Raw genomic sequence first — 57671 nt, forward strand, 5'->3', positions numbered from 1 at the left:
CCGTACTCCGTGTAGTCGCCCATCCTGACGACCGCCTGGTCCGCGCCCGGGATGTCGAGGCGCGTGAAACGCATGCCGAACGGCTTGGACGAGACGGACCTTCCTTCCGAGCTGAGCTCAGCCCTGGAAGCGCGGGAACGCCGACCGGCCGGCGTAGGTGCCGGCCTCGTCGAGCGCCTCTTCGATGCGCAGCAGCTGGTTGTACTTGGCGATGCGCTCGCCACGTGCCGGGGCACCGGTCTTGATCTGGCCGGCGTTGGTCGCCACGGACAGGTCGGCGATGGTGGTGTCCTCGGTCTCGCCGGAGCGGTGCGAGGTCATCGTGGTGAAGCCGTTGCGCTGGGCCAGCGTCACCGCGTCGAGCGTCTCGGTGAGCGAGCCGATCTGGTTGAGCTTGACCAGCAGCGAGTTGGCCGACTTCTCGGCGATGCCGCGGGCGAGGCGCTCGGGGTTGGTGACGAACAGGTCGTCGCCCACGATCTGCACCTTGTCGCCGACCTTGCCCATGAGCCCGGCCCAGGCGGCCCACTCGTCCTCGGACAGCGGGTCCTCGATCGAGACCAGCGGGTAGTCGGCCACGAGCTGCTCGTAGTACGCGATCATCTCGTCCGACGTCTTCTTGCCGCCCTCGAACGCGTACACGCCGTCGGAGAAGAACTCCGTGGCGGCGACGTCGAGCGCGAGCGCTACGTCCTTGCCCGGCGTGAAGCCCGCCCGCTCGATGGCGACGAGGATCAGGTCGAGCGCCTCACGGTTGCTGCCGAGGTTCGGCGCGAAGCCGCCCTCGTCGCCCAGCCCGGTGGCCAGGCCCTTCTCCTTCAGCACGGACTTGAGGGAGTGGTACACCTCGGTGCCGGTGCGCAGCGCCTCGCGGAACGTCGGGGCGCCGATCGGGGCGACCATGAACTCCTGGACGTCCACGTTCGAGTCCGCGTGCGACCCGCCGTTGAGGATGTTCATCATCGGCACGGGCAGGACGTGCGCGTTCGGGCCGCCCACGTAGCGGAACAGGTCCAGGCCCGAGCTCTTGGCGGCGGCCTTGGCGACGGCGAGCGACACACCGAGGATGGCGTTCGCGCCCAGCTTGCCCTTGTTCGGCGTGCCGTCCAGGTCGAGGAGAGCCTGGTCGATGATGCGCTGCTCGTCGGCGTCGTACCCGATGAGCTCGGGGGCGATCACGTCGTTGACGGCCGCGACGGCCTTCTCGACGCCCTTGCCCAGGTAACGGCCCTTGTCGCCGTCACGCAGCTCGACGGCCTCGAACGCGCCGGTCGATGCGCCGGACGGGACCGCCGCACGGGCGAAGGTGCCGTCGTCCAGGACGAGCTCCACCTCCACGGTGGGGTTGCCGCGCGAGTCGAGGATCTCGCGTGCTCCAACGGCTTCGATGCTAGCCACGGAATCTCCTTCTAAGGATGTTGCTCGATGGTTACGACCTCAGCGTAGGACGTCCGGCGGCGGGGCGCGGAACCGTCCACGGCTCGCTCCCGCCTGACGAGCCGGACCGGCCGCGGCGCCGTGCGTCCGTGGTTCACAGGGTCACCACAGGTCCGCGACAGAGCCACCACAGCGAGCCCACCTAGCGTTCCGGACGTCCGGCGCGAGCTGGGCACCCTCAAGGCGATCGGCTGGAGCCGGAACCGCGTGGTGGGGCAGGTCGCCGGTGAATCAGTGGTGCAGGGCCTCATCGGCGGCGCGGTGGGCCTCACGCTCGGCGCGCTGGCCGTGTGGGCGGTGAACCTCGCGGGCATCACGCTCAGCGGGGCGTCAGGTGGCCTCTCCATGGGCGGGCCGGGCGGGCTGATGCCAGCGGGCGGCGCCGTCCAGGGCGGCGACACCACGCCCGACGGCGGTGGGGGCGGCGCGTTCGGTGAACGCTCCGACACCTTCGCCGGAGCAGGGGGCGACGCCGTCGACATCGTGCTCCAGGCGCCCGTGAGCCTGTGGATAGTCCTGGCCGCGGTCGGGCTCGCGGTGCTGGGCGGGCTGCTCGCTGGTGTCGTCGGCGGTCAGCGCGCGGCGAGGCTGCGCCCCGCCGAGGCCCTCCGTTCCCTCGCTTAGCTCACCTCAGCCTCCAGAAAGGCAGTCCATGTATCAGATCGACGACCTGACCAAGACGTACCGCCAGGGCAAGCGGCAGGTGCGCGCGCTCAAGAACGTGTCAGTGACCATCGGCGACGGCGAGCTCGTGGCCGTCCAGGGCCCGACGGGCGGCGGCAAGTCCACCCTGCTGCAGATGCTGGGCGGGCTGGACCGGCCGACGTCCGGCACGGTCAAGCTGGACGGCAAGGACCTCGCGGGCATGAGCGACGCACAGCTCACGGCCGCGCGGGCCGAGACCATCGGCTTCGTGTTCCAGAACTTCAACCTCATCCCGACGCTCACCGCGCTGGAGAACGTGGAGACGGCGCTCGTGCCGTCGAAGGTCGCGCGGCAGAGCCGGACGGCGCGCGCGCTGGCCGCGCTGGACTCGGTCGGCCTCGGCGACCGCGGCGACCATCTGCCGGGTGAGCTCTCGGGCGGGCAGCAGCAGCGCGTCGCGATCGCGCGGGCGCTGGTGAAGAACCCGAAGGTGCTGCTGGCCGACGAGCCCACCGGCAACCTCGACGAGGAGACCCGGGACGAGATCGTGGATCTCATCGAAGGGCTGTGGAAGGACCAGGGGCTGACGATCGTGCTGGTCACGCACGACTCGGTGGTCGCCCGCCGGACGCCGCGGCGGCTGCGCATCGCAAAGGGAGCCCTGAAGGAGCTGCCGGCGGCGTAGCGCTCCGGGCCGCGGCGCTCCGCCGTCCGCGCCTCCGCCGCAACCCAGTGATCTGGCCCAGAAACGTACGGATTCTGGGCCAGATCGCTGGGCCGGCGCGGGAGCGCGCGGGAGGGCGCGGTAGACAGCATGCGGCCCAGCCTCTCGACGGCGACGCTCCCGCTGGCTACTCTGCCCTTACGTCCGCCGCAGCACCGTCGCTCCGGCGTCACCCCACACCTGAAGACACGCGCAAGGGAGCGCCGCATGCCTCTTCGAAATCGTTTCACCCACGAGCCTTGGCCGGCACGCAGACCCCGCCCGGCAACCGGATCCCGTTCGTCGCTCAGAAATCGTTTAACACGAGCGGGAACCAGCACAGGGCTCGCCGCCCTTGTCCTCTCCGGAGCGCTGGTCGCCGCACCAGCCGCCACCGCCGGCACGGCCATCGCCACGGCCACCACCGCCGACACCGTCGTCACCGCCGTCGACTTCGAGGACGGCACCACCGGCACGTGGTCCCCCAGCGGCGGCGCCGGCCTCGAGGTGATCCCCGACCCGGGACCCGACGGCGACGGCAGCGTGCTCGCCATCACCCGGTCCGCGGACTACGAGGGCATCCAGTCCCCCGCCGGCATCTTCCGCGCCGGCTCGACCTACACGTTCAGCATGCGCGCCCGCGTCGCCGAACCCGCCGAGCCCACCGGCCCCACCAGTGCCGACGTCCGGTTCGTCATGAAGCCGTCCTACTCCTGGATCGGCAACACGACCATCGGCACCGACTGGACCACCGTCACCGGCACCTGGACGGCCGACGGCGATCCGGCCGAGCTGCAGGCCTACCTCGGCAGCACCGACCAGAGCACGCCCTACACGATCCTCGTGGACGACATCATGGTGACCACCCCCGACACCGTCCCGCCCGGAGACGTCGTCCCCGGCGGAGCGATCAACCCCGTCCCCACCCCGGCGTACGCAGCGGAGGGCAGCGGCAACGTGTCCGCCCTGACCTTCGACGACGGCCCGAACCCCGGCACCACCCCCGCCCTGCTCGACTTCCTCGCGGAGCACGACATCAAGGCGGTGTTCTGCGTCATCGGCCAGAACATCGAGGCCGACGGCGGGGCCGCGATCCTGCGCCGGATCGTCGCCGACGGCCACGTGCTGTGCAACCACTCGACGGGCTACGCCGACATGGGCTCCTGGACCGAGGAGCAGGTGCGCGCGGACCTCGTCGCGAACATGGGGATCATCCGCGACGCGCTCGGCAACCCGAACCAGAAGATCCCGTTCTGGCGCGCCCCGAACGGGTCGTGGGGCGTGACGCCCGGCGTCGCCGTCGAGCTGGGCATGCAGCCGCTCGCGGTGCGCAACACCATCGCCGACTGGGAGACGCAGGACGCCGAGACCCTCACCGCCAACCTCCGCACCGCGATGGTCGCGGGCGAGCTGGTCCTGGCACACGACGGCGGCGGTGACCGGTCGGGCACCCTCGCCGCGGTCCGGACCGTCGTCACCGAACGGCTGGCCGACGGCTGGACCTTCACGTTCCCGCAGGGCACTCCCCCGGCGTCGGGCCCCGTGATCAGCACCGACTTCGAGGACGGCACGCTCGGCGGCTGGGTGCCGCGCGAGGGTACCGAGACCTCGGACTTCACACTCGCCGTCACCGACTCGGACGCCCACGACTCCACCCGGTCGGCAGCGCTGACCGGCCGGGACGCCACGGGCGACGGGATCGCCCGGCACGTCACCGGCGTGCTCCGGGCGGGCGTCACCTACGACGCCTCGGCATGGGTCCGCTTCGCCGAGGGCCAGACGCCCGGCGACGTCTGGCTGAGCCTGGCGACCACCACGGACGGCACCCAGACCTTCTCGACGCTCGGCCAGTTCAGCGGCATCACGAGCACCGGCTGGACCCAGGTGACCGCCACCTTCACGGTGCCGGACCATGACGACGCCCTGCTCTACTTCGAGACCGCCTACAACGGTGGCAACACGAGCGACTGGCTCATCGACGACATAGTGGTGTCCGTCCCGGAGCCGCCGCTGATCGAGGACCTGACCGGCATCAAGGAGACCGTCGACTTCCCGGTCGGCGTCGCCATCGACAGCCGCGAGACGTCGGGCGCGGCCGCCCAGCTGCTGAACCGCCACTTCGGTCAGATCACCCCCGAGAACCACATGAAGCCCGAGGCCTGGTACGACGACGAGCGCACGTTCCGCCGTCATCCCGAGGCCACGGCGCTCATGGACTTCGCCCAGGCGAACGACATGCGGGTCTACGGCCACGTGCTGGTGTGGCACGGCCAGACCCCCGGCTGGTTCTTCCAGGACGACGCCGGTGAGCCGCTCCCGGCCACCGCGGAAGGCCAGGCGGTCCTCCGCGAGCGCCTGCGCACCCACATCTTCGACGTCGCGGAGAACCTCAGCACCGAATACGGGCTCTTCGGCTCGGACACCAATCCGCTGGTCGCGTTCGACGTGGTCAACGAGGTCGTGTCCGACGGCGCGGAGAACCCGGACGGGCTCCGGCGCAGCGAGTGGTTCCGGGTGCTGGGCGAGGAGTTCATCGACCTCGCGTTCCGGTACGCGGACGAGGCGTTCAACGAGACGTACGCGGCGCCACCGTCGGCCAGTTCGACGGGTGCAGTCGCGGAGCGGCCCGTGACCCTCTTCATCAACGACTACAACACCGAGCAGAGCGGCAAGCAGGACCGCTACCTCGCCCTGGTGGAGCGGCTGCTGGCGCGCGGTGTGCCGGTGGACGGCGTCGGGCACCAGTTCCACGTGTCCCTCGCCATGCCGGTCAGCGCGCTGGATGCCGCGCTCCAGCGGTTCGCCGACCTGCCGGTCACGCAGGCGGTCACGGAGTTCGACGTCACGACGGGAACCCCGGTGAGCCAGGCCAGACTGATCGACCAGGGGTACTACTTCCGTGATGCGTTCGAGGCGTTCCGCGCGCATGCGGACGACCTGTTCTGCGTGACGGCGTGGGGCCTGACCGACGGCCGGTCGTGGCGGGTAGACAGCGGCGCGCCGCTGATCTTCGACGACCGGTACCAGGCCAAGCCCGCGTACTACGGCGCGGTGGGCGCCGAGCTGCCCGCCCGGCAGCGCACGGCGAACGTGTTCGCGGGTGACGTGTCGCTGGACGCCTCGGCGACCGCGTCCCCGGTGTGGGACCGGCTGCCGCTGCACACGTTCGACGCGCCGGACGGCGGCGAGGCCGCCTTCCAGCTGCGCTGGGCGGCCGACCACCTGACGGCGTTCGTCTCGGTGGACGACGCCGGGGCGGCGGCCGGCGACGCGGTCACGCTGGCGCTCGGCGGCGCGGAGTACGTGGTCAGCCGGGACGGCTCCGTGACCGGCGGGGTCGACGGTGCGGACGCGGTGGCGACCGAGCGGGAGGGCGGCTACGACGTCGTCGTACACCTGCCTGCGACCTTCGAGCAGGGCACCACCGCGACGTTCGACGCCCAGGTGACCAGCGGCGGCGAGACCACGACGTGGAACACGCCGGGTGCGCTGGGCACCCTGACGCTGCTCGAGGAGCTGTCGTACCTGGAGGTCACGGAGGCCACGACGGCTCCGGAGATCGACGGCGAGCTCGACGACGTGTGGGCCTCCGCAGGCACGGTCACCACGACAAAGGAGGTCGAGGGTTCGGGCGGTGCGGTCGCGACCATCCGCACGCTGTGGCGCGGCGGCACGCTGTTCGTCCTGGCCGACGTCGCCGACCCCGTGGTCGACGTCTCCGGCTCCGACCCGTGGATCCAGGACTCCGTGGAGATCTACGTGGACGGCGGCAACGCGAAGAACGGCGGGTACCGGGCCGACGACACGCAGATCCGCGTCTCGGCGCAGAACGCGGTCTCGTTCGGGACCGGTGACGATGCGGCGCAGCGCGCCCGCCTCGTCAGTGCCACCACGCTGACCGACGACGGGTACCGGGTCGAGGCGGCGATCGACCTGCTGTCCTACGGCGGGCCGGGCACGTTCCACGGCCTGGACTTCCAGGTCAACGACGCGGCCGACGGTGCACGGACCGCCGTCCGCAACTGGGCCGACCCGACCGGGGCCGGCTACCAGTCCACCGCCCGCTGGGGCGTGGGTCGGCTCGTGGAGCCGGAGGCACCGTCGGTCCCTGCCTGGTCGGTCGGCGCCGTGTACACGGCGGGCGACCGGATCAGCCACGACGGTGCGGTGTTCACCGCCCTGTGGTGGACGCGGGACCAGCGCCCCGGCGCCACCTCGTGGGGGCCGTGGGCGGAGGTCGGCGCCGCAGTGACCTGTGGCACCAGGCCCGAGTCGGCCTGGACCCGGTCATGGGAGTACCGCGGCGGCGAGACGGTGGTCCACGAGGGTCACCGCTGGACCGCGCAGTGGTACAGCCGCAACCAGGAGCCCGGTTCCGCGCCCTGGGGTCCGTGGCAGGACCTCGGCGTCTGCTGACGCACCGGGTCGGCAGGTCTCCTTCCTTGTGAACACAAGGAAGGAGACCTGCCGAATCGTTACAGACGGTTAACACTAGTTTCCAAGCGACCCAAGTCCCGTGGCGATATGGTCCAAACCTCCCCACCCTCAGACCGGGGAGACAAACTGGGGAGGCTTCAAGTGAGGCAAGCACGCATCGCCACCTTCGCCGCGGGGACGGCCGTAATAGCCCTGACCGTGGCGGGGTGCACACCGAACGACACCGCCGACGACGCCGGACCGGTCACCCTGAACCTGACGATCGACCAGAACATGCCGACGCTCTTCCCGGGCGACGCCGGCATCGCCGACAACATCGGGATCCTCGACGTCGTCTACGACGGCCTGGTCCGTTACGACCCGGAGACCACGGAGCCCTACAACTACGTGGCCGAGTCGATCGAGTCCGACGACAACACGGTCTGGACCATCAAGGTCAAGCCGGACCTGACGTTCCAGAACGGTGAGCCCGTCGACGCCGCAGCGTTCGCCCGCTCCTGGAACTACACGGCGGGTCACACCGAGCTGTACAGCAACTACTTCTTCGAGCGCTTCGAGGGCTACGAGGAGATGCAGGACGAGCTCGACGACGAGGGCGAGGTCGCCAAGGAGAACCCGGTCGAGGAGCTGTCGGGCCTGAAGGTCGTGGACGACCTGACGATCGAGGTGACGCTGACCGGGCCGTTCGCCGGCTTCTCCACGATGCTCGGCTACACGGGCTTCTTCCCGGTCGCCGAGGAGTGCCTCGCGGACGTCGAGGCGTGCTCGGTCAAGCCGATCGGCAACGGCCCGTTCCAGATCACCGAGTGGGACCAGGGCGTCGCCGTCGACGCCGAGCGCTGGACCGACTACCCGCTGGACGAGACGCCCGAGGACATCGACGCGATCAACTGGCGAGAGTACGCCGGGGCGTCATCCTGGGCCGACTTCGAGACCGGCGACCTGGACGTCAGCTACCCGGCGCCGGCCGACCTGGCCGCGGCCCAGGCAGACCCCGAGCTCTCCGAGCGGTTCGCCGAGGCACCGGGCGCGGCCCTGACCTACATCGGCTTCCCGCTGTACAAGGACGGCCCGTGGCAGGACAAGGAGTTCCGCAAGGCCATCTCCATGGCGATCGACCGCGACACCATCATCAACGAGCTGTCGGGCGGCCTGGCCACCCCGGCCGACTCGTGGGTCGTGCCGGACGGCGTCCCCGGCGGCGAGGCCGGCACCTGCGAGTGGTGCACGTTCGACCCGGAGGCGGCGAAGGCCGCGCTGAAGGAGGCCGGTGGCTGGCCCGAGGGCGAGACGCTGACCATCGGGCTGAGCAACGACGAGACCGAGATCGAGTACTTCAAGGCGATCGGTGACTCCATCGAGGCCACCCTCGGCATCCCGTACGAGCTCAAGCCGAACCCGGACTTCTCCACCGTCCGCCGCGAGCAGGGCTTCGACGGGATCTTCCGCAACAACTGGTTCCCGGACTACCCGCTGAACGAGAACTACCTGGCCTTCTACGCTGTTGGCGAGGAGGGTGCGGGCAACTTCGGCTGGTACAGCAAGGAGTTCGAGGACAAGCTCGCCGAGGGCGACGAGTCCGCGACCCTCGACGAGGCGGTGGTCAAGTACCAGGAGGCCGAGGCGATCCTCGCCGAAGAGTTCCCGACCATCCCGTTCCGCTTCAGCGCGGGCGCCGAGTACTACAGCGAGCGTCTGGACAACGTGGTGCTCGACCCGTTCAGCGGCGCGGTCAAGATCCGCCTGCTGACGGTCACGGAGTAACCGACTCACCTCGCCGGAGGCAGGGCGTTCCGGTGGTCGGGCCAACGGGGCCCGATCACCGGAGGCCTGCTCCGGCGGACCCCATACCCCCCGGAAGGACCCCATGGGGCGCTATATCCTCCGTCGTGTCGCGCAAGCGGTCGGCATGCTGTTCCTGGTGATGTTCGTGCTGCACCTGCTCACGACGCTCGCCATCCAGCTCAACGGCAACCCTGCCCTCGCCTTCTTCGGTGACAAGATCCCCTCACCGGCCCAGGTCGCCGCCGTGGAGCAGCGGTTCGGGCTCGACGACCCCTGCTACGACCAACCAGGCAACCCGTGCCTCGGACCGTTCGTCGAGCGGCTGGGCCAGTACGCGCAGGGCGATTTCGGCACGAACCTGCGCGGCCGCGAGGTGACGGACATCGTCGCCAGCGCCGCCCCGAACACGCTGCGTCTGTTCGTCATGGTCACCATCACGTGGCTCGCGCTGGGCATGGTGCTCGGCTCGGTCGCTGCCCGCTGGCGCGGGTCGCCGTCGGATCACGGCATCCGCCTGACGTCGGTGCTCATCGACGCCCTGCCGGTGTTCGTGCTGCTCCTGGTCTACAAGGAGATCGTGACGGTCCCGCTCAGCAACTGGTCCAAGGAGACTTTCGGCGAGAACAGCTGGCCGCCCTATTGGTTCAAGCCGTCGTTCGACCCCGAGCACCCGTGGGCAACCGTCGCGGTGCCCGGCATCCTGCTGGGCCTGGCCGGGTCGGCCGCGTTCATCCGCCTGGTGCGCGCGAGCCAGCTCGAGTCGTACAGCGGCGACCACGTGCGGACCGCCCGGTCGAAGGGCCTGCGCGAGGGGCACGTCGTCGTGCACCACGTGGTGCGCAACTCGTCGATCCCCGTGGTGACGGCCGTGGGCCTCACGTTCGCGGAGGCCCTGGGCGGCGCCGTCATCACCGAGGGAATCATGAACATCTACGGCATGGGCGGCGTCCTGTGGGACGCCGTGCAGAACAGCGACGTCGGCCTGGTGCTCGGCATCGTGACCATCCTGACCGCCGTGACGGTGCTGGTGATGATCGTCGTGGACATCGCCTATGCAGCGCTCGACCCGAGGATCCGCTATGAGTGAGGCAGCCTCCGCCGCGGCCGGGAACGTCGCCGGTACCGCGTCCCGCACGCTGGCCACGGACGCCTGGCGCAGCCTACGCCGCAGGCCCGACGTCATCATCTCGGCAGTGATCATCGTGTTCTTCGTCGTGATGGCCGCGTTCCCCACACTGTTCACCGCCGTGAGCCCACGGCACTGCGTCATCGGCGACGCCAAGACCAGGCCGCAGGGCTTCGGCAACCAGTTCCCGCTCGGCACCGACTCGTTCGGGTGCGACACCCTGGCCCAGCTCGCGCACGGCTCCCGGCCGTCGCTGCTGCTCGCCCTCGTGGTGGTCGGCACCGCGCTGGTCATCGGCGTCACGCTCGGCCTGCTCGCCGGGTACTACCTGGGCTGGGTCGACTTCCTGGTGTCCCGCACCGTCGAGGTGTTCCTCGTGATCCCGTACCTGCTCGCCGCGATGCTGCTGCTGAGCCTGTTCAAGAACGTGGAGCTCGGCTCGGGTGCGTTCGCCACGATCATGCTGCCCGCGATCGTGCTGACGCTGTTCGGCTGGATGGGCTACGCCCGGTATGTCCGGGCGAGCGTCCTCGAGGCCAAGAACCTCGACTACGTCACGGCCGCCCGCGCGCTGGGCGCCTCCGACCTGCGGATCATGTTCCGGCACGTGCTGCCCAACGCGATCGGCCCGGTGACCGCGCTGGTCCCGACCGCGATCGCAGGGGTCATCGGCGCCGAGGCCGTGCTCGCGTTCCTCGGTATCGGTGTGCGGCCGCCCGCGATCTCCTGGGGGATCATGATCGAGAACGGCTCCTCGTGGGTGCTCGGCGGGTACCCGCACATGCTGCTGTTGCCGCTGGGCTGCCTGCTCGCGACCGTGCTGGCCCTGGTGGTGCTGGGCGACGCCCTGCGCGACGCCCTCGACCCGAGGCTGACGGCATGAGCGCCGCGAGCCGCACGCGGAGCGGAGCAGAGGGTGAGAGCCGAGGAACGAGGCACTCGCCCTCCGCGGAGCGCAGCGAAGGCGAGCAGACAGCACTGTTGGAGGTCACCGACCTCGCCGTCGAGTTCCGCACGTCCGACGGCGTGGTCCGCGCCGTCGACGGGCTGTCCTACCGGGTGGAGGCCGGCCGCACCCTTGCGATCGTCGGTGAGTCCGGTTCGGGCAAGTCCGTGTCGTCGCTGGCCGTGCTGGGGCTGCTCCCCGACACCGCACGGGTCACGCGCGGGAGCGTCCGCCTCGCAGGCACCGACCTGCTCACGCTGACCCGCAAGGAGCACCGCGCACGCTGCGGCGACCAGGTGGCCATGGTTTTCCAGGACGCGCTGGCCGCGCTCAACCCCGTGCACACCGTGGGCTACCAGCTCACGGAGGCGCTGCGGGCGCGCCGCGGGCTCTCCCGCGCCGACGCCCGCAAGCGGGCCGTCGAGCTGCTCGACCTGGTCAAGGTGCCGAACGCGAAGGCCCGCGTCAAGGAGTACCCGCACCAGTTCTCCGGCGGCATGCGCCAGCGCGTCATGATCGCGACGGCGCTGGCCATGGACCCCGACGTGCTCATCGCCGACGAGCCGACCACCGCCCTCGACGTCACGGTCCAGGCGCAGGTGCTGCGGCTGCTGGCGGAGATCCAGGCGGAGCGGCAGATGGGCCTCGTGCTGATCACGCACGACCTCGGCGTGGTGGCCGGCGTGGCCGACGACGTCACCGTGATGTACGCGGGCCGCGCCGTCGAACAGGCGCCCGTGGTGCCCGCCTACAAGACGCCCGCCCACCCGTACACGCGAGCCCTCCTGCGCTCGATCCCGTCGGCGTCCGGGACAGGGCGCCTGCCCGTGATCCCGGGCCGCCCGCCGAGCCCCGCCGCCATGCCGTCCGGCTGCCCGTTCCACCCCCGGTGCGACGCCGTCCGCGACGTGTGCCGTACCGACGTGCCGCCGGCGATGCACCCGGCGGAGGGCCGGATGTCGGCCTGCCACTTCGCGCCGGACATCATGGCGGGCCGGGAACCGCGACCCGACGACGCCCCGGACATCGGAGGTAGCCATGAGTGAACCCGTGCTCGAAGTGCGCGACCTCGTCAAGCACTACCCCGTGCGCAACGGCCTGCTGCGGCGTTCGACCGGTGCCGTGAAGGCGGTCGACGGCGTCTCGCTCACCCTGGAGCGCGGCAGGACCCTCGGCCTGGTGGGCGAGTCCGGCTCGGGCAAGTCGACGCTCGCGCGTGTGCTCGTCGGCATCGAGGCGCCGACCAGCGGCCAGGTCCTCGTCGATGGCGAGGATGTCGTGGGCCTTTCCCGCGCCGGCCGCAAGCAGCTGCGCCGCGACGTGCAGATGGTGTTCCAGGACCCGTACACGTCCCTGAACCCCCGGATGTCGGTGAGCGAGATCGTGGGCGAGCCGTTCGCGATCCACGGCATCGACCCGGCGGGCGGACGGCGGGCCGCGGTGGGCGAGCTGCTGGAGCTCGTCGGCCTGGACCCCGACCACGCGAGCCGGTACCCGCACCAGTTCTCGGGCGGCCAGCGGCAGCGGGTCGGGATCGCTCGCGCGCTCGCGCTGCGGCCCAAGATCCTGGTGTGCGACGAGCCGGTCTCCGCCCTCGACGTGTCGGTGCAGGGCCAGGTCATCAACCTGCTGGAGGACCTCCAGGCGGAGCTCGGCCTGTCGTACCTGTTCGTGGCGCACGACCTCGGCGTGGTGCGGCACATCGCCCACGACGTCGCCGTGATGTACCTGGGGCGCATCGTCGAGCAGGGGCCCGAGGCCGCGGTGTACGACGGCGCGCAGCACCCGTACACCCAGGCCCTCCTGTCGGCGGTGCCCGTGCCGGACCCGTCGATCCGGCTGGTCACGCCCACTCCGTCGGTCGAGGTCGGCGGCGGCGCCATAGTCCTCGAGGGCGACCCGCCCTCCCCCGTCGATCCCCCGTCCGGCTGCCCGTTCCACACGCGGTGCTGGCTCGCGCCCGCGTTACCCGATGCGCGCACGGCGCCGTCGGCCGACCGCCCCGAGACCGGGCTGCGGCTGATCCCGACGGTGTGCGAGACCGAGCAGCCCGCTCTTGTCGTCCGCGACGGCTCGGCCGGTGGTTCCCACGTGGCGGCCTGCCACTTCGCGCGAGAACTGGTGGCGCCTAGGGTCAGAGGATGACGCGTGTCCTGGTCGTCCTGAACTCGCCCACCAGCCTGATGGGCCGGTTCGAACAGTGGCTTCCCGAAGCCGGCCTCGAACCCGTCCTGCTTCCTGGCGCCGACCTCCCCGAGAACCTCGACGGGTTCGCGGGCATGGTCCTGCTGGGCGGCGACTTCATGCCGGACGACGACCTGCACCACCCGTTCCTGGCGCGCGAGCGGCGGCTGACCACGGAGGCGCTGGACGCCGGGATACCGCTGCTCGGCCTGTGTCTCGGGGGTCAGCTGCTGGCGCACGTCACGGGAGGCGGCGTGACCGCGCAGTCCGGCGAGACGGAGCGCGGGATGTGCGCGCTGACTGTGCTGCCCGCCGCAGCCGACGACCCGCTCTTCGGCAACCTGCCGGGCATCCCCGACGAACCGCTGTGGATGATCGAGAACCACGAGGACTCGGTGACCACCCTGCCGCCGTCGGCGACGCTCCTGGTCTCCAGCGGGGAGTGCCCGATCCAGGCCTTCCGCGTGGGCGAGCGGGCCTGGGGCCTGCAGTTCCACCCCGAGGCGCGGCCGGAGCGGGTGGCGACGTGGGACGAGGCGGCGCTGTCGGAGGAGGGCATCGACCGGGCGGCGCTGACCGCGGCGGCGATGGTCCACGCGGCGGAGAACGAGGCGCAGTCGCGTGCGCTGATCCGGGCGTGGACCGACGTCGTCCACAAGACCGCGAAGTAGACCCAGGACGAGGATCGACGAGAGGACCGAACCGCATGGTGTCGACAGGGACGCACAGCGACGGGGTGCCGGTGGTGGCCTACCGGATCGCCCGCGCGTCGGGTGAGGTGCTGGCCGCGCGCCAGGACCGGCTGGACTTCTACGCCGCCTCGACGGTGAAGCTCGCGGTGCTGGTCGCTGCGGCCCGTGAGCTCGACGCGGGGACGGCGAGCCTCGGCGAGACCTGCACCGCCACCCGCACGTTCACCTCGCAGGTGCCTGGTGCGGGCGACTACACGATCGAGCCCGACGACGTCGACAGCGGCCTCCCGCCGGACGGCACCCCGATGCCGCTGGGGGACGTCGTCGAACGCATGATCGTGGTCTCGTCCAACGAGGCGACCAACATCGTGACCGAGCGGGTGGGCCTGCCCGCCGTGAACAAGGTCCTGGCCGACGCCGGCGCGGCCGACTCGGTCTTCGGCCGCAAGTACTCCGACCTGGCCGCGGAACTCGCGGGCGCATCGCACCGCACGACGGCGGCCGACCTGTGCCTCCTCATGTCCGCCCTGGTCACGGGCAGGCTGGCGAGTCCGGAACGGACCGTCTGGATGTGCGAGATGCTCGGCCGCCAGACCGACCGTCAGCTCACGGCGGCCGTACCGTACGGCGTCCCGTTCGGCTCGAAGTCCGGCTGGGTGGACGGCATCCGGCACGACGTCGCGTTCGTCGGCGAGCCGGGTCCGGACGCCCTGGTGATCTCGGTGTGCACGCGCGGCTACGACGAACAGCAGGCGGAGGAGACCCTCAAGTCCCTGGGCGCCCTGGCGCTGGCCCTCACCTGATAGGCCGCGTCCTGCCGCCGTCCGGCCTCACTTCGAGGTCTAAGCTGCTCCGTCTTGAATCGGTTCAGAGCGGAGGAGCTTAGGCCTCGAAGGGGGCTGCTTCCGACCAGCTCAGGTCAGCAGGTCTCGGATGACCCAGAGGCCTTCCGCGACCTCCGTGAAGCTTGTGCTCAGCGGCGAGAGGCCCACGCGCAGGCCCTGCGGCGGGCGGAAGTCCGGCACGACGCCGCGCGCCCAGGCCTCCGCGACGACACGCCTGAAGTCCGGGTGGTCGAGCATGACGTGGCTCCCCCGGCGTTCCGGGTCGCGCGGCGAGGCCACCCGCACACCGGCCAGGTACTCGTCGGCGATCTCCATCGCGAACCCGGTCAACGCCAGCGACTTCTCGCGCACCGCCGGCATGCCCGCCTCCTCGATGAGCGCCAGCATGTCGCGCATGGGCAGCATCCCGATCACCGGCGGCGTGCCGCTGATGAGCTGCCGGATCCCGGTCGCGGGCTCGTACTCGGCGCCCATCGCGAACGGGTCGGCGGCCCCCATCCAGCCCTGGACCGGCTGCCGCACCTCGTCCTGCAGGCCGGCGGCCAGGTAGGCGAACGCGGGCGATCCGGGCCCGCCGTTCAGGTACTTGTACGTGCAGCCGACGGCGATGTCCACGCCGTCGGCGTCCAGGTCCAGCGGGACCGAGCCGGCGGAGTGGCACAGGTCCCACAGGACCAGCGCCCCGGCATCGTGCACGATCCGCGTGATCGCCGGGAGGTCGGCGACGTACCCCGACTTGTAGGCGACGTGGCTGAGCAGGACCAGGGCGGTGTCCGGCCCGACGGCGGCAGCCACGTCCTGGGGCGTCACGCCCGCCTCGGCGTCCGGCGTGATCCAGCGGAGCTCCAGGCCACGCTCGGCGGCGATGCCCTGCAGCACGAACCGGTCGGTTGGGAAGTTCTCGGTGTCGGCGACGATCACGCGGCGCCCGGGGCGAGCGTCGACCGCGGCGCGCGCGAGCTTGTAGAGCAGCACCGTCGTGGAGTCGGCGACGACGGTCTGCCCCGGCGCCGCGCCCAGCACCACGCGGCCCAGGGTGTCGCCGAGCTCGGTCGGCGCGTCCATCCAGCCCTCGTCCCAGGACCGGATCAGGCGCGCGGCCCACGGCCCGTCGACGAAGGAGGCGAGCCGCTCGCGCGTGGCGGTCAGGGGCCGGCCCAGCGAGTTGCCGTCCAGGTAGGCGATCAGGCCCTCGCTCGGGGCGAAGAGGTCGCGGTAGCGGGCGAGCGGATCGCCGGCGTCGAGCGCGGCGGCGCGTTCGCGCAGCGCGGCGGGCAGGTTCACGGGCAGGGCGGCGGACGGGGCGGGGACTGTCACGAAGGCTCCAGGTCGATCGGCTTCGGGCCGAGCGTACGTCCTGCGCCAGCCCTCGCCGAACCAGGCAGCGGCATCGGACCCTTGACGCCCTAACCGCTCCGTCAGTAAAGTCCGTACCGCTCCAGCGCAAAAACTCTACAAGTCGCTGCACGTTTATCAACAGCAGTACGGCAAGTACCGATGATTCATCCGATGACGAACCCCGTCAACGACGACGGGAGATCGGGGACGACGATGTTCCGCTCCGCAACGCCACGCCACGCCACGGGCCTCGGGCCCAGACCGGGACGCGCTCCCGCGCTCCTGGCAGTGCTCACCGCCGCGGCCCTCACGGCTACCGGCCTCGCACCGGTGACGGCCGCCGCCGCCCCCGGCGTCCTCTCCGCTGGGGCACCCGCCGCGGCCAGCAGCAACAACACGCCGTACCTCGCCGACAACCTGACCGACGGCAACCAGGCGACCTACTGGGAGTCGACGAACGGTGCCCTCCCGCAGTGGGCGCAGGTGGACCTGGGCACGGGTGCGACCGTCGAAGAGGTGGTCCTCAAGCTCCCCGCCGGCTGGGAGGCCCGGACCCAGACCCTGTCCGTCCAGGCCGGCACCGACGGCTCCACGTTCACCACGCTGGCCGCGAGCGCCCAGCGGCGGTTCGACCCGGCGTCGGGCAACACGGTGACCATCGACGTGCCGAACACGGCGGCGCGCTACCTGCGGGTCTCCGTCTCAGCGAACACCGGCTGGTCCGCGGGCCAGCTCTCCGAGCTCGAGGTGCGTGGCACGCGCGACGCTCCCGACCCGGAGGAGCCGGTAGAGGGCACTGACCTCGCCCCGGGCCGCCCCGTCACGGCCTCGTCGGCGGAGTGGAGCTACGTGGCGAGCAACGCCAACGACGGCAACACCTCGACCTACTGGGAGGGTGCGGGCGGCCAGTACCCGAGCACGCTCGCGGTGACGCTGGAGTCGGCGGCCACGCTGAGCGACGTCGTCGTGAAGCTGCCGCCGGCCACCGCCTGGGGGCCACGGACCCAGACCTTCGAGGTGCAGGGCCGCACGGGGACCGGCGACGCGTGGGCCACGCTCGCGCCGTCCGCCGCACGAGCCTTCTCCCCGGCCACGGGCAACACCGTGACCGTCCCGGTCACGGGTACCGCGCGCGAGGTGCGGCTGAGGTTCACGGGCAACACCGGTTCGGGCAACGGTCAGGTGGCCGAGCTCCAGGTGTTCGGCGTACCGGCAGCGAACCCCAACCTCGCGGTCACTGGTGTCTCGGCGACCCCGGCGTCGCCTACCGAGTCCAACGACGTCACGCTGTCCGCCACCGTGCGGAACATCGGGACGCTGGGGTCGCCGGCGACGAACGTCGCGCTCACCGTCGACGGTGAGACGGAGGCGACCGTCCCGGTCGGCGCGCTCGCCGCCGGCGCGACGGCAACTGTCAGCGCGAACGTCGGGGCGCTGCCCGCCGGATCTTACGAGATCGGTGCAGTGGTCGACCCGTCGAACACCGTTCCCGAGCAGTCCGAGGGTGACAACGAATACGTCAGACCGGATCCGCTGGTGGTCGCCCAGATCGCCAGCTCCGACCTGGTCCCGACGGTGTCGTGGACGCCGAGCACCCCGGCGGCGGGCGAGACCGTCACCTTCTCGGCGACGATCGCGAACCGAGGCACGGTCGCCACCTCGTCCGGGGCGCACGGCCTCACCGTCGTCGTGAAGAACTCGTCGGGGGCGACGGTGCGCACCCTCACGGGTTCGGTCTCCGGCACCATCGCTGCCGGCGCCACCAGCCAGAGCGTGAACCTGGGCACCTGGCCTGCTGCCAACGGCTCCTACGACGTCACGGTCACCGCCGCCCCCGACTCGACGGAGGTCGAGGCGCGGCGCGCGAACAACGAGGTGACGCAGTCGCTGTTCATCGGCCGCGGCGCCAACATGCCGTTCGACACCTACGAGGCGGAGGACGGCGTGACCGGCGGCGGGGCGGTCGCCGTCGGTCCGAACCGGGTGGTCGGCGACCTCGCGGGCGAGGCGTCCGGCCGCAAGGCCGTCACCCTCGGCCAGACCGGCTCCTACGTTCAGTGGACCACGCGGGCGCCCGCCAACTCCCTGGTGGTGCGGTTCTCCATGCCCGACGCCGCGGGCGGCGGGGGCGCCAACTCCACGCTCGCCGTGTACGTGGACGGTCAGTTCCTCAAGAACATCGACCTGACCTCGCGGTACGCGTGGCTGTACGGCCCGGAGGCGAACCCGGGCAACCAGCCGGGCCAGGGTGCTCCGCGGCACATCTACGACGAGGCGAACGCCCTGCTCGGCACCACCGTCCAGGCCGGGCACACCATCCGCCTGCAGAAGACCGCGAGCAACACCAGCACGTACACCGTGGACTTCGTCGACCTGGAGCAGGCGACGCCGCAGGCCAACCCGGACCCCGCCCGGTACATCCAGCCCACGGGCTTCACGCACCAGGACGTGCAGAACGCGCTCGACCGGTTCCGGATGGACACGACCGGCAACCTGGCCGGCGTCTACCTGCCGGCGGGCGACTACCAGACCGCCAGCAAGTTCCAGGTCTACGGCAAGGCAGTCGACATCGTGGGCGCCGGGCCGTGGTTCACGCGCTTCCATGCGCCGGCCACGCAGGAGAACACGGACATCGGGTTCCGGGCCGAGGGCACGGCGAACGGCTCGACGTTCCGCGACTTCGCCTACTTCGGCAACTACACCTCGCGGATCGACGGCCCGGGCAAGGTGTTCGACTTCGCGAACGTGTCGGACATGACCATCGACAACATCTGGGTCGAGCACATGATCTGCATGTTCTGGGCCGCCAACATGGACGGCTCGGAGATCAAGGACTCCCGGATCCGGAACACCTTCGCGGACGCCCTGAACATGACCAACGGCAGCGCGAACAACCACGTGCACAACAACCAGGCACGGGGCACCGGGGACGACTCGTTCGCCCTGTTCGCGGCGACCGACGCCGGGGGCAGCGGCCAGCGGGGCAACGTGTTCGAGAACCTGACGTCCACGAACACCTGGCGGGCCGCCGGGCTCGCGGTCTACGGCGGGCAGGACAACACGTTCCGCAACATCTACATCGCGGACACGCTCGTCTACTCCGGCGTGACCATCAGCTCGCTGGACTTCGGGTACCCGATGGAGGGGTTCGGCCCGGCGCCGACGACCTTCGAGGGCATCTCCGTGGTGCGTTCCGGCGGGCACTTCTGGGGCGCCCAGGTGTTCCCGGCGGTGTGGCTGTTCTCGGCGTCGAAGGCGTTCACCGCCATCCGGGTCAACGACCTCGACATCGTGGACCCGACGTACTCCGGGATCATGTTCCAGACCCAGTACATCGGCGGCCAGCCGGTGAACCCGATCCGGGACACCGTGTTCACGGACGTGTCGATCACCGGTGCTCAGCGCAGCGGCGACCAGTACGACGCGAAGTCGGGCTACGGCATCTGGGCGAACCCGCTGCCGGAACAGGGGCAGGGGCCGGCGGTCGGTTCGGTGACGTTCAACGGGCTGACTTTGCAGAACAACTACCGCGACATCGAGAACCCGACGTCGACGTTCACGATCACCCGCAACTAACCCCTTCGCCGAGGTAGAGCGGGTGTCCGCGACACCCGCTCTACCTCGGCGGTCGTCGCGGGGCGGGGAGGCGGCGGGCCGCGCGGAGCCAGGTGATCAGGTCGGTTGCCGTCACCGGGAGCGGGAGCGGCGCCGTGAGCGTGGGGGCCGACGGCGGTCCCAGGACCGCGCGGCGCAGCTCCCGCCCCTCCAGCACCCGGCCGAGCAGCTCGATCTCGCGCTCGTTCACCCCGCCCGGCGTCGGGCCGTTGCCCATGTCCGTCCCGTACACGAGGGTGCCGCCCGCCGCGACGAAGCGCCGCGCATTGTCGAGCGCACGCTCCAGGCCGATCGGCCGGCCGGGCCCGTCGTGGATCGCGAAGGTGGAGATCCAGGTCATGCGGGCAGCCCTGGCGATCACGGCGTCAGGCAGCGCCTCGGTCCACGGCACGTGCACCAGCACGTCCGCGCCGACGTCGATCGCGCGCTGAGCCTGGCCGTCGCCCTCCGCGTGCACCAGCACCGGCAGCCCCGCCGAGTGCGCCTCCGTGACGAGGGCGCGCAGGACGTCGTCGGGCAGCAGGGCCATACCCGCGCGCAGGGCGACCTTGACCGCGAACCCGCCCACGGCGACGACGTCGGCCACCGCCTCGGCGGCCTCGTGCGGCGTCGCGACGTGGCGCACCGCGGCGTCCGGCGCCCACGATCGCCCGGTGGGATACCCGCCTGGCGCGGTATGGAACGGCCCGGCGTACCGCACCAGGATGCCCGACGGCGGGTCGGCCGCCCAGGCGGCCACCTCGCGCGGGTCCCAGCCCAGGTCGTGCACCTCGGTGACCGGGCCGTCCGCGAGGAGCGCGCGATCGACCAGGCCCAGGTGCACGTGGTGGTCGACGACGCCCGGGAGCGTCACCACCGGCACGCTCTCGGCCACGCCGTCAGGCACCCAGCGGGCCGTCGATCTCGGTGCGCACCGAGATGAGCTCGGGGAAGAATGTCAGGTCCAGGGCCCGCTTGAGGAAGCCGACGCCGCTCGACCCACCGGTGCCGGTCTTGAAGCCGATGGTGCGCTGCACGGTGCGCAGGTGGCGGAACCGCCACAGCTGGAACGCGTCCTCGATGTCGACCAGGTCCTCGCACGCCTCGTACAGCTCCCAGTTGCCGTGCGGGTCCTCGTAGATCGTCTTGAAGACCTTGATCAGCTCCGGGTGCTCGACCCACGCCTGCGTGACGTCGCGGTCCAGGATCTCGGCCGGGACCGGATGTCCGCGCCGGGCCAGCAGCCGCAGGAACGCGTCGTACACGGTGGGCTCGGCCAGGAGCTGCGCCAGCTGCGCGTGCACCTCGGGCTTGTCGCGGAACACCTGCAGCATCCCGGCGTTCTTGTTGCCCAGCAGGAACTCCACGGCGCGGTACTGGTGCGACTGGAACCCCGACGACTGCCCCAGCGACCCCCGGAACTCCGCGTACTCGCTGGGCGTGAGGGTGGCCAGCACCGACCACTGCTCCGTGATGGTGCGCTGGATGTGCTTCACGCGGGCCAGACCTTTGAGCGCCCGTGACAGGTCGTCGCTGTCGAGAAATCCGCGGACGGCGCGCAGCTCGTGCACCACGAGCTTGAGCCACAGCTCGGTGGTCTGGTGCTGGATGATGAACAGCAGCTCGTCGTGGTGCGGCGGATCGCTCATCGGGTGCTGCGCCGAGAGGAGCGCGTCCAGCCCCAGGTAGGAGCCGTAGTCCATCTCGTCGCGGAAGTCCGTACGGATGGAGGCCTCGATGGGCCGAGTATTACCAGTCACCTCTGGAGCGTAACCCCGCAGTGTCCCGCCCAGGCATGCCCGCAGGTCAGGCTGCCAGTGCCTCGTCCCGGTTCGGGTTCTCGAACGCCTCCGCCATCAGCGCGATCTCCTCGGGCGGGAGCGACATGTCGCGCGCGACCCGCGACCAGCCGGACGTCGCACCCGCCACCTCGGCCAGCACCCGCCGGGCGTCCTCATCCCGTAGGCCGTACGAGTCCGCGGTGGCCAGCAGCACCCGGACCTCCCGGTCGATGCGCGTGTCGCCGGGCCGCAGCGGCGTCGACTCCGCGACGGCGAACGGGTTGGGGTTCACGTCGAAGAGCGGGGAGAGCGACCAGCCGTCGGAACGGCGCAGGAAGCCGTGGTTCTTCATGTGGTCGTCCACGTTGCGCACGAGCAGCGTGAAGGCCACCCGGCGGAACAGGTCGTGCCCGTCCGTGGCCGGCCTGCCCGAGTGGTCCGCAAGCGTCTCCGCGAGCGTCCGATAGTCGATGACCTCGAAGAACGCCTTCTGCGTGAGGCTGTCGGCGGACAGGAAGCCGATACGTCCGCCGTCCGGCCGCCGGTCGAACCGGCGGGTCAGCAGGATCGACCGCGCCGGGCCGATGCGGTGCAACCGCGCCACCGGGACCTCGATGCCCGCGTCCGAGGCCAGCCGCAGCGTCAGGTACTCCCAGGCCTGCACGTCCCACCGGTCGCCGCTCTCCGGCAGCTTGGCCATCCACAGGTCGCCGGCGCTGTCCTTCACCGTCACCTTGGGTCGTGCCCCGCCCATCGAGGTTCCGGCCGCGACCAGGAGCCGCACGTCGTGGTCGGTCTCCCGGTGCTGCGCGACGGCGTCCGCCGCGGCCGTCAGCGACGGCAGGTCGACCAGGTCGGGGACCTCCGCCCGCGGCGGGCCCATGAAGGTCTTGCCGTCGTCCAGCGAGAAGCGCAGCGCCCCCAGGCGGGTCTCGTCCTGCACGCCGAGCAGGAAGTCCACCTCGGTGAGGGTCATGAACCCGCGGCCCTCCGCACGAGCGGCGCGCCGCTCCGCGTTGAACAGCAGGGTGCGGCCCCACTGGTCCGGCTGGCAGTCCGCGAGGACGCCGAACAGGGGCCGGTCGCTGCCCGACGGGATGTTCCCCGGCGTCAGCGGCAGCTCCGGGCACAGGGCGTACGCCCGCGCGTCGCGCAGGTAGGCGTCGTCGTAGCGGAACGTGCAGCCGACCAGGGCGCCGCCCCGGTTGAGGTGCATGTCGAGGTCACCGGCGTGGGTCTGTCCGCCGCCCGGCAGCTCGACCTCGACATGTATCGACAACGCGGCTCACCTTCTCAGCTTGGAACTCTTACCCGCTGCGGCAGGGCCCGTTCCGCGTGGAACCTGCCCATCTCGGTGGTCAGCGGGTCGGTAGCGCCGACGACGGCGTCGGCCACCCCGAGCACGCGGAGCACCGCGAACGTGTTCTCCAGACTCACCGTCCCGGTGCCCGTCTCGAGCGCGCGGAGCGTGGTGCGCGTGATACCCGCACGATCGGCGACGAGCTGGGCCGTGAGGCCGTGGATCTTGCGCCAGGCCCGGACGTGGTCGCCGAGTGAGGCGAGATCGCGCCGGGTCCGGAGGGAAGTTCTGGCCATGACTGCTCCTTTCGGTTACCAGGCTAACCGACGGGCGGCGTAATGGTCACTAGGGTGACCACTATTCCTGGGGTGACTTGGCGGACGCCGCAGCGGACGCCGCGGAGCCGCGTCGGGACGGTTCCCGACAAAGCAGGACGGGCCGCCCCACGGTGTGGGACGGCCCGTCGCGCGCGACGTTCAGCGATGCGTCACTGCGACGCCGCCTGGTTGTTGACCGTGGCCGTCTCCAGCGCACCGACCGAGAGGTCGTGCTTCGCGAGGATCTTGGCGTAGGTGCCGTCGTCGATGATGCTCTGCACCGCCGCCTGGTAGGCGCGGACCAGCTCGACGTCGCCCTTCAGGAACCGGAAGCCCAGGGGCGTCGGGTTGAGGATCTCGGTGTTCGCCACCTCGAAGACGTCGCCGGAGCCGATCTGCTTCGCGTTGTACCGGCCGGTCGACCACTGCGTGAGCTCTGCGTCCGCCTTGCCGGCCTCGACCTGGGCGAGCGCCTCGGCGTCAGAGCCGAACTCGAGCACGGTGACGGGCTTGGCCTGGCACTCGGCCGCGTTCAGCGCGGCCAGCGCATCGGCCTGCGTGGACTCGCCGAGCACCGCTACCGGCCGGCCGCACAGGTCCGCGAGTGTCTTGATCCCCTTGGGATTCCCCGCGGCGACCATGATCGCGTCGCTGTCGTTGTAGTAGTTGACGAAGTCGGAGTCGATCTGGCGCTCCGGGGTGTCGGACATGGCGGCAGCCACGACGTCGACATTGCTCGCGTACAGCTCAGGGACGAGCGAGTCGAACGGCATGTCGCTGAACGTGTACTTCAGGCCCAGCCGGTCCGAGGCGGCGTCGAACAGGTCGATCTCGAACCCGACGATGCGTCCTGCCTCGTTCGTGTACTCGAAGGGCGGGTAGCCCGACTCCGTACCGACGGTGATGCGCGTGGACTCGGCCAGCAGCTCGCCGGGCAGCAGCGCGCGCAGCTCCGGATCCACCTGGACCTGCTCCGCGGCTTCCGCCGTCTCGTCCGAGCTGGCCGAGCAGCCGGTCAGCAGCGCTCCGAGAGCAGCTGTTGCCGCGATCGAGCCGATGACCGCACGCGTGCGGTGTCCGAGAGCCATGCGGGGTCCTCCACACAAAAAGACATGATGAGCGAGTTACGCGGGTGGAGCCTATACGTTCCCGGCCAGTTGCCGTGAATTCGAGTTTCACCTACGCCCACATGCCGTGACACCAGGGCTCAGGCGCTGGTGCCGACCTTAGCCGCCGCCCCGACGTCCGCCAGAATCACCGCATCGATTAGGCCCCTGGCCCACTCCAGCACCTCGGTGCCGCGCAGCGGCCGTCCGCCGATCCGCGCGGTGGTCGGGAACGGTACGAGGATCGCCCGGATGGCGGGCTTGAGCACAGTCCCTGGGTAGAGCCGCTTGAGGCGCAGCTGCGCCGACTCGGGCAGGCTCACCGGCGCGAACCGGACGAACTTGCCCTGTGCGGTGATGTCCGTGAGCCCCGCCTGGCGTGCGTGGTTGCGGAAGCCCGCGACGTCGAACAGTGCGTCCGCGACCTCGGGCAGCGCACCGTACCGGTCGGTGAGCTCGGCGCGTACCTCGTCGAGGGCTGCGGCGTCGTGGGCAGTGGCGATCTTCTTGTACGCCTCCAGCCGCAGCCGTTCCGTGGCGATGTAGGACTCGGGCAGGTGGGCGTCGACGGGCAGCTCGATGGTGACCTCGGGGGCCTCCTCCTCGGCGTCGCCGCGGAAGGCGGAGACCGCCTCGCCCACCATGCGCACGTAGAGGTCGAACCCGACCCCGGCGATGTGGCCGGACTGCTCGCCACCGAGCAGGTTGCCCGCCCCGCGGATCTCGAGGTCCTTCATGGCGATCTGCATGCCCGCGCCGAGGTCGGTGTGGGCGGCCATGGTCGCGAGCCGGTCGTGCGCCGTCTCGGTGAGCGGCTTCTCCGGCGGGTAGAGGAAGTACGCGTAGGCGCGCTCACGCCCACGGCCCACCCGGCCCCTGAGCTGGTGCAGCTGGGACAGGCCCAGCATGTCGGAGCGCTCGAGGATCAGCGTGTTGGCGTTGGAGATGTCCAGGCCGGTCTCGATGATCGTCGTGCACACCAGGACGTCGAGCTCCTTCTCCCAGAAGGCGCGGATGACCCGGTCGAGCTCGTGCTCGCCCATCTTGCCGTGGGCCACGCCGATGCGGGCCTCGGGCACCAGCTCGTTGAGCCGGGAGGCGGTGCGCTGGATGGTCTCCACCTTGTTGTGCACGTAGAAGACCTGGCCCTCGCGCAGCAGCTCGCGCCGCAGCGCGGCGGAGATCTGCTTCTCCTCGAAGGCGCCCACGTAGGTGAGCACCGGGTGCCGCTCCTCCGGGGGCGTGGCCAGGGTCGACATCTCGCGGATTCCGGTCACTGCCATCTCGAGCGTGCGCGGGATCGGGGTCGCGGACATGGCCAGCACGTCCACGTTGGTGCGCAGCTGCTTGAGCGTCTCCTTGTGCTCGACGCCGAAACGCTGCTCCTCGTCGATGACCACCAGGCCCAGGTCCTTGAACTGGACGGACCCGGTGATGAGGCGGTGCGTGCCGATGACCACGTCGACGCTGCCCTCCTTGAGGCCGGCGAGCGTCTCCTCGGACTCCTTGGCGGACTGGAAGCGGCTCAGCGCGCGCACGTTGACGGGGAACCCGGTGTACCGCTCGGAGAACGTCTCGAAGTGCTGCTGCACCAGGAGCGTCGTGGGGACCAGGATCGCGACCTGCTTACCGTCCTGCACCGCCTTGAACGCGGCCCGGATGGCGATCTCCGTCTTGCCGTACCCGACGTCGCCGCACACCAGGCGGTCCATCGGCACGGACTTCTCCATGTCGGCCTTGACCTCGTCGATCGTCGCGAGCTGGTCCGGGGTCTCGACATAGGCGAAGGCGTCCTCGAGCTCACGCTGCCACGGGGTGTCCGGCCCGTAGGCGTGGCCCTGCGTCGCCATCCGCGCGCTGTAGAGCCGGATCAGCTCGCTCGCGATCTCCTTGACGTGCTTGCGCGCCTTGGCCTTGGTGTTCTTCCAGTCGGCGCCGCCCATCTTGGACAGCGACGGCGACTCCCCGCCGGTGTACTTGGTGACCTGGTCGAGCTGGTCGGTGGGCACGAACAGCCGGTCACCCGGCTGGCCGCGCTTGCTGCTCGCGTACTCGATCACGAGGTACTCGCGCGTGGCACGGTTGCCGCCGGTACCCATGGTGCGCTGCGCCATCTCGACGAACCGGCCCACACCGTGCTGCTCGTGCACCACGAAGTCGCCGGCCTTGAGCTGGAGCGGGTCCACCACGTTGCGCCGTCGGCTGGGCATCTTGCGCATGTCGCGCGTGCCCGAGCCCGCCCGGCCGGTGAGGTCCTGCTCGGAGAAGACGGCGAGCTTCAGGTCGGGCGCGACGAATCCCTTGCCGACGCCGCCCGCGACCACGTGCACGATGCCCGGCTCGGGCTCGTCCTCGAGCGAGATCGCCAGCCGGGCCGCGGTCCCCGCTGCCGACAGCTGCTCGGTCATGCGCTTCGCGGGGCCGTGCCCCTCGGTGGTCAGCACGAGCCGCCAGCTCGCGACCTGCAGGCCGTGCACGTCGTCGAGGGCGCGCGCGAGGTCCCCGCGGTACGACTCGACGTCCCGAGCGCTGACGGTGAACACGTTCTCGCCGGTGCCGCCGGGCTGGTCGTCGTCACCGGCCGCCCCCAGCTCCGTGTCCTGCGTGAACGACGACAGCGTCCACCAGCCCAGCCCCCGCCGAGCCGCTACCTCGCGCACCTCGGCGAACGTCGCGAAGGACGCGGCGGACAGGTCGATGGGCGCGGCGCCGCCCGCCACCGCCCCGGTCCAGGCCGCGGCGAGGAACTCCTCGGTGGTCGCCACGAGGTCGTGGGCCCGACGGCGCACGCGCTCGGGCTCGTTGACCACGAGCAGCGCGTCGTCTGGCACGAGCTCCAGGACGGAGATCATGTGGTCCACCAGCACGGGCGCCAGCGACTCCATGCCCTCTACCGCGACGCCGGCGGCCAGCTTGTCGAGCATCTCGACCGCGCCAGGCAGGGTCTCGACGAGCTCGGCGGCACGCGTCCGGACTGCGTCGTCCAGCAGGATCTCGCGGCAGGGCGGCGCCCAGAGCCCACGCTCCGCGATCTCCAGGCTGCGCTGGTCGGCCACGGCGAACCAGCGGATCTCCGTGATCTCGTCGCCCCAGAACTCGCACCGCAGCGGGTGGTCCTCCGTGGGCGGGAAGATGTCGAGGATGCCGCCGCGCACCGCGTACTCGCCGCGCCGCTCCACCATGTCGACGCGGGTGTAGGCGGCTGCGGTGAGCCGCTCGGCGACGTCGGTCAGGTCGGCAGTGGCACCGATGTCCAGCTGTACCGGCTCGAGCTCCCCGAGGCCCTCGACGACGGGCTGCAGCAGCGCGCGGACCGGCAACACCAGGATCCGGATCGCGCCCGCCTGCCCGTGTCCCTCGGCCGGGTGCGCCAGGCGGCGGAACACGGCGAGGCGCTTGGCCACGGTGTCCGCGCGCGGGCTGAGCCGCTCGTGCGGCAGCGTCTCCCAGGCGGGAAGCACCGCGACGTCGTCGGCCTCGCTCTCCGGGAGATAGCTCCGCAGGCTCGCGGCCAGGTCGTCGGCCTCGCGGCCCGTCGCGGTGACCACCACGAGCGGGCGCTTCTCGGACGCGGCGACCAGCAGGGGCGGGCGCACGCCCACCGGACCCACCACGTCCGCGAAGCCGCGGGCGCGTACGTGCTCCACGGCGGCGGCGGCGCCGGGATCGCGCAGAAGAGTGGGAAGCAGGCCGGTGAGGTTCATGGGTTCTGTCCTTCGAGGGCGCACGACGACGGGCCCATCACGAGCACGACCGGGTGCGGTCGACGGCGTGAGGGGCTGATCCCAGGCTACTCCCGGACACTGACAGTGCCTCCCACGGTGTGCGCCGGCGCCACCGCCCTTTGGCGCCACTGCCCTTGAGCAGAGCACTGCACGTACGATGACCCGCGATGTTCACCCCTCCCGGATCCCCACGGCACGCAGGCGTGCCGGGGCACGACCCCGCCGTCGGGCCGCGCACCCCCGCCCGCCTCGCCTGGCCCGACGCCGCCCGCGGCCTCGCCATCGGTCTCGTGGTGCTCTACCACGCGACCAACTGGACGTGGTCGACGGGGTACGAGGTGAGCGTGCTGCGCGAGGTGAACGAGACCCTGCGCAGCCTGCGCATGCCCCTGTTCTTCGCGGTGGCCGGCATGTTCGCCGCGAAGTGGACGACGGTGCCGTGGTCCCGCCTGGCGCGCGGCAAGCTGTTGTTCTTCGCCTGGGTTTTCGTGCTGTGGGAGCCGATCTCCCTGGTGGTCCGCCTGCTCACCGGCTACTACCAGGTGGCCGACGCCGACTGGGGCACCCTGTCGGACCACCTGACGTGGTCGCTCCTGGTCCCCCGCTCCGAGCTCTGGTTCATCTGGACGCTCGCCGCGTTCTTCGTGATCGCGCGAGCGCTGCGCCGGGTGCCCGCACCCGTGCAGCTCGTGCTCGCCGCGTGCGTGAGCGGGTGGGCGCTGGCGGGCTGGGAACCGGAGAGCATCGCATGGCGGGGTACCGCGCAGTTCCTGCTCTTCTTCCTGGGTGGCCTGCACCTGCGGGCGCTGCTGGAACGGTTCGCCCAGCGGGTCACCTGGCTGTGGGCGGTGGGCGCCGTCGTCGTCTGGCTCGGGATCCAGGTGGCCGTGCGGGAGCTGGAGGTCGCCGACGTGCCCGGCCTCTACCTGCTGGCGAACATCGCGGGTGTGCCGGCGGGGGTGGCCGTGAGCGTACTGGCCTCCCGCGTGCCCGGCACCCGGTATCTGCCCAGGTCACTCGGGTTGCAGTGGATCGGGGCGCGGACGCTGCCGGTGTTCGTCACGCATACGTCGGTGGTGCTCGGGCTGCTGTGCCTGCTGTACCGCAACGCCATCTGGATCCCCGCCCCGCAGTCGCAGTGGCTGCCGGTGGCGCTCTGGGGGGCGGCGATCGCCGTCGGGCTAGGGCTTGGCGCCCTGGCGCCCCGGATCGGAGCGGGCTGGCTCTTCGCGCCGCCCCGGCGGCTGACGGGCACCGCCCGCTGAACCCTGGCAAAAAAGTGGCTTGTTACTTTTTGCCGACATCTACCCCGCATGTGTCAAGTCCTGTTATTGTGTCGACCTCAGCAGCGGCAACGGCGCCGTCGCGACCCGGCGGAGCCCTGGCCTCGCCCCGGCCAGCGGGAGGTCTTGTGCGACGCATCAGACGAACGGCGGTTCTCGCAGCCGCGGTGACCGCCGCCTGCCTCAGCGCGACGGCGCTCCTGGCACCGGCTCAGGCAACGCCGGAACGAGCCACCACGGGACAAGCCGCGACAGCGCTCGCCCAACCCACACTGCCCAGCCCGGAGTCGCAGGTCAACGCCACGGGCACACCGTTCACCGGCACCCGGCCCGACGGAACCGTGTACGGCCTCATCGACGCGCACACCCATCTGTTCATGCAGGACGGCATGGGTGGCGCCGCCGTCTGCGGCAAGGTCTTCTCGGAACAGGGGATCGCGACGGCCCTGCGGGACTGCCCGTCGCACGAGCCGCACGGGCTCGGCGCCCTGCTGGAGAACCTGACCCGGAACGGCTCCCCGATCGGCACGCACGACACCACGGGCTGGCCCACGTTCGCCGACTGGCCCGCCCACGACTCCCTGACCCACCAGCAGATGTACTACCGCTGGGTGGAACGGGCCTGGCGCGGCGGGCAACGCGTCATGGTCAACGACCTGGTCACCAACGGCCTGCTGTGCTCCATCAACCCGGGCACCTACCAGAGCTGCGACGAGATGACGGCGATCCGTCTCCAGGCGCAGGACACCTACGACCTGCAGGCCTACGTCGACGCGCAGTACGGCGGGGCGGGCAAGGGCTGGTTCCGGATAGTGACCACCAGCGAGCAGGCGCGCCAGGTGATCGAAGAGGGCAAGCTCGCCGTCGTGCTCGGCGTCGAGACGTCGGAGCCGTTCGGCTGCAAGCAGACCCTGCGCATCCCGAACTGCTCGCGGGCCGACATCGACGCCGGCCTCGACGAGCTCTACGACCTGGGTGTGCGCTCGATGTACCTGTGCCACAAGTTCGACAACGCGCTGTGCGGCGTGCGGTTCGACGAGGGGTCCATGGGCACGATCATCAACGCCGGCCAGTTCCTCTCGACCGGCACCTGGTGGGACGCGCGCTCCTGCCCTGCCGACCAGCCGCACGACCACAACCCCGGCAACGGCGAGCTTCCGCCGGCCCTCGAGGACGACCTCCCGCCCGTCCTGCCCATCTACCCGCCGGGGACCGTCTGCAACACGAAGGGTCTGAGCGGGCTCGGCGCCTACGCCGTCCGCGGCCTGGTCGAGCGGGGCATGATGGTCGAGATCGACCACATGAGCGCCAAGGCCGCCGACCAGACGCTCGACATCCTGGAGGCCGAGGACTACCCGGGCGTCCTGTCGACGCACTCCTGGATGGACGAGCGGTACCTCGACCGGCTCTACGCCCTCGGCGGGTTCGCCACCATCTACGGGCACGCCGCCCACGAGTTCGTCGAGGAGTACGAGCGCACCGCACCAGTACGCGACCGGTACGGCGCGGGCATCGGGTTCGGCTTCGACATGAACGGGTTCGGCGGCACGCCGCCGCCCAGGGGCGGCACCGCGAACCCCGTCACCTACCCGTTCCGGTCGTTCGACGGCGGCACGCTGCTCGACCGGCAGACCACCGGTCAGCGCACGTGGGACATCAACGTCGACGGTGTCGCGCACTACGGGCTGGTGCCCGACTACGTCGAGGACCTGCGGCTCGTGGGCGGGCAGGAGATCATCGACGACCTGGCGCGCGGCCCGGAGAGCTACCTGACGACCTGGGCGGGGGCGGAGGCGCACTGATGCGCGCCGCCGGTTGAGCGGCTCCGGTGGCCGGGCGGTCGAGAACTGGGTCTCGACCGGCCTGGCCACCGTGAGCATCACGCCTTCGCGGTGTGGAACTTCCCCTGGGCGGCGAGCAGGCCCTCGGCGACCAGCAGCTCGACGGCGTCGGCGGCGTCGTCCACCAGGATCGGCAGGTCCTTCTTCTCCGTGGCGGAGAAGTCCTTGAGCACGTGGTCAGCGGTCTCCATCCGGCCCGGCGGGCGGCCGACGCCCACCCGCACGCGGTGGTAGTCCTTGGTCCCGAGGGCCTTGGTGGTGTCGCGCAGGCCGTTGTGGCCGCCCTCGCCGCCGCCGATCTTGAGCTTGATCGTGTCGAAGGGGATGTCCACCTCGTCGTGCACCATGACCACCTGCTCGGGGTCGACGTCGTAGTACTTGGCGAGCGCGCTGACCGGACCCCCCGACGTGTTCATGTAGGTCGTCGGCTTCGCGAGGATCACGCGGGGGCCGGGGGCCCCGCCGGGGAGCACGCCGAGCCGCGCCTCGGCGACGACCGCCTGCGCCCGCGCGTGCTTCGAGAAGCGTGCGCCGGTGCGCTCCGCGAGCAGGTCCAGCACCATCTGCCCCACGTTGTGCCGGTTGCCGGCGTACTTGGGGCCGGGGTTGCCGAGCCCGACGACGAGCCAGGGCCGGTCGCTCATGCTGGGTTCCCTTACGTCTGGGTGAGTGGTCGGCAGATTGTCAGGTGATCGGCAGTTGGAACTGCCGATCACCTGACAATCTGCCGATCACTCGGAGTACTAGAGAGGGCTCAGCTCTCCGAGGACGCCTCGGCGGGCGACTCGGCGGAGGCGTCGTCGTCGCCGGCCTCGCCGCGCGGCTCGGTGACGAGCACGACGACGGCCTTGGGGTCGGTGAGCAGCGTCGAGCCCTCCGGGAGGGCGACGTCCTCGGCGTGGATCTGCGCGCCGGACTCGAGGCCCTCGATGGAGACCTCGACGGACTCGGGCAGGTGCGTGGCCTCGGCCTCGACCGAGAGCGTCTGCTCCTCGACGAGGTGGATGGTGCCAGGGGCCGACTCGCCGACGATGTTGACGGAGATGTCGACGGTGATCTTCTCGCCGGCGCGCACGACCTGCAGGTCGATGTGCTCGATGGTGTTGCGGACCGGGTCGCGCTGGACGTCCTTGGCGACGGCCAGCTGGCCCTTGCCGTCGACGTCGATGTTGAGCAGCACGTTGGTCTGGCGCAGCGCCAGCATGGACTCGTGGCCCGGCAGGGTCACGTGCACCGGGTCGCCACCGTGCCCGTAGAGGACGGCGGGGATCTTGTTGTCACGGCGGATGCGGCGGGCAGCGCCCTTGCCGAACTCGGTACGGGCCTCAGCGGCGAGCTTGATCTCGGCCATGGGAATTCACTCCTGGAAGGTCTGTGTATGCAACTCGGTCGGCGGCTGCGTCGGCGCGGGACACGTGACGGGCGCGGAGCGGGGCCGTGGGACGGAGTGCTGGAGGGAACTCCAGGGGCCGCCGACGGCCGCCCAGTCGATCACGGACGCCGGCCTGGTGCTGGCGGGATCGAGTCCCGCCGCGGCCGTCAAGCGTCCCTCGCCGAGGCAACCTGACTACTGTACCCGCTCGTCAGCGCGATCCGCACCGAGAGGCGGTGTGACGCCGATCGAAGGCTGCGTGCGACGCGGCTTGTAGACGACCTGGACGTGGAACACGAAGCGCAGCAGGAACGCCACGACGAGGGTCACCGCCTGCACGAGCACCGGCCACATGCCCGTGAACTCGACGAGCCACCACAGCACGGGCAGGCGGATCGCCGCCTCGGTGCCGTTGAACGCGAACGAGTGCGCGAACCGTGACCAGACGCCACGGCCCTCGTTCCGCAGGTCGCGGAACACGAACCGCTCCTGCAGCAGGAAGTTCGTCAGGATCGTGACGACGGCGGAGATCACCGCACCCGCCACGTAGTGCATGCCCAACCCGGTGAGGGCCCACAGGATGAGGATGTTCAGCACGGCCCCGAAGCCGCCGATGATCGCGAACCGCGACATCCGACCGAACCGCAGGGCGGCGAGCTGCTCCAGGTAGCGCAGGCCGGTCTTGAAGGTGGCCTTGGAGTGCCCGGCGTACCGCTCGCCGAACACGAACGGCTCCTCCCCCACGGCCAGCGTGTTGCGGGCGAGGAGCTCGAGCAGGATCTTGAAGCCACGCGGGTGCAGGGAGTCGAGGTCCAGCCGGTCCACCCGGGTGGCGAAGAACCCCGTGAGCGGGTCGGTCACGTTGCGCAGCCGCACCGGGAACATCGAGCGCGCCAGGAGCGCCGACGCGATCGAGACACCGTGGCGCCACCAGCCGTCCAGACCCCCGGCGTCGCCGTCGCCGGTGTAGCGGGAGGCGACGACGATGTCGAGCCCCGCCTCGCGTCCACGCGTGACGAGCGCGGGCACGAGCTCCGGCGGGTGCTGCAGGTCGCCGTCCATCACGACCGCCCACTCGGTGGTGACGGTCCGCAGCCCGGCCACGACGGCGCCGCTGAGCCCGCCCTCGGCCTTCTCCCGGTGCAGCAGGCGCACCGGGACCGGTGCGGTGGCCGCGACCTCACGGATCAGCTCAGGGGTGTTGTCGGTGGAGTCGTCGACGAAGAGGATCTCCGCCAGGTCCGGCGCCCCTATCGGCGCCGGGCCGCCCTCGGGCCCGTGAAGGGCACCCGAGGGCCGACCGTCGTCGGACAGCACACCGAAGGCGGCGCACAGCCGCTCGGTGAGCACCCGGACGTTGGGCCCCTCGTTGAACGTGGGCACCACGACGGTGACGGTCACTGACCCTCCCAGATCGTTGTCAAGACACGGTCCTCCGTTGACCGCATCTGAGTCAAGGGTCAGACCGTATACCCAGACAGGCACCCGGGCGGACACCCGGGCTGACCTCGAAGGATCAGGAGTTGCCGTCGAAGAGCGACGTCACCGAGCCGTCGGAGTGGACCTCGTTGATCGCCGACGCGAGCAGCGGCGCGATCGAGAGCACCTTGAGGTTGGGGAACCGGCGGTCGTCCTCGATCGGCAGGGTGTCGGTCACGACGACCTCACGCGCACCGCACTCCGTGAGCCGCTGCGCGGCCGGCCCGGACAGCACGCCGTGCGTCGCCGCGACGGTCACGGACTTGGCGCCGGCGGCCATGATGACCTTGACCGCCTCGGCGATCGTGCCGCCGGTGTCGATGAGGTCGTCGACCAGCACGCAGTCGCGGCCCTGCACGTCACCGACGACGCGGTTGGCGACGGACTGGTTGGGGCGCGTGACGTCGCGCGTCTTGTGCACGAACGCCAGCGGGCCACCGCCCAGCTTGGAGGCCCAGATCTCGGCGACGCGGATGCGGCCGGCGTCCGGCGAGACGACCGTGACGTTCTCGACGTCCACGCGGGTGCGCACGTAGTCGACGAGGATCGGCATGGCCCACAGGTGGTCCACGGGGCCGTCGAAGAAGCCCTGGATCTGCGCGGTGTGCAGGTCCACGCTCATCAGGCGGTCGGCGCCCGCCGTCTTGAACATGTCGGCGATGAGGCGGGCCGAGATCGGCTCGCGGCCGCGGCTCTTCTTGTCCTGCCGCGCGTAGCCGAAGAACGGCGCGACGACGGTGACGGAGTGCGCGGAGGCCCGCTTGGCGGCGTCGACCATGAGCAGCTGCTCCATGATCCACTGGTTGACCGGCATCGTGTGCGACTGCAGCAGGAACAGGTCCATGCCGCGCACCGAGTCGCTGAAGCGTACGTAGGTCTCGCTGTTCGCGAAGTCGTACGCGGACACGCCGAGCAGATCGATGCCCAGCTCCTTCGCGACGTTCCGCGCCAGCTCGGGGTGCGCGCGTCCAGATGCGAGGACGAGTGGGTGGCGGTTCGGGCCAGGAGCAATGCTGGTCATCAGCGGGACTTTCCTTCCTTGTCGGCCCCGGGTACGGGGGCCAGGTCGGCCGGCTCGGCCTGGACGGCCGCGGCCTGCGGGGCGATGGGGGCCCCGGCTGCATTCTGCTGGGCAAGCTGTCGCTGTGCCTGGTCACCGAGACCGGACGCCCCACCGTGGGCGTTCGCCGCGGCGTCCGCGGCGGCCGTCCCCGGCCGACGACGGGCGACCCAGCCCTCGATGTTCCGCTGCTGCCCGGCGGTGACGCCGAGCGCGCCGGCGGGCACGTCCCGGCGGATCACGGAGCCGGCGGCGGTGTAGGCGCCGTCGCCCACCGTGACGGGCGCGACGAACATGTTGTCCGCGCCCGTGCGGGCGTGCGAGCCGATCACCGTGCGGTGCTTGTGCACACCGTCGTAGTTCACGGTCACCGACGCCGCACCGATGTTGGAGTGCTCGCCGATCGTCGCGTCGCCCACGTAGGAGAGGTGCGGGACCTTGCTGCCCTCGCCGATCTGGGCGTTCTTGGTCTCGACGAACGTGCCGATCTTGCCCTTGCGACCCAGGCTGGTGCCGGGGCGCAGGTAGGCGAACGGACCGACGGACGCACCCTCGCCGATGACGGCGAGGGAACCGTGCGTGCGGACGACCGTCGCGCCGACCCCCACCTCGACGTCGGTCAGGGTGGTGTCGGGGCCGATCGTGGCGCCGGTCGCGACCACCGTCGCGCCCTTGAGCTGCGTGTTCGGGAGCAGCGTGACATCGGGAGACAGCTCGACGTCGACGTCGATCCACGTGGTGGCCGGGTCCTGGACCGTGACGCCCGCGCGCTGCCACTCCTCGACGATGCGGCGGTTCATCTCGCGGGCCAGGACCGAGAGGGCCACCCGGTCGTTGACGCCCTCGACGAGCATCGGGTCGTCGGCGAGCAGCGCCCGCACGTGCAGACCCTCGGTACGGGCGAACGCGATGACGTCGGTCAGGTAGACCTCGCCCTGCGCGTTCCGGCTGTCGAGACCGCCGAGGCCCTTGCGCAGCGTGGCGGCGTCGAACACGTAGACCGACGAGTTGATCTCGCGGATCTCGAGCTGGTCGGCGTTCGCGTCCTTGTGCTCGACGATCTCGAGCACGTCGCCGGTGTCCGGCTCGCGGACGATCCGGCCGTAGCCGGTGGCGTCGGCGACCTCGGTGGTGAGGACGGTCACCGCGTTGCCGTCGGCGCGGTGCGCGGAGAGCAGCTGGGCGAGGGTGGCGCCGTCGAGCAGGGGTACGTCGCCCGCCACCACCACGATGGCGCCCTCGACGCCGTCGCCCACCAGCTCGCCGTCGGCGATGCCCGCGACCGCCGCGGCGGCCTGCGCCTTGGCGTCGAGCGCCACGAGGGCACACTGCACCGCTCGGCCGGTACCGGGGATGTCGTCCTGGTCCACGAGGATCGCCTCGGGGTCGAGCTGTCCGATCGCCTCCGCGACCAGCTCACGCTCGTGCCGGACCACCACGGCGACCTGCAAGGGCTCGAGCTCACGAGCGGCCGTCAGCGCGTGCCCGACCATCGGCTTGCCGCCGAGCGGGTGCAGGATCTTCGGCAACGCTGACTTCATGCGGGTGCCCTGGCCGGCGGCAAGAACGATGACTGCTGCCGGCTGAGGTGTCTCGGTCACGAGTGCTCCGATCGGTGGGTTCGTCAGATCCGGATGGCTCCGCCCCCAGGATTCGAACCTGGACTAAAGGCACCAAAAACCTCTGTGCTGCCGATTACACCAAGGCGGACCGGGCGCGCGCGGCTCCGTCGTGACCCGAAGCGGGCGTGTGCCACCGTCGCACGTCCGTGAACAGTCTGCCAGGTCCTGAGCCATGCCCCCGCCCGTTCCCGGCGAGTCGTCAGCCACATCCGCGTTCTTCCGCGTTCGCCCGTCCGGCACGTTCCGGACACGTCCGGAACTGTCGCTCGGGCACAATGAGCACCATGGCCGCCGACAACCGACGTACCCACCGACCTCGTATGACGGCCAGTCAGCGCCGCGAGCAGCTGCTCGCGGTCAGCCGCGGACTGTTCGCCGGAAAAGGCTTCGAAGGCACGAGCGTGGAGGAGATCGCGGCGCGCGCCGAGGTCTCCAAGCCCGTCGTGTACGAGCACTTCGGCGGCAAGGAGGGCATCTACGCGGTAGTGGTGGACCGCGAGGTCCAGGCGCTCACCACCGCGCTGACGGGTGCGCTCGGCTCGGGCGGCCACCCCAAGGTCCTGCTGGAGCGGACGGCGCTCGCCCTGCTGGACTACATCGAGTCGTCCGAGGACGGTTTTCGCATCCTCGTGCGCGACTCCCCCGTCGCGCAGGCGACCGGGACGTTCTCGAGCCTGATCGGCGACGTCGCCACCCAGGTCGAGTCGATCCTCGAACCGCAGTTCCGGGCCGCGGGACTCGAGACGAGGACCGCCCCGCTCTACGCGCAGATGCTCGTCGGCATGATCGCGCTCACCGGCCAGTACTGGCTGGACGCCCGCAGCCCCAAGAAGACCGAGGTGGCGGCTCACCTCGTCAACCTGGCGTGGAACGGCCTGCACAACATGGAGAAGAAGCCGGAGCTGACCCGGCACTCGCGCTGAGGCGCGAGGCGCTGACGCGGGCTGAACAATGCGCCCGAACTGCCACCATTCGGGCACGGGATTGCGCTGACGCACCCGTATCTTCCCTGAGGCAAGAAGTGTGCGTGCTGCATTTATATAACGAACACCCCTCGCGAGAACTCGCGAGGGGTGTTCGTCAGCTGGGGATGCTACTTATGCCGCCGCCGAAAGTGGCTGACGACGTACTTGCAGGTCAGAGACCGATCAGGCAGAGGATCTGCGCGACGCTGTAGCCAAGGTTGTGCAGGAGCTCGGAGACGATGTCAACAACGGTCATGGGGCTATTCCTTCCAAAAAACGGGAAATCACAGGATGATCACCTGTGAGCGGAACAGTGTTCGCGTTCCATACATTAAGCACACGACACGGACTCTGCAATGGGAAAGGGATATTCACCCCTAATAGGCGCCCGGTTTCACCCTGTGATATTGGATCAGGAATCGGACCACTGTTCACCGCAAAGTGGACATATTCTTGAGCGTGAGTCAGTGCTGTCGGCAGGACATCGCGTCTAGGCTGCGGCGCGTGACGTCACCCGAACATCTCGCGACCGTTCGAACCGACTACGACGCCATGGCCGACGCCTATACGGCGTACATCGGTGAAGCGTTCGCCGGCTACCCGCTGAATCACGTCATGGTGCAGGCGTTCGCCGACCTGGTCCGGCAGGCGGGCGGGGGCCCCGTGGCCGACGTCGGCTGCGGGCCCGGGCACGTCACCGCATACCTGCGCGACCGCGGCGTCGACGCGTTCGGCGTCGACCTCTCGCCGCAGCTCGTGGCGACAGCCCGCGCGGCCAACCCCGGCGTCCGCTTCGACGTCGGCGACATGGGCTCGCTCGAGATCGCCTCCGGGACGCTCTCCGGAGTGCTGGCGAACTACTCGATCATCCACACGCCGCCCGACGCTCTCCCGGCGACGCTCGCCGAGCTCAGCCGGGTCGTGGCGCCCGGCGGCCATCTCCTGGTGGCGTTCCAGGCACTCGGCGACACCGGCCAGACTGCCGAGTACTTCGACCACAAGGTGTCGCCCGCGTGGCGGTACTCGCCCGACCACGTGATCACGCTGCTGGCGGAGACCGGTGCGGTCGAGGTGGCGCGCCTGGTGATCGCGTCGACCGAGGATCCGGCGCGCGGCTTCCCGCAGGCGCATCTCCTCGCGCGTAAGTCGACCGGCTGAGTCGACCGCCTAGCGCTCGCCAAGGAGCTCACCACGCGGCGAGCAGCAGCTCCTCCACGGCATCGGCGGTCACGGGCCGGGGGTTCGGATACGGGTCGGCCGCCACCCGTTCGGCCACCTCGCGCAGGGCGGTGCGCTGTACGCCGAGCGCGCCGAGCGACGTCGGACCGTCGTGCTTGCCTGCCAGGGCAGCGACCGCGAGCGCCGGGTCGCCGTCCGCGACGCGTGCCAGGCGTGCGGCGGCGTCGGGTGCGGCGGCCAGGTTGAACCGCATGACGTGCGCGAGGAGCAGCGCGTGCAGCTCCGCGTGGGGCAGGCCGAAGGTCCCGCCGAGCACGTGGGCGAGCTGGTGGTGCAGGCCCATCCGGGCCTGTGCCAGACAGGCGCCCGCGAGCCAGGCGGCTTCCTGGAGGCGGCCGCGGGCGACGACGTCGGACGGGCGGTCCAGGACCACGGGGAGCGCCGTGAGGATGCCGTCGGCAGCCTCGACCCCGTAGGCGCGGGTCGCCGCGCTCGCACCGGTGTCCCACAGCGCCTCGACGGCGTGCGCGAGCGCGTTGAGGGCCGAGGTCAGCGTCAGCCCGCGGGGCAGGGACAGCGTCAGCTCCGGGTCGTACACGACGGTGCCCGGCGTGAAGGCCGGGTCCCGTCGCGTCGTCTTGACGCCGTGCTCCGTCTCGCCGAGCACCGGCGTGGCCTCCGAACCCGCATACGTGGTCGGTACCGCCACCTGGGGCATGCCTGTCCGGATGGCCAGCGCCTTCGACAGCCCGATGGCCGAGCCCCCGCCGATGGCGACTATCGCGTCGGCCCGCGCCTCCCCCGCCAGAGCGAGCGCTTCGGCGGTCACCTCGACGGGCGTGTGCTGGACCGGGCGTGCGAAGGTCGCGGCATGCCGCTCCCCGAGGGTGACGGCCAGGTCCTGCCCCACCTCGGCCGACGACGGTGCCGCCACCAGCAGCACCCGCTCCGACCCGAGCCGCTCCAGCTCGTCCGGCACGAGGGACCGCGCGCCCGGACCCTGCAGCACTCGACCGGCGTAGACCTGGTGCACCCTGATGTCTGTTCCCACGAGGCCTGAGCCTACGGTCGCCGTACACCCTCTGACCAAGAGCGACGCGGCACGGACACCCTGTCGAGATTCTTGATGTCGAGATATCCGGTAGCCTCTCGCCATGGAGCACACAGGTCCCGACGACGAGGTCGACCGCATCGTCGCCGCGTGGCGCCACGTGCGCCCGGACCTGGAGCTCGAACCCCTCACGGTGTTCAGCCGCGTGTCCCGCCTCGCGCGACACCTCGATCTCGCACGCCGCACCGCCTTCGCCCGGCACAGCCTGGAGACGTGGGAGTTCGACGTGCTCTCCGCGCTGCGCCGCGCCGGCGAACCCTTCCGGCTGTCGCCCGGCACGCTCGTCACCCAGACCCTGGTCACCAGCGGCACCATGACCAACCGGATAGACCGCCTGGAGTCGCGCGGGTTCGTGCAGCGGCACCGCTCCCCCGACGACCGCCGCGGGGTGCTGGTCGAGCTCACCGACGAGGGGCTGGCGCGGGTCGACGCGGCGATGAGCGACCTCCTGGACATCGAGGCCAAGGTGCTGACCGCCCTGTCCCCCGCTGAGCGCCCGCAGCTCGCGGACCTGCTGCGCACGGTGACCGCTCAGTTCGACGAGTGAGCTCGCACGACTGAGCTCGCCGAGCACCTGTAGCAGGATCGGCGCATGACCGACGACCACCTCATGCGCATCCACAGCCCCGAGTTCCAGGCGATGGCCGAGCGGGTCCGCAGGGCCACCGAGCTCACCTCACGCCTGAACGTCCTGCCCTTCGACGACGAGGCGGGCAAGGCGGAGCTGTTCGAGCAGATCCTCGGCAGGCCGCTGCCGGCGAGGGCCACCATCTATCCGCCGTTCTACACGGACCACGGCCTGAACCTGGACCTCGGCGAGCGGGTGTTCATCAACCAGAACTGCACGTTCCTGGACTACGCGGGCATCCGGCTCGGCGAGCGCGTGATGGTCGGGCCGAAGGCCACGTTCATCACCATGGGCCATCCGGTCGATCCGGAGGACCGCCGGACCTGGCTGAGCGGCGCGCCGATCGACGTGGCGGAGAACGTCTGGATCGGCGCCGGCGCCACGATCCTGCCCGGCGTCAGCATCGGCAGGGACGCGGTGGTGGCCGCGGGCGCCGTGGTGGCCGACGGCGTCCCCGCCGCGAGCCTGGTGACCGGCGGCAAGGCGACCGTACGCCGGACGTGGTGACGGGCGGTCCAACCTCAGCGGTCGCGGGTGACCACTATCTTCTCGCGCCCGAGCTGGTCGGGCAGGAAGAACAGGTCGTCGGCGTCCGCGACGTACAGGGGCAGCTCGCCCAGCTCCGCCGGCATGCCGTCGGCGTCGGTGACCGTCAGCTCGACGTGGTCCGCCGAGCTCTTCGAGTCGTACTTCCAGGTGCCCTCGATCTCGGCGGGGATCTCGTCGACCTTGCCACCCGCAGCGGCGGCCAGCACCTCGTCCGGGACCCCGACGGCGGTGAAGGTGCGGTCCTCACCGAGCGCGACGACGGTAGTGGCGCCGTCGCCCACGTACGAGCCGACGAACTCCGGCTCGGTGTAGTCGAGCTTCCCCAGATCGAACGCGCACCCCGAGAGCATGAGTACGCCGACGAGTGCTCCCACACCTCGGAAGACCTGTCGCTGCTTCATTCGACACCCCTGTTGTCCCGGACCTGCTGACCGGTCGCCCAATCTAACGGGAAAGCCGCATTCCCTCCTGGGAAGCCGTCATGACGATCTCCACACCATGTGCGGATGCGCTGGACGCCCGATGCAACCAACAGACCCCGTCGCGCACAATGACAGCATCATGAGCAACATCCGCACAGCGGCAGGCGGCTCCGCGCTGCTCGTCGCGGTCCTCGTCTTCGCCCTGAACCTGCGCACCCCCATCACATCCCTCCCGCCGGTCATGGCCGACGTCGCGACGGGCCTGGGCCTCGACCAGACCCTTGCCGGCCTGCTCGTGGGGATCCCCGCGCTGTGCTTCAGCGTGGTGGCGCCGGCGGCGTCGACCCTGATCGCCCGGGCCGGGCCGTACTCGGCGGTCACGGTAGCCCTGGTGGGCGTGATCGCCGGGACGCTGATCCGGTCGGTAGGCACGGGCACACCGGGCGTTGTGGCAGCCTTCGCCGGCACGGTGCTCCTGGGCTGCGCGATCACGGTGGGCAACGTGGTGGTGCCGGTCATCATCGCGCGGGACTTCCCGGCCAGGACGGCGCTGGCGACCGGCCTGTACTCGTCGACGATGAACCTCGGCTCTGTCTTCGCGACGTCGCTCACCGCGCCGTTCGCGGCCCTCGTCGGCTGGCAGGGCGCCGTCGCCTCCTGGTCGCTCGTCGCCGCGGTGGCACTGGTCGTCTGGCTCGTCACCACCCGCCGTATGCCGGACCCGCACGCCACCCGCGCGGCCCGTACGCCCGCCCCGCCGCCGGCCGAGCGGCCCGACGAGACCTGGGGCGGCGTGGTGCGCCGTCCGATCACCTGGGCGCTGGCGGTCGCGTTCGCCGGGCAGTCGTTCTCGTACTTCGCGGTCACCGGCTGGCTCCCGGAGCTGCTGCGCGACCTGCTGGACCTGTCCGTGACCACGGCGGGCAACGCGGCAGCGCCCTTCCAGGGCCTCGCCATAGCGGGCAGCGTGCTGGTCCCGCTCGCACTGGCGGCCCGGGTGCCGATGCGGGGTGCCGCGGTGACGATGGGCCTGCTGTGGGTCTCGCTCCCGGCGGGCCTGCTGCTGGCGCCGCAGTGGTGGCTGCTGTGGGTGAGTCTCGCCGGGATCGCCCAGGGCGGGAACTTCGTGGTGATCTTCACCCTCGTCGCGCAGCGGTGCCGCACGGTGGCGCAGACCCGGCGGACGGTGGCGGCCGTGCAGGCGATCGGCTACGCCGTTGCCGCTACCGCTCCCGCCGTCATCGGCGCCGTGCACGCGGTGTCGGGCGGCTGGAACGCGGCGCTCCTGGTGATGCTGGGGTCCACGCTCACACTCGGGACGGCCGAGCTGCTGGCGACGCGACGCCCCAGGCACAGACGGTCCTAACAGGAACATTTCCATAGGCATTGAAACTTGGCAGGATCATTGCCTACCTTTCCAGCATGACGACACATCTTGAGCCCACCGCAGTGCTCCCCACCCTTCGCGAGCACCTCCTGGTCGACGGGTTCGACCTCGTCCTCGACCTCACCCGGTCGCACGGCTCCACGCTTGTCGACGCGCGTGACGGTCGCGAGTGGCTCGACCTGTTCACCTTCTTCGCCTCCTCGCCCCTCGGCATGAACCACCCCGCTCTTGCCGACGACGCGGCGTTCCGCGAGGAGCTCGCCACCGCCGCCATCAACAAGCCGTCCAACTCCGACATCTACACGGTCGAGATGGCACGCTTCGCGGACACCTTCGCGCGTGTGCTCGGCGACCCCGCGCTGCCGCACCTGTTCTTCATCGACGGCGGCGCGCTCGCCGTCGAGAACGCGCTCAAGGTCGCGTTCGACTGGAAGTCCCGCTTCAACGAGGCGAACGGCCGCTCCCCAGAGCTCGGCACCCAGGTGATGCACCTGGAGCACGCGTTCCACGGCCGTTCGGGGTACACGATGTCGCTGACCAACACGGAACCGGGCAAGGTGGCCCGGTTCCCGAAGTTCGACTGGCCGCGCATCCCCTCGCCGTACATCGCAGAGGGCAAGGACATGGACGCGGCGGAGGCGGCGGCGCTCGGGGCCGCTCGTGCGGCGTTCGAGGCCAACCCGCACGACATCGCGGCGTTCATCATGGAGCCCATCCAGGGTGAGGGTGGCGACCACCACTTCCGCACCCCGTTCCTTGCGGGCATGCAGGACCTGTGCCGCGAGTTCGACGCGCTGTTCATCGTGGACGAGGTCCAGACCGGCGCCGGGATCACCGGCACGACCTGGGCGTACCAGCAGCTCGGTATCACCCCCGACGTCGTCGCCTTCGGCAAGAAGACGCAGGTCTGCGGCATCATGGCCGGCGGCCGCGTCGACGAGATCCCGGACAACGCGTTCGCCGTCTCGTCGCGCATCAACTCCACCTGGGGCGGCAACCTCACCGACATGGTGCGCTCGCGCCGGATCCTGGAGACCTACGAGGCCGAGGGCCTGGTCGACCGGGCCCGCACGATGGGCAAGCGCCTGCACGACGCGCTCACCGAGCTGGCCACCCGGCACGACGGCGTGACCGACGTCCGCGGCAAGGGCCTGATGTGCGCGCTGACGCTGCCCTCCCGCGAGGTCCGCGACCGGGTGCTGGGCGCGCTCACCGAGCGGAGCGTCCTGCTCCTGGGCTGCGGCGAGCGGTCGGTCCGGTTCCGCCCGGCGCTGACGGTCTCCACCGAGGCGCTGGAGGCCGTCGTCAAGGCCCTGGACGAGGTCCTGGCAGAGACGCTCTGAGACCGCGAAGTAGAGCGCTTGTCCGAGTCTCCCGAGCGAACCTCGGGAGACTCGGACAAGCGCTCTACTTCGCGGTCCGGGTCACTCGTCCTCCGCCGCGACGCTGTCCGCGATCCTGAGCAGCTCGGCCACGGTCGGCCCCGAGCCGCCCTCCGGCGTGCGGCCCATCGTGCCGAGCAGCAGGTAGGAGCCCGCGTCGTCGGTCCATTCGACCCGCACCGGCCCGAACCCGTTGTTGTCCACGCGGGTCACCCGCGCCTCCCGGCCCGAGTCCGCGAGATCCGACCACTCGACGGTCACGTTGTCGCCGGACAGCTCGCCGGACAGCTCGGTGGAACCCGGGTACGCCACGTAGGTGATGGCCGACGCCGGGTGGTACGCGCCGGAGCGGACCTCGTCCTCGGGCCAGGACAGGCCGGGCCCGCCGCTGAACGTCTCGTCGTTGCCCTCGCCCTCCAGCGGGTAGATGATCCACGTGCCGAGGTGGTCCTCCGCCGTCGTGCGGCCGATCGCTGCCGAGATGTCCGCCGGGCACTCCGCCGCCGCGCGCTGGACGGTCTTCGGCACCCAGTGCGGCTGGCGCAGGTCCTCGGCGCAGGTCCCGGCGGTGAGCTCCGTGGCGTCCACCGGTGTGACGACGGGCTCGTCCTCCCGCGCCCCGAGGATCAGGGTCACGACGATGATGATGATCGCGCCGAGCAGCGTCACCGCGCCGCCGAGCAGCCACTCCGGCCGGATCCTCGGCTCCTCGATGGTGGTGACCACGTCAGCTCTCGCACTCGATCTCGACCACCGCGTCGCGCGAGAGGGCAGTGATCTTGTTCGACGTGACAGGGCTGGCGGCAACACCCGGCAGCACGTAGGAGCCCCAGTCGCACTCGTTGTCGGCGAAGAAGGCCTCCCGCGCGCCGCCCGGCGCGGCGTACCGCACGCGGTGGTCGGGCCCCCGGCAGTCGTACTCCGGGTCGCACAGGGAGATCAGGTACGCACGCATGGTCAGCCACGTGCTGGTGTCGACACAGCCGTTCACCGGTAGGCCGTTGTAGGCCTGGAACGCCTTGGCCGCGACCTCCGACTCGGCGTCCCACGCCCCGTCGACCGGCTCCAGGCCGGTGCCCGCCCACAGCACGTTCTGCGCGGCGACCACAGCGCCGCCGGACGTCTGGCCGCACTCGCCGACGGGGTCGTTGGACACCCACATCGCGCTCGAGCTCATCGCCTGCACCACGGCGGCGATGATCAGGGCGGCTGCGACGGTGCCACCGCCCGCCTGCAGCCAGGTTCGGGTGGTGGGCATTCCCTCGGCGCTCCTTCGTCGGCCCGACGCCGGGCCGGGCGATGTACTGGCGAGCGTGAGCGTAACAATCCGCCCTTAAAAGACGGAAGCGACGCACCGGACGAACCCCCAACTAGCGACCGTGCCTACGTTCGCTGCCCCTCACCGCGTCGTGTGGGCGCCCCCGTTGACGTGCAGGGTCTGGCCGGTGATGTGGCGGGCAGCCGGTGAGGCGAGGAAGGAGACCAGCGCGGCGACGTCGTCGGGCAGGCCCGCGCGGCCGTCGTGCGTGGCGGCGATCAGGCGGTCGCGGCGCTGCTCGGTGAGGCGGTCCTTGAAGTAGCCGGTCTCGGCGATGTAGCCGGGCGCCACGCAGTTCGCGGTGATCCCGCGCGGGCCGACCGACGCGGACAGCCCCGCGGTCCACGCCTGGACCGCCGCCTTCGCGACCCCGTACGACGTGCCCGCGTACTCGGCGCCGATCGAGCCGACGGTGACCACCGCCCCGCCGTCCGGCATGGTCTCCAGGACGGCGGACGCCACCAGCACGGTGCTGATCAGGTTCGCCTCGAGGTTGGCCCGCCAGCCGTCGGCCACCTGCGCGAGGCCTACCGGCCCCGGCCGGTCGAAGTCGGTGTTGCCACCCGCCATCGCCACCAGTACCTCCACGGGGGCGTCGAGCTGCGCCGTCAGCGCCGCGACATCGTCCGGCTGCCCGACGTCGCAGCGCACCCCGCGCGCACCGGTCGCCTCCACCGCCCGGTCGAGTCGTGCAGCGGAGCGGCCGGTGATGACCACGCTGTCGCCCTGCTCGACGAACCGGCGCGCCACCGCGCGCCCGATGCCGCCGGACCCGCCTGTGACAAGAACAAGTCTTGGCATGCTGATGTCTCCTGCTCCTACATGATTGGTATGTTTAGACCTAAACATACAGGAGGAGCCAGTGACCGAGTACCCCTTCGACTCCACGGCGGCCATGCCGCCCGAGGCGATCGCCGCCGCATGGGAGCGCGAGCTACCGGGCGTGCCGGTGTCGTCGATAGGCGTGATCACACCGCTGTGGCGCGCCGCGAAGACCCTTGCGGACGATCGCCGCAGGACCCTGCACCGGATAGGGATCGATCCGGCGACCCTCGACCTGCTCAGCACCCTGCGCCGTGCGGGCGAGCCGTGGGCGCTGACGACCAAGGAGCTTGCGGCGCAGACCCTCGTGACGGCCGGGGCGATCTCGCAGCGCGTGGCCAGGGCAGAGCGCGAGGGGCTGGTGACGCGGTCGCCGTCCGACGCCGGGCGGCGCGCGGTGGCCGTGACGCTGACCGCCGCCGGGCACGAGCTCGTGGAGCGGGCGGTCCGCGACCTGCTCACACACGAGGAAGAGCTGGTCGGCGGCCTGACGGCGGAGGACCGCCAGACGCTCGCCGGGCTCCTCGCCCGGCTCGACCCGGGCGCCGGTCGTCAGACCGGTTCGGTCGTCTGACCCTCGAAGTAGGTCTGCAGCACCACGGTGGTGCGGGTCGAGACCTTCGCCGTGCGGCGGATGCGCCCGAGCAGCTCCTCCAGCGCCCTCGGCGAGGCCACCCGCGCCGTGAGCAGGTAGTTGGCGTTGCCCGCCACCGAGTAGCAGGACTCGATGCCCGGCATGCCCCGCAGCCGTTCGGGCGCGTCGTCCTCCTGCGCCTGGTCCAGGGGCGTGATCTCCACGAACGCGGAGAGCGGCAGCCCTACCGCCTCCGGGTTCACCACCGCTCGATAGCCGGTGATGACGCCACGGGCCTCCAGCTTGCGCACCCGCACCTGCACCGCCGACAGGGACAGCCCCGAGATCTCGGACAGCACCGCGAGCGTGGTGCGCCCGTCCTTGCGCAGTGCGTCCACTAGCGCTCGGTCGACCCCGTCGAGCGGTGCCAGATCGTTGTCGGTCATCCCGCCACCTCCGCCGCTTCCAACCAGGCCGCCTCGAGCTCGTCGCGCTCGCTCACCAGGTCGCGGAGCTCCGCGTCCAGCCGAGCGACAGCCTGGTAGTCCGTGGCCTGCTGTGCGATTGTTTCGTGCAGCTCGGCCTCCTTCTGGGCAATCTTCGCAAGACGGCGCTCGATTCGGGAGACCTCTTTCTTCGCGGCACGGATGTCGCGCTGGTTGAGCGCCTCTCCCCCGGGGCCGCCGCCCCCTGCCGGAGCCGTGCCCGACGTCGTCCCGCCGGCGGCCGAGCCGCCCGACGTACCGCCCCCGCCCCCTGCCGGAGTGCCCGAGGCAGAGGCACCGGCGGCCTTGGCCGCCGCCCGGAGCCGGAGGTACTCCTCCACCCCGCCGGGCAGGTCGCGGATCGTCCCGTCACCGAGCAGCGCGACCTGCCGGTCCGCCACCCGTTCCAGCAGGTACCGGTCGTGCGAGACCACTATCAGCGTGCCGAGCCAGCCGTCCAGCAGGTCCTCGACCGCGGCGAGCGTGTCGGTGTCGAGGTCGTTGGTGGGCTCGTCGAGCAGCAGGACATTGGGCTCGGCCACCAGCAGGCGCAACAGCTGCAGCCGACGCCGCTCGCCGCCGGACAGGTCCTTCACCGGCGTGTAGGCCCGCTCGCGCGTGAAGCCGAGCTTCTCGGTGAGCTGCGAGGCCGTGAGCTCCTTGCCGTCGACGACGACCCGGCCCTTCTCGGACTCGATCACCTCGACCGCCGTGAGCCTCCCGAGCTCGTCCAGCTCGGAGACGTCCTGCGTCAGCTCCTTGACATGGATCGTCTTGCCGCGCTTGACGCGACCCGACCCGGGTTCGCGGCGGCCGGCGAGCAGCGCGAGCAGCGTCGTCTTGCCCGCACCGTTGACGCCGACCACGCCGTACCGGTCCCCGGGACCGAGGCGCCACGTCACGTCGTCGAACAGGACCTTGCCGCCGAGCTCGAGCGAGACCGACTCCAGGTCCAGCACGTCCTTGCCCAGGCGCCGCGTCGCCATCCGGGTGAGCTCCATCGAGTCGCGCGGCGGCGGCTCGTCGTCGATCAGCGCGGACGCGGCGTCGAGCCGGAACTTCGGCTTGGACGTACGGGCCGGGGCCCCACGACGCAGCCAGGCGAGCTCCTTGCGCAGCAGGTTGTCCCGCTTCTCCGAGGCCGTCGCTGCCTGCCGCGCCCGCTCGGCACGCGCCAGGATGTAGGCGGCATAACCGCCCTCGTACCCGTCGATGGCGCCGGTACCGTCGCCGCGCACCTCCCACATGCGCGTGCAGACCTCGTCGAGGAACCAGCGGTCGTGCGTCACGACCACCAGCGCGCCGGTCGCTCCCGGGCGGCCGTACCGCTCGCGGAGGTGCTCAGCGAGCCAGGCCACGCCCTCGACGTCGAGGTGGTTGGTGGGCTCGTCGAGCAGCAGCACGTCCGGGTCCTGCACGAGCAGGGCGGCGAGCGCCACGCGGCGGCGCTGGCCGCCGGAGAGCTTGGCGACCGGGGCGTCCCAGGCGAGGTCGGCGAGCAGGCCTTCCTGCACCTGGCGGACCCGGGCGTCGGAGGCCCAGACGTGCGTCTCCGCGTCGCCGTGCACGATGTCGAGGATCGTCGCGGCCTCGTCGAGCTCGTCCCGCTGGTCGAGCATGCCGAGGACCGTCCCGCCCACCTTGGTGACCCGTCCGGCGTCGGGCCGCGAGGTGCCGGTGAGGATGCGCAGGAGGGTCGACTTGCCGGCGCCGTTGGGGCCGACCACGCCGACGCGGTCGCCGTCGTCGAGGCCGAGGGAGACCTCGGACAGGAGGGTGCGAGTACCGATGGTCAGCGCGATGCCGTCCGCGCCGAGAAGATGTGCCACCTAGAAAGACTAGTTCGCCGTGGGACCGGGGTCGGACACTCGACTCGACATCTCGTACCGTGCGGCGTGCTCTCGCAGGTACTCGCGAAGAAACGGGAGCGCGAAGTCGACGTATCCACGACGGGTGGGCTCGATCATGCCTGCGTCGATCAGGCGGAGTCGATAGGTGCCCGCATACGCGGGCGTCGACCGGAGACGCTGCGCGACCGTGCTCGTCGAAGACTCACCGTCGTCCTGAGCCATGGCCACGAGGTAGGTACGGTCCACGTCGGACAGGTCAGCCAATGCCGTGGCGTGCACGAGTGACCCCAGCCGACGGCGCGCGACGGGAACCCCCGCGGCGACCGCAGCGTCGTCGATCACGTCCCCGTCCGCCTTGCGCCACACGTGGTAGCCGACCAGCTGGATCATGAACGGGTAACCACCCGTGGCTTGGGTTGCCTCCACGAGCGCGGAGTCGGTGATGTGTCGGCCCTCGGACTCGATCGTGGTTCTGAGTGCCTCGCTGACGTCGCCAAGGTCGACGTCGTGAAGCTCAACCCGATTGGCGCGTCGCAGGAAGGTCAGTACGTCGTCGTTGAGGAGGTCGGAGACGGCAGATGGCAGGCCCGCCATGACCAGTGCGATGTCGCGGTCCTCTCCGGCGAGGTGCTGATAGGTGGTTGCAAGGTCGCGAAGCTCCTCACGGCCTGCGGAGTGAACTTCGTCGACCGTGATGAGCAGCCCCGTGCCGTTCCGTTCCAGCACGTCGAGGAGCCGGCCCATCTGTTCACGCCACTGCACAACCATGGCGGGCCGCTCGGAGAACGTGAGCCCGCCTCCTCCAGGCAACGAGAACCCGGTGATCTGCCTGCCCGGCTTGCTGGACCCGTCGAGCTCGTAGAGCGTCCGCGTGACCGTGTGCATCAACCGCTCGACCAGCCCCGGAGTAGCCGTCTCCGAGATGGTGACCCAACCCTCCCGTAGGACGTGGTCAGCGAGCTCGAGCAGCATCACAGTCTTGCCTACCCCACGTGCGCCGGTGAGGATCGACAATCGGCCAGGCGCACCCGGCCCATCGAGCACAGACTCGTCGAACTCGGTCAGCACGTCGTCCCGGCCTACCAGTAGCGGTGGTGTCACGCCCGCAGTCGGTTTGAATGGGTTCCGCACCAAGTTTGGACTCCTTTGGATTCTTTGAAGAGTTTGAAGAGTTTGAAGTCTTTGAATTCACCTAGTGTGCATTGCCCTGGCCCGCAGCGCCATGGTTACGCTGTCCACCGTCGACGGCGATCGAGCCCGCCGACTCCGCCGTCGGCCCCGCTGACGACTACGCCGAGGAGCATCCACGTGGCCCAGTTCGACATGCCGCTGTCCGATCTCGAGAGGTATCTCCCCGAGATGGACGAGCCCGCCGACTTCGACGAGTTCTGGTCGACGACCCTGGCCGAGGCGCGCACGTTCGACGAGGCGCCGGAGGTGGAGCGCATCGACGTCGGGCTCACCGAGGTAGTGGTCGACGACGTGACGTTCCCCGGCTTCGGCGGGCATCCCGTCAAGGGCTGGCTCACGCGCCCCGCGCACGCGGACGGCGACCTGCCCGTGGTGGTCGAGTACGAGGGTTACGGCGGCGGGCGGGGCCTGCCGCACGAGAAGATCCACTGGGCCGCCGCCGGCTACGCGCACCTGCGCATGGACACGCGCGGGCAGGGCTCTGGCTGGGGCGCAGGTGGGGCGACTCCGGACCCGGTGGGTTCCGGGCCGGCGGCCCCAGGGTTCATGACCCGCGGCGTGCTCGACCCGCGCGACCACTACTACCGCCGCGTCTTCACCGACGGTGCCCGCGCCGTCGACGCCGTGCGCGCGATCCCCGGTCTGGACCCGCTGCGCGTGGCGGTGAGCGGCGGGAGCCAGGGCGGCGGCATCAGCCTCGCGGTGGCGGGGCTGGTGCCCGACGTCGTCGCCGCGATGCCCGACGTGCCGTTCCTCACCCACTACCGCCGCGCGGTGACGACCACCGACTCGTTCCCGTACCGGGAGATCACGCAGTACCTCTCGGTGCACCGTGACCCGGCGGTCGAGGCGCAGGTCTGGCGCACCTTCTCCTACCTGGACGGGGTGTCGTTCTCCCGGCGGGCCCGCGCGGCATGCCTGTTCTCGGTGGCGCTCATGGATGCCACCTGCCCGCCGTCCACCGTGTACGCCGCGTTCAACAACTGGGCGCCCGACCAGGCGGAGCCGGTGGTCAAGGACATGGACGTCTACCCGTACAACAACCACGAGGGCGGCGGGGACTACCGGTTCCCCCGCAAGCTCGCGTGGCTGGGCAAGATCATCTGACGGGAGTCCCGGGCACGGACCGGAAATTTGCCTGCTGTGCCCGGGCGATAGGCTCCGCAGCGCACGTCCATCCCCGGAGGTTTCCCCGTGTCCGACTACGACCTGCCGCTCGTCGCGGTGGCACCGGCAGCGCCGCCGGCCACCGACGAGCCCGCGAGCTTCGACGCGTTCTGGTCGCAGACGCTCGCCGCGCACCGCGACGTCGAGGTCGCGCCGGTGCTGTCGGCTGCCTCCGCCCGTGCCCGGGACCTCACGGTCGAGGCAGTGACGTTCGCCGGGTTCGAGGGGTACCCCGTGCCGGGTCGGCTCATCACGCCGACCGGCGCCGGTAGCACGCTGCCCGGTCTGGTCGAGCTGCGGCCGGCCGGCCGTGCGGCGGGCCGCGACCTGGAGTGGCTCGCGTCGGGCGGGTTCGCGCACCTCGTGATCGAGCTGCCCCCGGACGATCTCGACGACCCCTACAACCGCGTCGTCTTCACCGACGCCGTGCGGGCCGTGCAGGCGCTGCGGACCCTCGCGAGCGTGGACCCGTCACGTGTCGCGGTGCTCGGCAGCGGTCCCGTGGCGGCGGCGGTCGTCGCGGCGGCAGGTCTGCTGCCCGACCTGGCCTGCGCGATGGTCGAGGGCGACATCCCCGCGGCGCACAAGGACTCGCTCGTCGCGTTCGCCCGGCGGGCGAGCACGCCGCTCCAGCTCACTCAGGGCGCGGGCGCGCAGGTCCTGCTGGAGGAGTGGGGCTTCAACGCCGCGCAGGCGCTGGCCGCGATGACAGGCTCCGTCGAGCGGGTGGTCGAGTGCGTGCTGACCGCCGAGAGCAACCCGGTGGCGCGCCGCACGCGCTGGATCGCGGCGCACACGCACCTGACGAACGTCTTCGTCCCCCAGATCGCCTACTGACCCGCCTCGGCCGGGGGGTCAGCGAGCGATAGAGGTGACTATCTGGGTACCCGGAGCGGGGCCGCTCGCGCACCAGACGGCGTCCACGACGTCGGCCGCCGTCCATGCGGCGCCCAGCGCCAGCGCGTGCTGCCGGGAGCGGCCCAGCGCGGCGACCGTGGGACCGGATCCGGATACGATCACGCCTAGCGCCCCCGACTCGGTGGCGACGTCCAGCACCTCGGCGAGCTCGGGTCGCAGATCCAGCGCCGGTGCCTGCAGGTCGTTGTGCAGTGCCTTGCCGAGCGCCACGGGGTCCCCGGCCCGGAGCGCGTGCATCAGCTCGGTGTCGTCGGCGGGCGCGACGGCGGGCGTCGACGGGCCGGCCAGCTCGTCGAACCGCTTGAACACGCTGGGCGTCGACAGGCCGACGCGCTGCGTGCCGAAGCACCAGTGAAACTCCCCGCGTGTCATCGCCGGCGTCAGCAGGTCGCCCCGCCCCGTGCCGACGGCGGTGTGTCCCAGGAGCGAGAACGGCACGTCCGCGCCGAGCTCGGCGGCGATCTCCACCAGCTCGGAGCGCGGCACCCCGGCCTCCCAGAGCGTGTCGCAGGCCAGGAGCGCGGCAGCGGCGTCGGCGGATCCGCCGGCCATGCCCCCCGCGACCGGCACGCCCTTGGTGATGTGCAGCGCGACGTCTGCCGCAAGACCGGTGTGGTCGGCGAGCAGCGCGGCCGCCCGCCAGGCGAGGTTCGTCTCGTCGGTGGGGACGTCGTCCGCCTGCGGGCCGGAGACGGTCAGCGAGATGCCTGCCCCCGGCGCGGCCTGCGTGGCCGTGACCTCCTCGAACAGGGTCACCGCCTGGAAGATGGTCGCGAGCGGGTGGTAACCGTCGCTCCCGACCGGTCCGACGCGCAGCGCGAGGTTGACCTTCCCGGGCGCGCGGACCCGGATCGACGGCGGCGGCGCCGCGCTCAGACGCCCGCTCACTCGTCCCCCTCCGCCGGCTGCTGTGTACCCAGCTGTTCCGCGATGCGCGCGAACTGCTCGACCACCAGCGTCTCTCCGCGCGCGCTCGGGTCGACACCCGCGGCACGGAGCGCCACCTCCGCGGCGACGCCCGAGCCGAACAGTCCGGACAGCGCGGCCCGCAGTGTCTTGCGGCGCTGCGCGAACGCGGCATCGACGACCTTGAAGACCCGTTCGCGCGGCGCGGTGGTCGACGGCGGCTCCCGGCGCTCGAGGTACACGAGCGCGGAGTCGACGTTCGGGGCGGGCCAGAAGACGTTGCGCCCGACGGTCCCGGCACGGCGGGCCGACGCGTACCAGGCGGCCTTCACCGACGGGATGCCGTAGATCTTGGAACCCGGCACGGCGGCGATCCGGTCGGCCACCTCTGCCTGGACCATCACGAGCACGCGCTCCAGCGAGTCGAACCGCTCCAGCATGGTGAGCAGCACGGGGACCGCCACGTTGTACGGGAGGTTCGCCACGAGCGCCGTCGGCGGGGCGCCGGGCAGGGTGGTGACGTCCAGCGCGTCGGAGAGCACCACCTCGAAGTCGGCGTCCGGGAACCGGGCCCGGACGGTCTCGGCGATCTGCCCGGCCAGTAGCCGGTCGATCTCGATGGCCACCACGGAGGCTCCGGCCTCGACCAGGCCGAGGGTCAGGGAGCCCAGCCCGGGCCCGACCTCCACCACACGCTCACCGGGCTTCAGCCCGGCGATCCGCACGATCTTGCGGACCGTGCCGCCGTCGTGCAAGAAGTTCTGGCCCAGTGTCTTCGTTGGCCGGACGCCCAAACGCCCTGCCAGGTCGCGGATCTCCGCGGGACCGAGCAGGGCGTTTGAGGTTTCGTTCATGCAGGCGAGCCTAACCGGATCAGTACCAACCCACCGACTCCGAGTGGCCCCACGCGCCGCACGGCGAGCCGTAGCGGTCCGCGATGTAGCCGAGGCCCCACTCGATCTGGGTGGCCGGGTTGGTCGCCCAGTCCGCACCCGCCGAGGCCATCTTGTCGCCCGGCAGCGCCTGCGGGACGCCGTAGGCGCCCGACGACGGGTTGGCCGCCTGGTGGTTCCAGCCGGACTCGCGCTCCCACAGGAGGTCGAGGCAGGTCCACTCCTCGCCGGTCCAGCCACGAGCGGCGGCCATCTGCTGGCCGATCTCCTTGACGGAGCCCGCCGGCACCGGGGTGCTCGGCTCGCTGGGCGGGTCGACCTCGGCGGAGGCCTCCTCCGCGACGGGACGCTCCTTGGTGCCCTCGACGAGGACGCGGTCCACCGGCTTCTTGGTGACCTTGTCGGAGAGCTCCTTGCGGTACACGACCTTGCCGTCGACCGTACGCACCAGGATGACCTGGGTGCGCACACCCTGCTCACCCTCGCTCCGGACCAGGTCGCCCTCGTCCACGTAGCGGTCTTCGTCCTGGACGGTCTTTGTGCCGAAGTCGAGGTCGGTCTTCCTGGTGACCTTCTTGCTCTCGACACGCTCCACCTGGATGGCGACGTCGGCGCCCGACTTCTCGGCGGACCTCGCGTCCTTGGCGGCGATGGCCTTGTCCTGCGCCAGGGAGGCCACCGGGGCGACGCTCACGCGGTCGTCCCCGTCGAGCTTGACCTCGAGGCCGTCGAGCACCTCGTCGACGCTCGCCGAGTGGTCCTCGACCACCCGGGTGGTGCCGTCGGCGACTACCGCGACGGGGCCGTCGTCGTTCAGGCGGAGCGGGAGGGAGGCGCGGTCGCCGGAGCGGGACGCCACCAGTGCGACGTCGCCGCCGCGCTCGGCGAGGGTCGTCAGCGCCTCTGCCGCGTCGGTGACCGTGACCCACACGTCACGTTCCGCGTCGCCGTCGGTCATGGTGACCTGGCGGGCGTAGCGGACGACTACCTGGTCACCGTCGGAGAGCTTGGCATCGGTTCCGGGGGCGACGACGTCGCGCTCGCCCAGGCGGACACCTTGCGACTCGAGCATGCCCGCAACGGAACCGGCGTAGGTGGTGATGGTCTTGGTGGTGCCGTCGACGTCCAACGTGACGGTCTTCTGTACTTCGGCGAAGGCCACCGAACCGGAGGCGACGATCGCGACGGCCGAGAGGCCGGCTACGAGCGGCCAGCGACGGCGGTGCTTCGAGAGGGTGTCCTGAGGTGCTACAGCCTCGGACTCTGAGTTGATGCTGGGGATGGAGCCAGAACTCTGCTGCTCAAAACGGGGGTTCACTCGTGTCCAGTCGTCGGACGTCCCGGGCACGGGCGGCGAGGCGGGCATCCCGTTTGGGGCGGAACTCCCTACCACGAAGCGGCCGAACAGGCCCTGCAGCTCTTGCGAGCCGTCGTGGTCTCGACCGGCCGATCCGGCGGTCTCACACTGCCCGCGAGGTTCCGCGTCCAGTGCCGCCCTGCCGCCGTTGGAGTGTCGTGGCCTACACCACGTGACACCCCCGCGCCAGCGAGGACAACCGAAAGTAACTGATTTGTTACCGCTCGGCCAACCATCTTGGTGGGTTGCAACTGTGTTGTCGGTCACTCGTCCAGGACAAGCGTCCAACTCTCGGGAGGCTGCGATCGGGGTCCGCGGGAGGGCCCGCGACCGGGCGGATGTTGGATCTCCGCAGGCCAGGATGGGCGCGGAGGCCGCGGGGAGGCGCCGGCACGGCGGTCGCCCCGAGGCCTCCGCGGCGTCTCCGACCGCTAGCCGGAATCAGGCTTCGAATCCGGTCTCGGTTCGGGTTCCGGCTCGGGTTCGGGCTTCGGCTCGGACCCCGAGCCGGGCTTCGAGCCGGACTTCGACTTCGGGTCCGACTTCGAGTCCGCCTTCGAGACCGACTTCGAGTCCGACTTCGATGTGGGCTTCGGTTCCGGCTTGGGCTTGGGGCGCTCCTTGGTGCCGTACACGATCACCTTGTCCACGGGTGCCTGCGCGACCCAGCTGTTCAGCTTCTCCTTGCTCACCACCTCGCCGTCGATCCGGGTGACGTCCCACGACGTCACCCGCTTGCCGTCGGCACCTTCGGACGCCAGGTACGGGCCCAGGTCCGCGTAGTGGCCCGCGTCGGTCGCCGTCAGCGTCTCGAACGGAATCCTGCTGACGGCCTCCTCGATCGTCGCCTTGACCTCCTTGACCACGACGGTCAGCACCGGCTCGCTCTGCCCGCGCACCTCCCGGTGCACGACGGATACCCGGTCGTCCGTGTCGACCGCAGCGTTCTGGGCCGCGAGCAGCTCGTCGAGCCGCACGGAGCCGTCGGCCACCCGCCGCACCTCTCCGCCGATCTCCAGGTGCACGGGACCGTCGACGTCGAGCCGTATCGGGAGCGTCATACGGCCTTCGGCCCGCGTCGGGACCAGGACCACCTTGCCGGCCCCTTGCGAGAGCTGGGTCAGTGCCTGGTCGGCGTCGAGCGTCGTGACCCACGCGGTCCGTCGTCCGCCGTCGACCCACAGCGTGACCTCGTGGCCGTAGCGGACGACCACCGTGTCGCCGTCGCGCAGTGCGGCGCCGGGACCAGGTGTCACGGCGTCCCGGCCGGTGACCTCGACACCCTGGCCGGTCAGCAGGTCGGCGACGTCGCCCTCGAAGGTCTCGACGGAGGTGACCTGGCCGTCGACGTCGAGCCTGACGGTCTTGTGGGCCGCCCCGTAGACCGCGACGCCACCGGCGCCGACCAGAGCGAAGGCGGCAAGGCTCACGAGGACCACCACCCCGCGCCGGCGCCGGGGCGGCCCCGGAACGGGTGGTGGTGGCGGTGGTGGTGGTGCGGTCGCGACCCCTGCGCCGTCGGTCGCCAGTACCGGCATCGGGCCGGACGGGTGGCCGGGCGGAAGACTGTCCATCACCTCTGAGCGGGTGTTCGCGATGTCCGCGACGGTCATTCCCGCGGGAAAGACCTCGGCCGACGGCGGCGCCGGGCCGAATTGCGCCGAACCGAAAAAAGGCGAGTCGGAAAAAGGCGCGTCGAACAGATCGGTGACGCCGGCGTCGCCGTCGTCCTCAGAATTGGGGAATTGTTGTCCGGGGCTGCCCTGAGCCGGATGCGGAGATGTCACGCGAGTCCAGTCCTCGAGCGGTCCGGGCACGGAAGACGAGACGGCGCGCCTCCCACGCAGCTCCCGCGCGAGGCACGAGCCCGGCCGACCGATCCGGCGGTCCCTGAGACCGTAACTCCGCCGTTACCAAATGCAAGCCGAAAGCGGCAATAGGTTCAGCAA

47 protein-coding genes and 1 tRNA gene are annotated in these 57671 nt (G+C 70.9%); 22 read left to right on the plus strand and 26 right to left on the minus strand.

Going from position 1 to position 57671, the window contains the following annotated elements; translation table 11 throughout:
- Positions 1 to 117: 117 nt before the first annotated feature.
- The gene (eno, locus tag AB0F70_RS23020; RefSeq protein WP_357453910.1) at positions 118 to 1398 is read right to left on the minus strand and encodes a phosphopyruvate hydratase; all 1281 of its coding nucleotides are present in this window, start codon (positions 1396 to 1398) and stop codon (positions 118 to 120) included.
- Between the two features lie 120 nt (positions 1399 to 1518).
- Here eno and AB0F70_RS23025 point away from each other — a divergent pair, with 120 nt between their 5' ends.
- From AB0F70_RS23025 to AB0F70_RS23070, 10 genes are all read left to right on the plus strand, one after another.
- On the plus strand, positions 1519 to 2061 hold the full coding sequence (locus AB0F70_RS23025; protein WP_357453913.1) for an ABC transporter permease: 543 nt from the start codon (positions 1519 to 1521) through the stop codon (positions 2059 to 2061).
- Between the two features lie 28 nt (positions 2062 to 2089).
- The gene (locus tag AB0F70_RS23030; RefSeq protein ID WP_357453916.1) at positions 2090 to 2767 is read left to right on the plus strand and encodes an ABC transporter ATP-binding protein; all 678 of its coding nucleotides are present in this window, start codon (positions 2090 to 2092) and stop codon (positions 2765 to 2767) included.
- A 246-nt stretch (positions 2768 to 3013) separates the two neighbouring features.
- On the plus strand, positions 3014 to 7201 hold the full coding sequence (locus tag AB0F70_RS23035) for an endo-1,4-beta-xylanase (RefSeq protein ID WP_357453919.1): 4188 nt from the start codon (positions 3014 to 3016) through the stop codon (positions 7199 to 7201).
- 162 nt (positions 7202 to 7363) lie between these two features.
- Positions 7364 to 8986: an ABC transporter substrate-binding protein gene (locus AB0F70_RS23040; protein WP_357453923.1), complete on the plus strand. Its 1623-nt coding sequence runs from the start codon at positions 7364 to 7366 to the stop codon at positions 8984 to 8986.
- A 103-nt stretch (positions 8987 to 9089) separates the two neighbouring features.
- Positions 9090 to 10094 carry an ABC transporter permease gene (locus tag AB0F70_RS23045; RefSeq protein ID WP_357453927.1) on the plus strand — a complete coding sequence of 335 codons (1005 nt, stop codon included), beginning with the start codon at positions 9090 to 9092 and terminating at the stop codon, positions 10092 to 10094.
- The gene (locus AB0F70_RS23050; protein ID WP_357453930.1) at positions 10087 to 11016 is read left to right on the plus strand and encodes an ABC transporter permease; all 930 of its coding nucleotides are present in this window, start codon (positions 10087 to 10089) and stop codon (positions 11014 to 11016) included. The genes AB0F70_RS23045 and AB0F70_RS23050 overlap by 8 nt, the downstream gene beginning before the upstream one ends.
- The gene (locus tag AB0F70_RS23055) at positions 11013 to 12125 is read left to right on the plus strand and encodes an ABC transporter ATP-binding protein (protein WP_357453933.1); all 1113 of its coding nucleotides are present in this window, start codon (positions 11013 to 11015) and stop codon (positions 12123 to 12125) included. Before AB0F70_RS23050 ends, AB0F70_RS23055 begins: the two co-directional genes overlap by 4 nt.
- On the plus strand, positions 12118 to 13224 hold the full coding sequence (locus AB0F70_RS23060; RefSeq protein WP_357453936.1) for an oligopeptide/dipeptide ABC transporter ATP-binding protein: 1107 nt from the start codon (positions 12118 to 12120) through the stop codon (positions 13222 to 13224). Before AB0F70_RS23055 ends, AB0F70_RS23060 begins: the two co-directional genes overlap by 8 nt.
- Positions 13221 to 13934, plus strand: a complete 714-nt coding sequence (locus AB0F70_RS23065) for a type 1 glutamine amidotransferase (RefSeq protein ID WP_357453939.1) — start codon at positions 13221 to 13223, stop codon at positions 13932 to 13934. The genes AB0F70_RS23060 and AB0F70_RS23065 overlap by 4 nt, the downstream gene beginning before the upstream one ends.
- 35 nt (positions 13935 to 13969) lie before the next feature.
- Complete coding sequence (locus AB0F70_RS23070; RefSeq protein ID WP_357453942.1) at positions 13970 to 14758, plus strand: serine hydrolase; 789 nt, start codon at positions 13970 to 13972, stop codon at positions 14756 to 14758.
- A 111-nt stretch (positions 14759 to 14869) separates the two neighbouring features.
- Here AB0F70_RS23070 and AB0F70_RS23075 read toward each other — a convergent pair whose 3' ends face one another.
- The gene (locus AB0F70_RS23075) at positions 14870 to 16090 is read right to left on the minus strand and encodes an aminotransferase class V-fold PLP-dependent enzyme (protein ID WP_357454103.1); all 1221 of its coding nucleotides are present in this window, start codon (positions 16088 to 16090) and stop codon (positions 14870 to 14872) included.
- A 219-nt stretch (positions 16091 to 16309) separates the two neighbouring features.
- Here AB0F70_RS23075 and AB0F70_RS23080 point away from each other — a divergent pair, with 219 nt between their 5' ends.
- On the plus strand, positions 16310 to 19714 hold the full coding sequence (locus AB0F70_RS23080) for a discoidin domain-containing protein (protein WP_357453945.1): 3405 nt from the start codon (positions 16310 to 16312) through the stop codon (positions 19712 to 19714).
- A gap of 40 nt (positions 19715 to 19754) precedes the next feature.
- On the opposite strand, the gene AB0F70_RS23085 is transcribed toward AB0F70_RS23080, so the two are convergent.
- From AB0F70_RS23085 to mfd, 6 genes are all read right to left on the minus strand, one after another.
- Entirely contained in the window at positions 19755 to 20639 is an 885-nt protein-coding gene (locus AB0F70_RS23085; RefSeq protein ID WP_357453948.1) for a hydrolase, read from the minus strand.
- Entirely contained in the window at positions 20632 to 21492 is an 861-nt protein-coding gene (gene kynA / locus AB0F70_RS23090) for a tryptophan 2,3-dioxygenase (protein WP_357453951.1), read from the minus strand. The genes AB0F70_RS23085 and kynA overlap by 8 nt, the downstream gene beginning before the upstream one ends.
- 46 nt (positions 21493 to 21538) lie before the next feature.
- Positions 21539 to 22792 (minus strand): type II toxin-antitoxin system HipA family toxin, encoded by a 1254-nt coding sequence (locus tag AB0F70_RS23095; RefSeq protein WP_357453954.1) that lies wholly within the window; start codon positions 22790 to 22792, stop codon positions 21539 to 21541.
- A gap of 14 nt (positions 22793 to 22806) precedes the next feature.
- Complete coding sequence (locus tag AB0F70_RS23100; RefSeq protein ID WP_116676849.1) at positions 22807 to 23109, minus strand: helix-turn-helix transcriptional regulator; 303 nt, start codon at positions 23107 to 23109, stop codon at positions 22807 to 22809.
- Positions 23110 to 23300: 191 nt separating this feature from the next.
- Positions 23301 to 24218 (minus strand): ABC transporter substrate-binding protein, encoded by a 918-nt coding sequence (locus AB0F70_RS23105; protein WP_357453958.1) that lies wholly within the window; start codon positions 24216 to 24218, stop codon positions 23301 to 23303.
- Positions 24219 to 24337: 119 nt separating this feature from the next.
- Positions 24338 to 27940 (minus strand): transcription-repair coupling factor, encoded by a 3603-nt coding sequence (gene mfd / locus AB0F70_RS23110; RefSeq protein WP_357453960.1) that lies wholly within the window; start codon positions 27938 to 27940, stop codon positions 24338 to 24340.
- A 188-nt stretch (positions 27941 to 28128) separates the two neighbouring features.
- On the opposite strand from mfd, the gene AB0F70_RS23115 reads away from it, so the two are divergent.
- The gene (locus AB0F70_RS23115) at positions 28129 to 29226 is read left to right on the plus strand and encodes an acyltransferase family protein (protein WP_357453963.1); all 1098 of its coding nucleotides are present in this window, start codon (positions 28129 to 28131) and stop codon (positions 29224 to 29226) included.
- Positions 29227 to 29372: 146 nt separating this feature from the next.
- Complete coding sequence (locus tag AB0F70_RS23120; RefSeq protein WP_357453966.1) at positions 29373 to 31046, plus strand: Coagulation factor 5/8 type domain-containing protein; 1674 nt, start codon at positions 29373 to 29375, stop codon at positions 31044 to 31046.
- A 77-nt stretch (positions 31047 to 31123) separates the two neighbouring features.
- Here AB0F70_RS23120 and pth read toward each other — a convergent pair whose 3' ends face one another.
- The 6 genes from pth to AB0F70_RS23150 all read right to left on the minus strand — a co-directional run bounded on the left by pth (position 31124) and on the right by AB0F70_RS23150 (position 36706).
- Entirely contained in the window at positions 31124 to 31729 is a 606-nt protein-coding gene (gene pth / locus AB0F70_RS23125) for an aminoacyl-tRNA hydrolase (protein WP_357453969.1), read from the minus strand.
- A 110-nt stretch (positions 31730 to 31839) separates the two neighbouring features.
- Complete coding sequence (locus tag AB0F70_RS23130) at positions 31840 to 32436, minus strand: 50S ribosomal protein L25/general stress protein Ctc (RefSeq protein WP_357453973.1); 597 nt, start codon at positions 32434 to 32436, stop codon at positions 31840 to 31842.
- Positions 32437 to 32652: 216 nt separating this feature from the next.
- Complete coding sequence (locus AB0F70_RS23135; RefSeq protein ID WP_357453977.1) at positions 32653 to 33858, minus strand: glycosyltransferase; 1206 nt, start codon at positions 33856 to 33858, stop codon at positions 32653 to 32655.
- A 115-nt stretch (positions 33859 to 33973) separates the two neighbouring features.
- Positions 33974 to 34957, minus strand: coding sequence for a ribose-phosphate diphosphokinase (locus AB0F70_RS23140; RefSeq protein WP_357453980.1), 984 nt, complete (start codon positions 34955 to 34957; stop codon positions 33974 to 33976).
- Positions 34957 to 36597, minus strand: a complete 1641-nt coding sequence (glmU, locus tag AB0F70_RS23145) for a bifunctional UDP-N-acetylglucosamine diphosphorylase/glucosamine-1-phosphate N-acetyltransferase GlmU (protein WP_357453983.1) — start codon at positions 36595 to 36597, stop codon at positions 34957 to 34959. Before glmU ends, AB0F70_RS23140 begins: the two co-directional genes overlap by 1 nt.
- Before the next feature lie 34 nt (positions 36598 to 36631).
- A tRNA-Gln gene (locus AB0F70_RS23150) sits at positions 36632 to 36706 on the minus strand.
- A 232-nt stretch (positions 36707 to 36938) separates the two neighbouring features.
- Here AB0F70_RS23150 and AB0F70_RS23155 point away from each other — a divergent pair.
- Together AB0F70_RS23155 and AB0F70_RS23160 are read left to right on the plus strand one after the other, a co-directional pair.
- Complete coding sequence (locus tag AB0F70_RS23155) at positions 36939 to 37541, plus strand: TetR/AcrR family transcriptional regulator (protein ID WP_357454106.1); 603 nt, start codon at positions 36939 to 36941, stop codon at positions 37539 to 37541.
- A gap of 546 nt (positions 37542 to 38087) precedes the next feature.
- Positions 38088 to 38741, plus strand: coding sequence for a class I SAM-dependent methyltransferase (locus AB0F70_RS23160; protein WP_357453986.1), 654 nt, complete (start codon positions 38088 to 38090; stop codon positions 38739 to 38741).
- 28 nt (positions 38742 to 38769) lie between these two features.
- Here the strand turns inward: AB0F70_RS23160 and AB0F70_RS23165 are convergent, their stop codons facing one another.
- Positions 38770 to 39813, minus strand: a complete 1044-nt coding sequence (locus AB0F70_RS23165) for a maleylacetate reductase (protein ID WP_357453990.1) — start codon at positions 39811 to 39813, stop codon at positions 38770 to 38772.
- Positions 39814 to 39916: 103 nt separating this feature from the next.
- Here AB0F70_RS23165 and AB0F70_RS23170 point away from each other — a divergent pair, with 103 nt between their 5' ends.
- Both AB0F70_RS23170 and AB0F70_RS23175 read left to right on the plus strand, forming a co-directional pair.
- Positions 39917 to 40420: a MarR family transcriptional regulator gene (locus tag AB0F70_RS23170; RefSeq protein ID WP_357453993.1), complete on the plus strand. Its 504-nt coding sequence runs from the start codon at positions 39917 to 39919 to the stop codon at positions 40418 to 40420.
- Positions 40421 to 40465: 45 nt separating this feature from the next.
- Positions 40466 to 41008: a DapH/DapD/GlmU-related protein gene (locus AB0F70_RS23175; RefSeq protein WP_357453996.1), complete on the plus strand. Its 543-nt coding sequence runs from the start codon at positions 40466 to 40468 to the stop codon at positions 41006 to 41008.
- Positions 41009 to 41022: 14 nt separating this feature from the next.
- Here the strand turns inward: AB0F70_RS23175 and AB0F70_RS23180 are convergent, their stop codons facing one another.
- Positions 41023 to 41451, minus strand: coding sequence for a hypothetical protein (locus AB0F70_RS23180; RefSeq protein WP_357453999.1), 429 nt, complete (start codon positions 41449 to 41451; stop codon positions 41023 to 41025).
- A gap of 160 nt (positions 41452 to 41611) precedes the next feature.
- On the opposite strand from AB0F70_RS23180, the gene AB0F70_RS23185 reads away from it, so the two are divergent.
- A complete protein-coding gene (locus AB0F70_RS23185) occupies positions 41612 to 42838 on the plus strand; it encodes an MFS transporter (protein ID WP_357454002.1) in 1227 nt (408 codons plus the stop codon).
- A gap of 56 nt (positions 42839 to 42894) precedes the next feature.
- Positions 42895 to 44202 (plus strand): L-lysine 6-transaminase, encoded by a 1308-nt coding sequence (gene lat, locus AB0F70_RS23190; RefSeq protein WP_357454005.1) that lies wholly within the window; start codon positions 42895 to 42897, stop codon positions 44200 to 44202.
- A gap of 81 nt (positions 44203 to 44283) precedes the next feature.
- Here lat and AB0F70_RS23195 read toward each other — a convergent pair whose 3' ends face one another.
- The 3 genes from AB0F70_RS23195 to AB0F70_RS23205 all read right to left on the minus strand — a co-directional run bounded on the left by AB0F70_RS23195 (position 44284) and on the right by AB0F70_RS23205 (position 46360).
- Positions 44284 to 44967 (minus strand): hypothetical protein, encoded by a 684-nt coding sequence (locus tag AB0F70_RS23195; protein ID WP_357454008.1) that lies wholly within the window; start codon positions 44965 to 44967, stop codon positions 44284 to 44286.
- 1 nt (position 44968) lies between these two features.
- The gene (locus AB0F70_RS23200) at positions 44969 to 45499 is read right to left on the minus strand and encodes a peptidoglycan-binding domain-containing protein (RefSeq protein WP_357454011.1); all 531 of its coding nucleotides are present in this window, start codon (positions 45497 to 45499) and stop codon (positions 44969 to 44971) included.
- Between the two features lie 141 nt (positions 45500 to 45640).
- Positions 45641 to 46360: an SDR family oxidoreductase gene (locus AB0F70_RS23205; RefSeq protein ID WP_357454014.1), complete on the minus strand. Its 720-nt coding sequence runs from the start codon at positions 46358 to 46360 to the stop codon at positions 45641 to 45643.
- 61 nt (positions 46361 to 46421) lie between these two features.
- Here AB0F70_RS23205 and AB0F70_RS23210 point away from each other — a divergent pair, with 61 nt between their 5' ends.
- Entirely contained in the window at positions 46422 to 46955 is a 534-nt protein-coding gene (locus AB0F70_RS23210; RefSeq protein WP_357454017.1) for a MarR family transcriptional regulator, read from the plus strand.
- On the opposite strand, the gene AB0F70_RS23215 is transcribed toward AB0F70_RS23210, so the two are convergent.
- From AB0F70_RS23215 to AB0F70_RS23225, 3 genes are read right to left on the minus strand one after another with little or no spacing between them, the layout of a single operon-like run.
- Entirely contained in the window at positions 46934 to 47401 is a 468-nt protein-coding gene (locus AB0F70_RS23215) for an Lrp/AsnC family transcriptional regulator (protein WP_357454020.1), read from the minus strand. The two genes, AB0F70_RS23210 and AB0F70_RS23215, sit on opposite strands and share 22 nt — an antisense overlap.
- Positions 47398 to 49269 carry an ABC-F family ATP-binding cassette domain-containing protein gene (locus tag AB0F70_RS23220; RefSeq protein WP_357454023.1) on the minus strand — a complete coding sequence of 624 codons (1872 nt, stop codon included), beginning with the start codon at positions 49267 to 49269 and terminating at the stop codon, positions 47398 to 47400. The genes AB0F70_RS23215 and AB0F70_RS23220 overlap by 4 nt, the downstream gene beginning before the upstream one ends.
- Positions 49270 to 49278: 9 nt before the next feature.
- Positions 49279 to 50391: an ATP-binding protein gene (locus tag AB0F70_RS23225; protein ID WP_357454026.1), complete on the minus strand. Its 1113-nt coding sequence runs from the start codon at positions 50389 to 50391 to the stop codon at positions 49279 to 49281.
- 207 nt (positions 50392 to 50598) lie between these two features.
- Here AB0F70_RS23225 and AB0F70_RS23230 point away from each other — a divergent pair, with 207 nt between their 5' ends.
- Together AB0F70_RS23230 and AB0F70_RS23235 are read left to right on the plus strand one after the other, a co-directional pair.
- Entirely contained in the window at positions 50599 to 51588 is a 990-nt protein-coding gene (locus tag AB0F70_RS23230) for an acetylxylan esterase (protein WP_357454029.1), read from the plus strand.
- An 87-nt stretch (positions 51589 to 51675) separates the two neighbouring features.
- Complete coding sequence (locus tag AB0F70_RS23235) at positions 51676 to 52485, plus strand: acetylxylan esterase (protein WP_357454032.1); 810 nt, start codon at positions 51676 to 51678, stop codon at positions 52483 to 52485.
- A gap of 18 nt (positions 52486 to 52503) precedes the next feature.
- On the opposite strand, the gene AB0F70_RS23240 is transcribed toward AB0F70_RS23235, so the two are convergent.
- The 4 genes from AB0F70_RS23240 to AB0F70_RS23255 all read right to left on the minus strand — a co-directional run bounded on the left by AB0F70_RS23240 (position 52504) and on the right by AB0F70_RS23255 (position 57509).
- Complete coding sequence (locus AB0F70_RS23240; RefSeq protein ID WP_357454035.1) at positions 52504 to 53454, minus strand: 4-(cytidine 5'-diphospho)-2-C-methyl-D-erythritol kinase; 951 nt, start codon at positions 53452 to 53454, stop codon at positions 52504 to 52506.
- Positions 53451 to 54326: a 16S rRNA (adenine(1518)-N(6)/adenine(1519)-N(6))-dimethyltransferase RsmA gene (gene rsmA / locus AB0F70_RS23245; RefSeq protein ID WP_357454038.1), complete on the minus strand. Its 876-nt coding sequence runs from the start codon at positions 54324 to 54326 to the stop codon at positions 53451 to 53453. The genes AB0F70_RS23240 and rsmA overlap by 4 nt, the downstream gene beginning before the upstream one ends.
- Before the next feature lie 19 nt (positions 54327 to 54345).
- Complete coding sequence (locus AB0F70_RS23250; RefSeq protein ID WP_357454041.1) at positions 54346 to 55683, minus strand: ubiquitin-like domain-containing protein; 1338 nt, start codon at positions 55681 to 55683, stop codon at positions 54346 to 54348.
- 470 nt (positions 55684 to 56153) lie between these two features.
- Entirely contained in the window at positions 56154 to 57509 is a 1356-nt protein-coding gene (locus tag AB0F70_RS23255; RefSeq protein WP_357454044.1) for a G5 domain-containing protein, read from the minus strand.
- Positions 57510 to 57671 lie beyond the last annotated feature (162 nt).

Origin of the sequence: Promicromonospora sp. NPDC023805 (genome assembly GCF_040639635.1) — a bacterium.
Lineage (GTDB): Bacteria > Actinomycetota > Actinomycetes > Actinomycetales > Cellulomonadaceae > Promicromonospora.

Bases quoted from the DNA above. Each gene is read 5' to 3' on its own strand.
- AB0F70_RS23030 (WP_357453916.1), top strand. From the start codon at position 2,090: ATGTATCAGATCGACGACCTGACCAAGACGTACCGCCAGGGCAAGCGG.
- AB0F70_RS23035 (WP_357453919.1), top strand. From the start codon at position 3,014: ATGCCTCTTCGAAATCGTTTCACCCACGAGCCTTGGCCGGCACGCAGA.
- AB0F70_RS23045 (WP_357453927.1), top strand. From the start codon at position 9,090: ATGGGGCGCTATATCCTCCGTCGTGTCGCGCAAGCGGTCGGCATGCTG.
- AB0F70_RS23050 (WP_357453930.1), top strand. From the start codon at position 10,087: ATGAGTGAGGCAGCCTCCGCCGCGGCCGGGAACGTCGCCGGTACCGCG.
- AB0F70_RS23055 (WP_357453933.1), top strand. From the start codon at position 11,013: ATGAGCGCCGCGAGCCGCACGCGGAGCGGAGCAGAGGGTGAGAGCCGA.
- AB0F70_RS23060 (WP_357453936.1), top strand. From the start codon at position 12,118: ATGAGTGAACCCGTGCTCGAAGTGCGCGACCTCGTCAAGCACTACCCC.
- AB0F70_RS23065 (WP_357453939.1), top strand. From the start codon at position 13,221: ATGACGCGTGTCCTGGTCGTCCTGAACTCGCCCACCAGCCTGATGGGC.
- AB0F70_RS23070 (WP_357453942.1), top strand. From the start codon at position 13,970: ATGGTGTCGACAGGGACGCACAGCGACGGGGTGCCGGTGGTGGCCTAC.
- AB0F70_RS23080 (WP_357453945.1), top strand. From the start codon at position 16,310: ATGACGAACCCCGTCAACGACGACGGGAGATCGGGGACGACGATGTTC.
- AB0F70_RS23100 (WP_116676849.1), bottom strand. From the start codon at position 23,109: ATGGCCAGAACTTCCCTCCGGACCCGGCGCGATCTCGCCTCACTCGGC.
- AB0F70_RS23105 (WP_357453958.1), bottom strand. From the start codon at position 24,218: ATGGCTCTCGGACACCGCACGCGTGCGGTCATCGGCTCGATCGCGGCA.
- mfd (WP_357453960.1), bottom strand. From the start codon at position 27,940: ATGAACCTCACCGGCCTGCTTCCCACTCTTCTGCGCGATCCCGGCGCC.
- AB0F70_RS23115 (WP_357453963.1), top strand. From the start codon at position 28,129: ATGTTCACCCCTCCCGGATCCCCACGGCACGCAGGCGTGCCGGGGCAC.
- pth (WP_357453969.1), bottom strand. From the start codon at position 31,729: ATGAGCGACCGGCCCTGGCTCGTCGTCGGGCTCGGCAACCCCGGCCCC.
- AB0F70_RS23130 (WP_357453973.1), bottom strand. From the start codon at position 32,436: ATGGCCGAGATCAAGCTCGCCGCTGAGGCCCGTACCGAGTTCGGCAAG.
- AB0F70_RS23140 (WP_357453980.1), bottom strand. From the start codon at position 34,957: ATGACCAGCATTGCTCCTGGCCCGAACCGCCACCCACTCGTCCTCGCA.
- AB0F70_RS23155 (WP_357454106.1), top strand. From the start codon at position 36,939: ATGACGGCCAGTCAGCGCCGCGAGCAGCTGCTCGCGGTCAGCCGCGGA.
- AB0F70_RS23170 (WP_357453993.1), top strand. From the start codon at position 39,917: ATGGAGCACACAGGTCCCGACGACGAGGTCGACCGCATCGTCGCCGCG.
- AB0F70_RS23175 (WP_357453996.1), top strand. From the start codon at position 40,466: ATGACCGACGACCACCTCATGCGCATCCACAGCCCCGAGTTCCAGGCG.
- AB0F70_RS23180 (WP_357453999.1), bottom strand. From the start codon at position 41,451: ATGAAGCAGCGACAGGTCTTCCGAGGTGTGGGAGCACTCGTCGGCGTA.
- AB0F70_RS23185 (WP_357454002.1), top strand. From the start codon at position 41,612: ATGAGCAACATCCGCACAGCGGCAGGCGGCTCCGCGCTGCTCGTCGCG.
- lat (WP_357454005.1), top strand. From the start codon at position 42,895: ATGACGACACATCTTGAGCCCACCGCAGTGCTCCCCACCCTTCGCGAG.
- AB0F70_RS23200 (WP_357454011.1), bottom strand. From the start codon at position 45,499: ATGCCCACCACCCGAACCTGGCTGCAGGCGGGCGGTGGCACCGTCGCA.
- AB0F70_RS23205 (WP_357454014.1), bottom strand. From the start codon at position 46,360: ATGCCAAGACTTGTTCTTGTCACAGGCGGGTCCGGCGGCATCGGGCGC.
- AB0F70_RS23215 (WP_357454020.1), bottom strand. From the start codon at position 47,401: ATGACCGACAACGATCTGGCACCGCTCGACGGGGTCGACCGAGCGCTA.
- rsmA (WP_357454038.1), bottom strand. From the start codon at position 54,326: ATGAACGAAACCTCAAACGCCCTGCTCGGTCCCGCGGAGATCCGCGAC.